The 40,611-nt window shown below is 75.7% G+C and carries 37 protein-coding genes and 1 tRNA gene (1 of these 38 only partly in view); 13 read left to right on the top strand and 25 right to left on the bottom strand.

From position 1 onward, the window contains the following. Window positions 1-140: 140 nt before the first annotated feature. From ABT014_RS27740 to ABT014_RS27725, 4 genes are all read right to left on the bottom strand, one after another. Window positions 141-1,289, bottom strand: a complete 1,149-nt coding sequence (locus ABT014_RS27740; protein ID WP_350641933.1) for a hypothetical protein — start codon at window positions 1,287-1,289, stop codon at window positions 141-143. Then, complete coding sequence (locus tag ABT014_RS27735) at window positions 1,286-1,615, bottom strand: hypothetical protein (protein WP_350641932.1); 330 nt, start codon at window positions 1,613-1,615, stop codon at window positions 1,286-1,288. Before ABT014_RS27735 ends, ABT014_RS27740 begins: the two co-directional genes overlap by 4 nt. Before the next feature lie 322 nt (window positions 1,616-1,937). Next, on the bottom strand, window positions 1,938-2,555 hold the full coding sequence (locus ABT014_RS27730) for a GTP-binding protein (RefSeq protein WP_350641931.1): 618 nt from the start codon (window positions 2,553-2,555) through the stop codon (window positions 1,938-1,940). After that, window positions 2,533-2,847, bottom strand: coding sequence for a DUF742 domain-containing protein (locus ABT014_RS27725; RefSeq protein WP_350641930.1), 315 nt, complete (start codon window positions 2,845-2,847; stop codon window positions 2,533-2,535). The genes ABT014_RS27730 and ABT014_RS27725 overlap by 23 nt, the downstream gene beginning before the upstream one ends. Window positions 2,848-3,364: 517 nt before the next feature. Here ABT014_RS27725 and ABT014_RS27720 point away from each other — a divergent pair. The 6 genes from ABT014_RS27720 to ABT014_RS27695 all read left to right on the top strand — a co-directional run bounded on the left by ABT014_RS27720 (window position 3,365) and on the right by ABT014_RS27695 (window position 12,290). After that, window positions 3,365-4,192, top strand: a complete 828-nt coding sequence (locus ABT014_RS27720; RefSeq protein WP_350641942.1) for a chitosanase — start codon at window positions 3,365-3,367, stop codon at window positions 4,190-4,192. A 675-nt stretch (window positions 4,193-4,867) separates the two neighbouring features. Next, complete coding sequence (locus tag ABT014_RS27715; RefSeq protein WP_350641929.1) at window positions 4,868-6,058, top strand: carbohydrate-binding protein; 1,191 nt, start codon at window positions 4,868-4,870, stop codon at window positions 6,056-6,058. 35 nt (window positions 6,059-6,093) lie between these two features. Then, window positions 6,094-7,527, top strand: a complete 1,434-nt coding sequence (locus ABT014_RS27710) for a CBM35 domain-containing protein (RefSeq protein WP_350641928.1) — start codon at window positions 6,094-6,096, stop codon at window positions 7,525-7,527. Window positions 7,528-7,537: 10 nt separating this feature from the next. Further along, window positions 7,538-9,196, top strand: coding sequence for a glycosyl hydrolase family 8 (locus tag ABT014_RS27705; protein ID WP_350641927.1), 1,659 nt, complete (start codon window positions 7,538-7,540; stop codon window positions 9,194-9,196). Continuing rightward, window positions 9,196-11,637, top strand: coding sequence for a PQQ-dependent sugar dehydrogenase (locus ABT014_RS27700; protein WP_350641926.1), 2,442 nt, complete (start codon window positions 9,196-9,198; stop codon window positions 11,635-11,637). Before ABT014_RS27705 ends, ABT014_RS27700 begins: the two co-directional genes overlap by 1 nt. 116 nt (window positions 11,638-11,753) lie before the next feature. After that, on the top strand, window positions 11,754-12,290 hold the full coding sequence (locus tag ABT014_RS27695; RefSeq protein WP_350641925.1) for a hypothetical protein: 537 nt from the start codon (window positions 11,754-11,756) through the stop codon (window positions 12,288-12,290). An 11-nt stretch (window positions 12,291-12,301) separates the two neighbouring features. On the opposite strand, the gene ABT014_RS27690 is transcribed toward ABT014_RS27695, so the two are convergent. The 8 genes from ABT014_RS27690 to ABT014_RS27655 all read right to left on the bottom strand — a co-directional run bounded on the left by ABT014_RS27690 (window position 12,302) and on the right by ABT014_RS27655 (window position 18,916). Continuing rightward, window positions 12,302-12,700 (bottom strand): nuclear transport factor 2 family protein, encoded by a 399-nt coding sequence (locus tag ABT014_RS27690; protein WP_350641924.1) that lies wholly within the window; start codon window positions 12,698-12,700, stop codon window positions 12,302-12,304. A gap of 38 nt (window positions 12,701-12,738) precedes the next feature. After that, window positions 12,739-13,587 (bottom strand): NAD-dependent epimerase/dehydratase family protein, encoded by an 849-nt coding sequence (locus ABT014_RS27685; RefSeq protein WP_350641923.1) that lies wholly within the window; start codon window positions 13,585-13,587, stop codon window positions 12,739-12,741. Beyond that, entirely contained in the window at window positions 13,584-14,750 is a 1,167-nt protein-coding gene (locus ABT014_RS27680) for a hypothetical protein (protein ID WP_350641922.1), read from the bottom strand. The genes ABT014_RS27685 and ABT014_RS27680 overlap by 4 nt, the downstream gene beginning before the upstream one ends. Then, a complete protein-coding gene (locus ABT014_RS27675) occupies window positions 14,747-16,006 on the bottom strand; it encodes an enolase C-terminal domain-like protein (RefSeq protein WP_350641921.1) in 1,260 nt (419 codons plus the stop codon). The genes ABT014_RS27680 and ABT014_RS27675 overlap by 4 nt, the downstream gene beginning before the upstream one ends. Then, window positions 16,006-16,929: a 5-dehydro-4-deoxyglucarate dehydratase gene (locus ABT014_RS27670; protein ID WP_350641920.1), complete on the bottom strand. Its 924-nt coding sequence runs from the start codon at window positions 16,927-16,929 to the stop codon at window positions 16,006-16,008. The genes ABT014_RS27675 and ABT014_RS27670 overlap by 1 nt, the downstream gene beginning before the upstream one ends. Window positions 16,930-17,080: 151 nt before the next feature. Continuing rightward, window positions 17,081-17,464, bottom strand: coding sequence for a roadblock/LC7 domain-containing protein (locus ABT014_RS27665; RefSeq protein ID WP_350641919.1), 384 nt, complete (start codon window positions 17,462-17,464; stop codon window positions 17,081-17,083). 121 nt (window positions 17,465-17,585) lie between these two features. Further along, window positions 17,586-18,560, bottom strand: a complete 975-nt coding sequence (locus ABT014_RS27660; RefSeq protein ID WP_350641918.1) for a hypothetical protein — start codon at window positions 18,558-18,560, stop codon at window positions 17,586-17,588. After that, the gene (locus ABT014_RS27655; protein ID WP_350641917.1) at window positions 18,557-18,916 is read right to left on the bottom strand and encodes a hypothetical protein; all 360 of its coding nucleotides are present in this window, start codon (window positions 18,914-18,916) and stop codon (window positions 18,557-18,559) included. Before ABT014_RS27655 ends, ABT014_RS27660 begins: the two co-directional genes overlap by 4 nt. A 140-nt stretch (window positions 18,917-19,056) precedes the next feature. Between ABT014_RS27655 and ABT014_RS27650 the strand changes: the two genes are divergently transcribed. Then, a complete protein-coding gene (locus ABT014_RS27650; RefSeq protein ID WP_350641916.1) occupies window positions 19,057-19,422 on the top strand; it encodes a hypothetical protein in 366 nt (121 codons plus the stop codon). Between the two features lie 188 nt (window positions 19,423-19,610). Here the strand turns inward: ABT014_RS27650 and ABT014_RS27645 are convergent, their stop codons facing one another. After that, window positions 19,611-20,072, bottom strand: a complete 462-nt coding sequence (locus tag ABT014_RS27645; RefSeq protein ID WP_350641915.1) for a MarR family winged helix-turn-helix transcriptional regulator — start codon at window positions 20,070-20,072, stop codon at window positions 19,611-19,613. 129 nt (window positions 20,073-20,201) lie between these two features. Here ABT014_RS27645 and ABT014_RS27640 point away from each other — a divergent pair, with 129 nt between their 5' ends. Together ABT014_RS27640 and ABT014_RS27635 are read left to right on the top strand one after the other, a co-directional pair. Continuing rightward, a complete protein-coding gene (locus tag ABT014_RS27640; protein ID WP_350641914.1) occupies window positions 20,202-21,056 on the top strand; it encodes an SDR family NAD(P)-dependent oxidoreductase in 855 nt (284 codons plus the stop codon). A 276-nt stretch (window positions 21,057-21,332) separates the two neighbouring features. After that, window positions 21,333-22,490, top strand: coding sequence for a glycosyltransferase (locus tag ABT014_RS27635; RefSeq protein ID WP_350641913.1), 1,158 nt, complete (start codon window positions 21,333-21,335; stop codon window positions 22,488-22,490). Here ABT014_RS27635 and ABT014_RS27630 read toward each other — a convergent pair. From ABT014_RS27630 to ABT014_RS27605, 6 genes are all read right to left on the bottom strand, one after another. Next, entirely contained in the window at window positions 22,478-24,058 is a 1,581-nt protein-coding gene (locus ABT014_RS27630; RefSeq protein WP_350641912.1) for an MFS transporter, read from the bottom strand. The genes ABT014_RS27635 and ABT014_RS27630 overlap by 13 nt on opposite strands. A 106-nt stretch (window positions 24,059-24,164) precedes the next feature. After that, the gene (locus ABT014_RS27625; protein ID WP_350641911.1) at window positions 24,165-24,479 is read right to left on the bottom strand and encodes a zinc ribbon domain-containing protein; all 315 of its coding nucleotides are present in this window, start codon (window positions 24,477-24,479) and stop codon (window positions 24,165-24,167) included. Beyond that, window positions 24,476-27,034, bottom strand: coding sequence for an Hsp70 family protein (locus ABT014_RS27620; RefSeq protein ID WP_350641910.1), 2,559 nt, complete (start codon window positions 27,032-27,034; stop codon window positions 24,476-24,478). The genes ABT014_RS27625 and ABT014_RS27620 overlap by 4 nt, the downstream gene beginning before the upstream one ends. 24 nt (window positions 27,035-27,058) lie before the next feature. Next, window positions 27,059-27,784 carry a nucleotide exchange factor GrpE gene (locus ABT014_RS27615; protein WP_350641909.1) on the bottom strand — a complete coding sequence of 242 codons (726 nt, stop codon included), beginning with the start codon at window positions 27,782-27,784 and terminating at the stop codon, window positions 27,059-27,061. Window positions 27,785-27,786: 2 nt separating this feature from the next. Then, window positions 27,787-28,221: a J domain-containing protein gene (locus tag ABT014_RS27610; protein WP_350641908.1), complete on the bottom strand. Its 435-nt coding sequence runs from the start codon at window positions 28,219-28,221 to the stop codon at window positions 27,787-27,789. Window positions 28,222-28,296: 75 nt separating this feature from the next. Then, window positions 28,297-32,421, bottom strand: coding sequence for a hypothetical protein (locus ABT014_RS27605; protein WP_350641907.1), 4,125 nt, complete (start codon window positions 32,419-32,421; stop codon window positions 28,297-28,299). Between the two features lie 220 nt (window positions 32,422-32,641). On the opposite strand from ABT014_RS27605, the gene ABT014_RS27600 reads away from it, so the two are divergent. Then, window positions 32,642-34,420, top strand: coding sequence for a protein kinase domain-containing protein (locus tag ABT014_RS27600; RefSeq protein WP_350641906.1), 1,779 nt, complete (start codon window positions 32,642-32,644; stop codon window positions 34,418-34,420). A gap of 70 nt (window positions 34,421-34,490) precedes the next feature. On the opposite strand, the gene ABT014_RS27595 is transcribed toward ABT014_RS27600, so the two are convergent. Continuing rightward, window positions 34,491-35,021, bottom strand: coding sequence for a gamma carbonic anhydrase family protein (locus tag ABT014_RS27595; RefSeq protein WP_350641905.1), 531 nt, complete (start codon window positions 35,019-35,021; stop codon window positions 34,491-34,493). Window positions 35,022-35,172: 151 nt separating this feature from the next. Next, entirely contained in the window at window positions 35,173-35,994 is an 822-nt protein-coding gene (locus ABT014_RS27590) for a maleylpyruvate isomerase family mycothiol-dependent enzyme (protein ID WP_350641904.1), read from the bottom strand. A gap of 348 nt (window positions 35,995-36,342) precedes the next feature. On the opposite strand from ABT014_RS27590, the gene ABT014_RS27585 reads away from it, so the two are divergent. Beyond that, window positions 36,343-37,251: an ABC transporter substrate-binding protein gene (locus tag ABT014_RS27585; protein ID WP_350641903.1), complete on the top strand. Its 909-nt coding sequence runs from the start codon at window positions 36,343-36,345 to the stop codon at window positions 37,249-37,251. Between the two features lie 40 nt (window positions 37,252-37,291). On the opposite strand, the gene ABT014_RS27580 is transcribed toward ABT014_RS27585, so the two are convergent. From ABT014_RS27580 to ABT014_RS27570, 3 genes are read right to left on the bottom strand one after another with little or no spacing between them, the layout of a single operon-like run. After that, entirely contained in the window at window positions 37,292-37,711 is a 420-nt protein-coding gene (locus ABT014_RS27580) for a VOC family protein (protein ID WP_350641902.1), read from the bottom strand. 43 nt (window positions 37,712-37,754) lie between these two features. Next, window positions 37,755-38,189 carry a helix-turn-helix transcriptional regulator gene (locus ABT014_RS27575; RefSeq protein WP_350641901.1) on the bottom strand — a complete coding sequence of 145 codons (435 nt, stop codon included), beginning with the start codon at window positions 38,187-38,189 and terminating at the stop codon, window positions 37,755-37,757. Between the two features lie 41 nt (window positions 38,190-38,230). Beyond that, a complete protein-coding gene (locus tag ABT014_RS27570; protein WP_350641900.1) occupies window positions 38,231-38,695 on the bottom strand; it encodes a hypothetical protein in 465 nt (154 codons plus the stop codon). A 196-nt stretch (window positions 38,696-38,891) separates the two neighbouring features. Here ABT014_RS27570 and ABT014_RS27565 point away from each other — a divergent pair, with 196 nt between their 5' ends. After that, window positions 38,892-39,740 carry a class I SAM-dependent methyltransferase gene (locus ABT014_RS27565; protein WP_350641899.1) on the top strand — a complete coding sequence of 283 codons (849 nt, stop codon included), beginning with the start codon at window positions 38,892-38,894 and terminating at the stop codon, window positions 39,738-39,740. Between the two features lie 127 nt (window positions 39,741-39,867). Here the strand turns inward: ABT014_RS27565 and ABT014_RS27560 are convergent. Next, window positions 39,868-39,955: transfer RNA gene (locus tag ABT014_RS27560), tRNA-Leu, on the bottom strand. 468 nt (window positions 39,956-40,423) lie between these two features. Between ABT014_RS27560 and ABT014_RS27555 the strand changes: the two genes are divergently transcribed. Then, a protein-coding gene (locus tag ABT014_RS27555) for an ATP-binding protein (RefSeq protein WP_350641898.1) crosses the window boundary here: on the top strand, window positions 40,424-40,611 show its 5' portion. It continues 436 nt past the right edge of the window; only the first 188 of its 624 coding nucleotides appear in the window; it begins with the start codon at window positions 40,424-40,426; the stop codon falls past the right edge of the window.

Genomic DNA, 40,611 nt, shown 5'->3' with positions numbered 1-40,611 from the left:
CTGGCCGGCGGGCGGCCCCCCCCCCGCCGCGCCCCCCCCCCCGGCCCTTTTCGCGGCCCGGCCCCCCGCCCCCCGGGGGGGGCGGCCGGCGGGAGATCTCCCGCCGGCCGCCCCCGGTGCTGTCCGGCGCCGCCGGGTGGTCAGCGCGGGCAGTCCACCCGGATCTGGGCCGCCGCCAGGTGCGCGTACGTCTTCTGGCCCGACCCGGTGAAGTCCACGCCGCGGTTGTGGAGTTTGACGGTCAGGGTGCCGTCGCGGGGCGCGAACGAGCCGGCGTCGACCCAGCGTCCGCGGTTGCCGACCTGGTCCACGGTGAAGGAGCCCAGGTCACCGCCGGAGCCCGAGCCGACGGTGTAGTACGCGGGGGCGCCGCCGACCTGCTTGACCGAGGTGTTGGCCGGCACGTAGACGGTCACCGTGCAGCTGGCGGCCGCGGAGCCGACGTCGAAGGTCCACAGCGCGTAGTAGCTGGAGTCGTCCTTGTTCCGGTCGCCGGACATCGGGACGGCCGCGAACCGGCCGTCGCAGGAGTCGCCGGTCCAACCGCCGCTGCTCACGGTGTTCCACCCGCCGGCGCCCTCGTCGAACGAGCCGACCTCCTTGAACCGGCCGCCGGGCCCGTTGCACCCGTACCCGGCGACCGCCCGGTACGGGGCCGGGCCGGCCGGTGGCGGGGTGGCGGCCGGCGGCGCGGCGGGGGCGGTGGTGCGCGGAGCGGCGGTGGTCGGCACGGGCGTCGGGGAGGGTGACGCGGGGGAGGGACTCGCGGAGGGCGACGGAGCCGCGGAGGAGGCCTCCGGGGACGGCGACGCGTCCGACGGTGCGGCCGAGGCCGGCGGGTGCGGCCGGCCCCGGCTGCCCTCCGGGCCGGTGCCCTCCGGCCCCAGCGCGCTGCCGGCCGCCGCCGGGTCGGTGTCCGGTCCGGCCCCCGGCCGCAGGGACGGGGAGACGATCAGCAGGACGGTGCCGACCACCATGCAGCCGACCATGACGCCGCGCCGGACGTCCCAGAAGCCGGGCGCGGTCGACCGCTGACCGCCGTGCGCGGCCGCCGCCCGGCGCCCGAGCGACAGATGGGCGGGCCGGAGCCGGCCGGCCGCGTCCGCCGCCGAGCGGCGCACCGCGCCGCCGACCGTCGCGGCCCGCGAACTCACCTGCTGCCACGGGCCGAGGAGCCGGTCGCCGAGGCTCTGGCCGCGGTCGCCGGAGGTGCCCACCCAGGGCAGTTGCAACCCCTGGTCCCCGTCGGGGTGCTCGGGGCCGGGAAGGCTGTAGTGGGTGTCGGTCATCGGGTGGTCCGTTTCTGCGTCGGGGCTGCGTCGGGGACGCCCGGCGGGTGGGCGAGGAGGTGCGAGCCGGGTACCGGGGCCGGTCCGAAGAGTTGGAGCCGCACGCCGGTGCGCGAGGGGCTGGGCGTGGCGGTGGCGCGGGCCGCCTCGACGACCGCGTGCGCCGGGGTCGTCGAGGCGACCACGGTCACCGCGCCGGTCCGGGGCCCGCCGGGCCCGGCGGCGAACGAGGGCGGGCTCACGGCCAGGACGCCGGCGGCCGCCAGGCCCAGCGCGGCGGCGACCGGGACGAGGACGGCCGAGCGTCCCCGCGCGGGTGCGGTCATGGGGTCTTCCTCCACAGCTTCCTCCACGGATCCATCGGCGGTCGGGGCGGTCGGGCGGGTCCGAGTGGTGCGGTCGGGACGGTTCGCCCGGCCCGACCCCGGTGAGGTGGCCGGGACCTGAGCGCCGCCCGTCCGGCGGGTGAACCGCTGGACGGTGCACGGCCGTTCCTCCCATCGGGCCCGCTTCCCCGGGCGGGCCCCGGCCGTGCGGACAGCACGCGGGGCGCGCCTTCCCCTGTCTTCGGTGCGCTCCCGGGAAGGGCCATCGGACGGCACCACGTTCCGGTGGCCCTTTCGGTCGTCGCGGGCCCGCCCGGAGCGCTCACCGCGGCTGCCCGGCCCGGTCCAGGGCCCGGTTCAGCACCGCCAGCAGGGCGTCCCGGACGGAGAGCCGGTCCCTGGCGTCGAAGGAGAGCACCGGGACGCCGTCCGCGACCGCCAGCGCCCGGCGGATCTCCTCGGGGGCGTGCGGCTGCCGGCCGCCGAAGCGGTTGACCCCGACCACGTAGGGCAGGCCGGCCCGCTCCAGGTGGTCGACGGCGGGGTAGCCGTCGATCAGCCGGTCCCGGTCGACGACGACCAGCGCGCCGAGCGCGCCGAGCACCAGGTCGTCCCAGAGGAAGCCGGAGCGGTCCTGGCCGGGCGTGCCGAAGAGGTAGAGCTTGAGGGTGCCGTCCAGGGTGACCGAGCCGAAGTCCATCGCGACGGTGGCCGCGCCCGGCCCGGGTGGGCGTCCGGCGCCGTCCACGCCGGCCGCCAGCGTGGTCATCACCGCCTCGGTGGTCAGCGGGGTGGAGTCGGAGATGCTGGCCACCGCCGTGCTCTTGCCGGCGCCGGGGCCGCCGGCGATGACGATCTTGACCGGCAGGGGCAGGGGCAGGGGCAGGGGCGGGCGCGGGGCGGCGGCCGGGCGGGTCTCAGGAGAGGGCGCGAAGGCCATGGATGACCCTCCGGAGCGTGGGGACGTCCCGGGCGGCGTCGAACGAGGGCGGGTGGGCCGTGACGTGTCCGCTGGTGGACAGGTCGCCGACCAGGACCCGGGCCACGTTCGGCCGCAGGCCCAGCCGGGCGGCGATCTCCGCGACCGACACGGCGTCCCGGCAGAGCGTCACGATGCCCCGGTGCTCGAAGGCCCAGGAGCCGCACTCGGCGAGTCCCCGGTCGGTCGCCACCACCTGGCTCTCGATCGCGAGGGCGGCCGGGGTCCGTGGACGAGCCGCGGGGTCGGACATCTTCGGGGCACCGTTTTCCTGTGACTGTCGTGCGGTGACTGGCTTCCGGGTGGGTGGCGGGGCGGGGGTTCGTCCGGTTCTACGGCCCCGCTCCGCCGGCGGGTTCACCCGGCGGGCGCTGCGGTGAACCGGGTGCGCGCCGGGTGCCGTTCCACCAGCGGTGGCCGCGCCACGGCCGCGCGGAGTCTCCCGAACTACGGAGTGCTGCATGCAGCGAGAGCAGAACCGGCCCGTCCTGCGGCTCAAGCCGCGCGTGATCCGGGCGGTGCTGATCGCCGGGGCCGCCTCGGCGGTGGTCGCCACGGTCGCCGCCACCGGCGGTTCGGGACCGGGCACGGCCGGCCCCGCGCCGACCGTCGCCGCGCCCGGCGCGCGCACGCCCGCGGCGGGTGCCACGCCCTCGCCCTCCGCCCCGGCGGCCACCGCCGAGGCGCCCGGCGCCCCGGGCGATCCGTCCCCGGACGGTGCGGACGCCTCCTCGGGCACCCCCGGCCCGCCCGGCGCGACCCCGGTGACGGTGCGCGACGACGCCGCACCGGCCGCCGCCGGCCCGACGCCCGGGCCGGGCCGGACGACCGCGCCGGCCACGCCCGGCAGCACCCCGTCGAAGCCCTCCCCGCCCGCCGCCGGCGGCAGCGACCTGAGCAGCCCCCATCTCAAGGACATCGCCCAGCAGTTGGTCTCCAGTGCGGAGAACTCCTCGCTCGACTGGCGCGCACAGTACGGCTACATCGAGGACATCAAGGACGGCCGCGGCTACACCGGCGGCCTGATCGGCTTCACCTCCGGCACCCACGACATGCTCGAACTGGTGCGCCACTACCGGGACCTGAAGCCGGACAACCCGCTGGTGCGGTACCTGCCCGCGCTGGTCGCCGTGGACGGCTCCGCCTCGCACCAGGGCCTCGACCCGACGTTCACCGCGGACTGGGCGAAGGCCGCCCAGGACCCGGCCTTCCGGCGCGCGCAGGACGACGAGCGGGACCGCTCCTACTTCGACCCCGCGGTGCGCCAGGCCAAGGCGGACGGGCTGCGCGCGCTCGGCCAGTTCATCTACTACGACGCCATCGTGATGCACGGGCCCGGGAACGACCCGGTGAGCTTCGGCGGGATCCGCGCGGCGGCGATGCGCAAGGCCAGGACCCCGGCGCAGGGCGGCGACGAGAGCGCGTACCTGACCGCGTTCCTGGACGCCCGCCGGGCGGCCATGCTGACCGAGCGGGCGCACCGCGACACCAGCCGGGTCGACACCGAGCAGCGCTGGTTCCTGCAGGCCGGCAACCTCGACCTCGCTGCGCCGCTGCGCTGGCGGGTGCACGGTGACACGTACCTGATCAACGGCTGAACCGCCGGACCCGGCACGCTCGTTGACCACGGTGGCGGGCCGCGGACGGCGGCCTGTGATCGAACGGGTACGGAGGCGACGGGATGAGCGGCGGACCAGGGGGCGGACGAGGCGCCGGCCGACCTCGCCGGGGGCGCTCGGCCGCGCTGGCGCTGGGGGCCGCCCTGCTCGGGCTGCTGGCGCTGCATCAGGTGCTCGACCGCGCGGCCCAGGCGCCCGCGGGCCTCAGCGTGCCGGCCCCGGCGGCTCCGGCGACACCGGCGGCGGCCGTGGCACCGGCATCCGGCCAATAATTCGGAAACTTTCCTAACCATACATATTGACCGTGCCCGCTCAGGCGTCGATTCTGTACGTTACTCAGGCCACTCCTCCCCGAGGAGCCCCGGCCGAGCACTGCGCACTCCTGAACCCCCCCGGCAGGAAGGCAAGGTCACGGCAGATGAACGCCACCCCCGCACACCCCGGGCCCGCCCCCGGCACCGCCCGCCGCCGTGCACCGGGCGGCGGCACCACCGCGACCCCCCTGCCGCCGCGACCACCGCGCGGCCCCCGCTGACGCGCTGAGCACCCGTCACCCCGACCGCCCCGACCCGCCCCCACGGCAGGGCCGGGGTGTCGCCCCGCCCTGCCCTGCCGGACCCCCGCCGGCAGCCCCGCAGACCCCGAGGAGCGCCCATGCCCCGACCCTCGCGCAGAAAGCTGCTCGCCGCCGCACTCGGCACCGCCGCCGCGGCCGCCCTCCCCGCCCCCGCCTTCGCCGCCGGCAGCAGCCTGGCGGTCTCCAGCTGGAAGCTGCGCTGGGCACCCGACCCGGCCACCGACGGCCTCGCCGCCTTCGAGACGGTCGAGGACGACCGGGCCGGCTCGCACCCCGCCGGCCACCCGCACATCCTCCCGCAGGGCGACGCCTACCGCTGGAACATGCACCTCGTCGACCGGGACACCACGACCGACCGGCAGCGCCAGGAGGTCACCGGCATGCGCAGCCCGGCGGGCGGCCCCGCGCTGGAGTGGCTGCCGGGGCAGAGCTGGCGGGTCACCTACGCCATGTTCATCCCCTCCTCGCTGCGCGCCACCACCACCTGGTCCGACGTGCTGCAGCTCAAGCAGCCCGGCACCGGCACCCTGCCGATCCTCGTGCAGGGCCTGCGCCGGGCCGGCGGCGCGCAGACCATCGAGCTGACCATGCCGATCGCCGGCCTGCACATCGGCGACACCGGCCTCGACCCGCTGCACGACACCTGGGTGGACGTGGACCTCCGGATCACGGTCGGCGACCGGACCTCGGGCTCGGTCCGCTGGGTGCTGCGCCGGGCCGGGGCCACGGTGATCGACGTCAGCAGGTCCGGCGTGGACACCTTCCTGGCCGACCGGGTCCGGCCCAAGTGGGGCATCTACCGCTCCCTGAACGACACTTCGGGCTCGCTGCGGGACTGCTACCTGCTCACCCGGGACATGCGCGGCTACCAGCTGGTGAGCGGATCGTCCGGGGTGTACCAGGCCGAGGAGGCCCGGATCTCGCAGGGCACCGTGGAGACCGAGCATCCGGGATACAGCGGCTCCGGCTACGTCAACCTGGCGAACACCGAAGGCAGCTACCTGGAGTGGACGGTGCAGGCCGGCGCCGCCTCGGGCGCCGCGCTGGACCTTCGGCACGCCAACGGGAGCCCGGCCGCCCGCCCGATGGACATCTCCGTCAACGGCGCCGTGGTGGGCGCCGGCCGGCCCTTCGCGCCCACCGGCGGCTGGGACACCTGGGCCACCACCTCCCTCCCGATCACGCTGCGGGCGGGCACCAACACCATCCGGGCCACCGCCACCACCGCCGCCGGCGGCCCGAACCTCGACAGGATCACCGTCCGCTGACGCCCCCGCGCCAGCCGATCCCGGAAGCGAGCGCCATGACCCCCACCCCCACCCCCTCCGCGCCACGATCACGCCGTGCCGCCCTCGCGGCGACCCTCGGCGCGGCCGGGCTGCTGCTGGCCCCGGCCGTCCCGGCCTCGGCAACTCCCGCCGCCGACAGCCAGGTTGTCACCGCGGCCGGCGCCACCGCCCGGTACGAGGCGGAGAGTGCCACGCTGTCCGCCGCGGCCACCGCGAGCAACCACACCGGCTTCTCCGGCGGCGGCTTCGTCGACTACACCAACGCCCCCGGCGGGTACGTCCAGTGGTCGGTCGACGCGGCCGCCGCCGGGACCGCCACCCTCACCCTGCGCTACGCCAACGGCACGTCCGCCGACCGGCCGATGGACATCTCGGTCAACGGCGCCGTGGTGGCGGCCGCCCGCTCCTTCCCCGCCACCGGGTCCTGGGACACCTGGGCCTCCGCCACCCTCACCGTGCCGCTGAAGGCCGGTGCGAACACCGTCCGGGCGACCGGCACCGGCGCCGGCGGCGGCCCCAACACCGACTACCTGGAGGTCACTTCGCAGGCCGCCGGCGGCCCCGGTGCGATGGCCGCGGCGCCGTACGAGTACCTGGGCTGGGGCAGCCCGCAGAAGCCGACCGACGTGATGGCGGCCACCGGCGTGAAGTGGTTCACGCTGGCCTTCGTCCTCTCCGACGGCTCCTGCAACCCGAAGTGGGACGGCAGCCGCGCCCTGACCGGCGGCTCCGACGAGGCCGCGATCAAGTCCATCCGGGCGGCCGGCGGCGACGTGGTGGTCTCGGTCGGCGGCTGGAGCGGCAACAAGCTGGGCGAGAAGTGCACCAGCGCCGCCGCGCTGGCCGGCGCCTACCAGAAGGTGATCGACGCCTACCACCTCAAGGCGCTGGACATCGACATCGAGGACACCGAGTTCTCCAACGCCACCGTCCGCCAGCGGGTGGTGGACGCGCTGAAGACGGTGAAGGCCGCCAACCCCGGGCTCGTCACCTACGTGACCATGGGCACCACCCCGACCGGTCCGGACGCCACCGGCAAGGACCTGATCAAGCGCGGCGCCGCGGCCGGCCTCCCGAACGACGGCTGGGTGGTGATGCCGTTCGACTTCGGCGGCCACAGCGGCTCGATGGGCCAGGCCACGGTCGGCGCGCTGGAGGGCCTCAAGGCGGCGGTGAAGAGCGCCTACGGCTACACCGACGACGCCGCCTACCGCCACATCGGCGTCTCGTCCATGAACGGCAGGACCGACGAGGCCGGCGAGGCCGTCACCACCGGCGACTTCCGGACCATCCTCGGCTACGCCCAGCAGCACCACATCGCCCGGTACTCGTTCTGGTCGGTCAACCGCGACCGTGCCTGCGGCTCCGGCACCGACGCGGACGCCTGCAGCGGCGTCGCGCAGTCCCCGTACGACTTCACCAAGATCGTCGTCCAGTACCAGGGCTGAGGAGCTCCCGATGAACCGTACGCACAGAACGGGCTGCACCCTGCTCGCCGCAGCGGGCCTGCTGGTCGGCGTGGTCGCGGTGCCCGCCGCGAACGCCGCGAACGCCGCGAACGCCGCGTCCGTCCGGTACGAGGCCGAGGACGCCCGGATCTCGCTCGGCGTGGTGGAGTCCAACCACGCCGGCTACTCGGGCACCGGCTTCGTCAACGGCGACAACGTGACGGGCGGCTACGTGGAGTTCACGGTGAACGCCACCGGCGCCGGCAGCGCCTCGCTGGCGCTGCGCTACGCCAACGGCACCACCACCGACCGCCCGGCCACCGTGACCGTCAACGGGACGCCGGTGGCGACCGGCCGCTCCTTCCCCGGCACCGGCTCCTGGGACACCTGGGCCACCGCCACCCTCACCGCGCCGCTGACCGCCGGGGCCAACCTGGTCCGGGTGACCGCCACCACCGCCGGCGGCCTGCCCAACCTGGACCGCCTGGACGCCGACTCCGGCGGCACCACGCCCGGCGGCCCCGCCGTCCCGTTCGGCAGCCACCGCTTCCCGTACACGGCCGGGACCCTGAAGCCGTCCGGGGCGCAGGCCGACCTGGACCAGAAGGTGATCAGCACCTACAACGCCTGGAAGGCCGCCTTCCTCAAGCAGAACTGCGGCAACGGCTGGTACGAGGTCCTCTCGCCGGACGCCGACCACCCGTACGTCGCCGAGGGCCAGGGCTACGGCATGGTGATCACCGCCCTGATGGCCGGCGCCGACAGCAACGCCAGGACGGCCTTCGACGGCCTGGTGAAGTACATGCTGGCGCACAGGTCGGTCAACAACGCCAACCTGCTGGCCGCCGAGCAGGACGCCTCCTGCAAGAGCGTCGACGGCTCCGACTCGGCCACCGACGGCGACCTCGACGTCGCCTACGGGCTGCTGCTCGCCGACAAGCAGTGGGGCAGCGCCGGGACGTACGACTACAAGGACCTGGCCGTCAAGCACATCAACGCGATCAAGGCCTCCGAGGTCAACCCGACCACCCACCTGACCCGGCTCGGCGACTGGTCCGACTCCGGCGACTCCTACTACTGGACCACCCGCTCCTCGGACTGGATGATCGACCACTTCCGGGCCTTCAGGGCGGCCACCGGGGACAGCGCCTGGGACACCATCAGGACCGCGCACCAGAGCCTGATCACCTCCCAGCAGGGCAAGTACGCCGCCACCACCGGCCTGCTCGCCGACTTCGTGGTCAACACCAACACCACCCCCAAGCCGGCCGCCGGCCAGGTGCTGGAGAGCCCCAACGACGGCGACTTCGGCTGGAACGCCTGCCGTGACCCGTGGCGGATCGGCGCCGACGCCGTGACCAGCGGCGACCCGGCCTCGCTGGCCTCCGCCCGGAAGATCAACTCCTGGATCAAGGGCAAGACCGGCGGCAACGCGGGCAGCGTCGTCACCGGCTACAAGCTGAACGGCACCGCCTTCGACAGCGGCCACGACATGGCGTTCACCGCGCCGTTCGTGGTCACCGCGATGACCGACCCCGGCTCGCAGGCCTGGCTCGACGCCCTGTGGAGCAAGCTCGCCGCCACCGCGATCGACCCCGCGCTCTACTACGGCGGCAGCGTCCAGCTCCAGTCCATGATCGTCGCCTCCGGAAACTACTGGGTGCCCTGATGACCGACCGACAGCAGTACGGCCGGGCCGCCGGCGTCGCGCTGGCCGCCACCGGCCTGGTGCTCGCGGCGCTCGCCGCTCCGCCCGCGGCCTCCGCCGCCGCCACCCGCTACGAGGCCGAGAGCGCCACCGTCACCCTGGGGGCGGTGGAGTCCAACCACACCGGCCACTCCGGCACCGGGTTCGTCAACGGCGACAACGTGGTCGGCAGTTCGGTGGAGTTCACGGTGAACGCCACCGGCGCCGGCACCGCAGTGATCGGCATCCGCTACGCCAACGGCACCGCCCTGGACCGCCCGGGCGACGTCACGGTCAACGGCGCCGTGGTCGCCGCCGCCCGCTCCTTCCCCTCCACCGGCACCTGGGACGACTGGACCACCGCCACGGTGACCGCCCCGGTCGGCGCCGGCACCAACCGGATCGAGCTGACCTCGACCAGCGCGAACGGCCTGCCCAACCTGGACTACCTGGACGTCGACGTCACCGCGCCGACCACCGACTACCAGGCCGAGGACGCCGTGCTGGCGCAGGCCGCGGTCGCCACCAACCACACCGGCTTCACCGGCACCGGCTTCGTCGACTACACCAACGCCGCAGGGGGCTCGGTGGAGTTCACGGTCGGCGCGGCCACCGCCGGGAGCACCGCGCTGGTGTTCCGGTATGCCAACGCGGGCACCGCCGACCGGCCGCTCGACATCGCGGTCAACGGCACGGTGGTGGCCGCCGGGGTGTCCTTCCCGCCCACCGCCGACTGGAACACCTGGGCCACCAAGACCGTCAACGTCGACCTGGCCGCCGGCACCAACCGGATCCGCGCCACCGCCACCGGCCCCGACGGCGGACCCAACCTGGACCGGCTCCGGGTCGGCGCAGGCGCCGACACCACCCCGCCCAGCCGCCCCGGCACCCCCGCCTGCTCGGCGATCGGGCCGAACGGCCTCACCCTCGCCTGGGGCGCCGCCACCGACAACGTCGGCGTCAGCGCCTACGACATCTACGAGCACGGCAACAAGCTCGCCGAGGCACCGGGGGACACCACCACCCGGCAGCTCACCGGGCTGTCGCCCGCCACCACCTACAACCTCACCGTGATCGCCCGCGACGCCGCGGGCAACGCCTCACCGGCCAGCGTGGCGATCGACTGCACCACCGCGCCGAGCACCGACCCGCTGCCCGGCAGGCCCGGCACGCCGACCGTCTCGGCCGTCACCTCCACCGGCGCCACCCTCAAGTGGGGGGCGTCCACGGACGACAAGGGCGTGGTGGCGTACGAGATCCGCAGCGGCAGCGCGGTGCTCGGGACCGTGACCGGCACCCCGCCGGCCACCTCGGCCGCCGTCACCGGCCTGGCCTGCGACGCCCCGTTCACCCTGACCGTGGTCGCCAAGGACACCGCCGGCGGCTACTCGCCCCCCTCCGCCCCGGTCTCCTTCACCACCGGTGCCTGCACCGCCGACGGCGGCGTGCCCGGCTCGCCCGCCACCCTCTCCGGCGGCTGGACGGTGCCCTGGGGCGTCTACTGGATGCCCGACGGCAAGAGCGCCCTGGTCACCGAACGGGACAGCTTCAAGGTCTACACCCTCACCACCGGCGGGACGAAGACCCAGGTCGGCACCGTGCCCAACGCGGTGACCACCGACGGCGAGGGCGGCCTGCTGGGCGTGGCGGTCGACCCGAACTGGTCGACCGACCACTACGTGTACTTCATGCACACCGCCTCCGAGGGCAACCGGATCGTCCGGATGACCTTCAACGGCAGCTCCCTCACCGGGTACACCGTGCTGCTCCAGGGCATCCAGAAGAACCGCTACCACAACGGCGGCCGGCTGCTGTTCGGCCCCGACGGCTACCTGTACGCCTCCACCGGCGACGCCCAGACCTCCAACCAGGCCCAGGACAAGAACTCGCTCAACGGCAAGATCCTGCGGCTCACCACCGACGGGAAGCCGGCCCCCGGCAACCCGTTCGGCAACTACGTCTACAGCTACGGTCACCGCAACCCGCAGGGCCTGGCCTTCGACCGCAACGGCCGGCTCTGGGAGGCCGAGTTCGGCGACTCCAAGCGGGACGAGCTCAACCTGATCAAGCCCGGCGCCAACTACGGCTGGCCGGTCTGCGAGGGCACCTGCAGCACCGCCGGGATGACCAACCCCAAGGCCAGCTGGCCGGTCAACGAGGCCTCCCCGAGCGGCATCGCGATCGTCCGCAACGTGGTGTACATGGCCGCGCTGCGCGGCGAGCGGATGTGGCGGATCCCGATCAGCGGGGACACCGAGAACGTCGGTACGCCCACCTCGTACTACGTCGGCACCTACGGACGCCTGCGCACGGTCAGCAAGGTCCCCGGGCAGGACCAGCTCTGGCTGACCACCACCAACGCCGACAACAACGGCGGCGCGGCCGACGGCGCGGACAAGATCTTCAAGATCACCATCGGCTGAGGCCGGCCGGTCCGGCAGGTCCGGCAGGTGGCCGGGCGGGTGAACCCCCGCCCGGCCACCGGCCGTACCTGGGAGGAGGAGTCCGGAACGGCCGGACCGGCCCGCGGGAGTGACCGATGCCGAAGTACCGAGGCGCCCACCGGATCACGGTGACCGGCGCGCAGTCCGAGTGGCCGCAGCGGGCCGTGGTGACCGTCCGCGGCGGGCGCACCGTCGTGGTGCCGGGGGTGACCGGCGCCAGCGAGCTGATCGACGCCGAGGACTGGGACCTCGCCGTGGAGCACGAGTACCGCGGTGTCTGGCAGCCCAGCATCCGGGCCGTGGTGGGGCGTTGGGAGGACCGGGGCGGCGCCCCGAGCCAGCTGGTCCGCTGCACCGACCGGGACGGGACGGGCAACCCCGGCGGCCGCAGCCTGGTGCTGCGGATCGACCGCGAGGACCCGCGCCCGCCGGCCGCCCCCGAGCCGGCCACCGCCCTCCGCCGGGCCACCACCGAATCCGCCGCGCGGGGACGGACCCCGGGCCCCTCCGCCGCCCGCACCACCAGCTCGGACCCCGGCCTCCCGACCGTCCCGACCTCCACCGGCTCCACCGGATCTGCGGGCTTCACGGGGTCGGGCACCTCCACCACCTCGTCCTCCGGCGGCTGGTAGGTCCTCGGCGGTCAGGGCCGGTCGTACCAGGCGAAGGCGGAGATCCGCCAGCCCTCCGGGGTGCGGACGAACTGGATGGTCTTGGTGCCGCCGCCCTCGAACGGCTCGCCGTCCAGCACCCCGGACTTGCGGTACTCACCGACCCGGCAGGCGATGTCACCGGTCAGCTCGGTGCGTTCGGAGGTCTCCCACTCCGAGAACTCGGTCAGCCGCCCGTCCGCCAGCAGCTTCTCGCGCGGCTCCACGAACCCGTCGACGGTGTACACCGTGAACTCCGGGCCGGTCTTGACGATCACTCCGCCCGGCAGCACCAGCCGCCGGATCCGGGCGACGTCGGCCGCCTTGCCGCCCCGGTTGTCGAAGGCGCCGAAGAACTCGGCGGTGAGCGCGTCGATCTCGAGCTTGGACATGCCGGGACAGTAACACCGGCCCGGCCCCGCGACGAGGGCTACCGGCGGGGCGGTTCCAGCTCGGTGAAGTGGCCGCCGACCAGCCGGGCGTCCGCCCCGTCCGGGTCCAGCGGGCCGTGTTCGGCCAGCAGGGCCTCGGCGAAGGCCTCCGCGTCGTCCTGCGGGTGGTAGCCCAGCGCCCGGGCCGGGGCCAGGTCCCACCAGGCGCGGGTGTTGGCGCTGATCCCGTAGACGACGGTGTGCCCGACGGCGGGTGCGGTGAGGGCGGCGTCCACCAGCCGGGCGCAGTCGTCGGGGCTGAGCCAGGTGGCGAGCATCCGCACCGTCCGGGGCTCGGCGAAGCAGGAGCCGATCCGCAACGACACCGTCTCCACGCCGTACTTGTCGGCGTAGAGCGAGGCCATGCCCTCCCCGAAGGCCTTGGACAGGCCGTAGTAGGTGTCCGGCCGGGGCGGTACCTCGGCGCCGAGCGGTTCGCCGCCGGCGGGGCGCGGGGCGAAGCCGACGGCGTGGTTGCTGCTGGCGAACACCACCCGGCGCACCCCTTCCAGCCTGACGGCCTCGTAGAGGTGGTGCAGGCCGCGGATGTTGGCGTCCAGCACGGTGTCGAAGGCGTCCTCGACGGCGATCCCGCCGAGGTGCACCACGGCGTCGACGCCGCGCACCGCGGCCCGGACGGCGGTCGGGTCGCGCAGGTCGCACCGCAGCGCGTCCGGCGCACCCTCGACCGGGCGCAGGTCGGCCGGGCGCACGCGGTACCCGTACCCGGGCAGCCGCTCGCGCAGGAAGGTGCCGACGCCGCCCGCCGCGCCGGTGAGCAGCACGGTCCGGGGCGCCCCGGTGGCGGTCGGTACGGTGGCGGTCGGTACGGCGTGCGGGGTGGTCATCGGTGTCCTCCCGGGCCCGGTTCGGTGTCGCGGAACTCCCGTGCCAGCTCGGCCAGCAGCGGCTGCCACGGGGCCGGCACCAGCCCGAGGTGGTACAGGCTGAGCCGGCTCGCCCCGGCGGCGCGCAGCCGCCGCACGTGCGCGGGCAGCAGCGCCGGGTCGGCCGGCGGCAGCAGGGTCACGTAGGCGTCGACCGGCCGGCCGTGCGCGGCGGCGCGCCGCACCAGCGCGGCGCTGTCGGCGCCGGTGGGCCAGCAGGGCACCAGCAGCGCGTCCACCTCGGCCGGGGCCTGCGGGGTCAGGCCGGGGGACGGGCCGGTGGCCCACGGGTCGGGGTGGGCGTGCAGGGTGACGGCGGCGCCGGGGAGTTCGGCCCGGGCGGCGGCGACGGCGGCCCGGCGGAGCGCGTCGGCGGCACGGTGGCGCACCGCCAGCACGGTGGCGGCGGCCTCCTCGGGCAGCGGCGGTCCGCCGTCCGCGGCGCGGCGCAGCCACCCGGTGACGGCGGCGGGGTCGAGGCCGGCGGCCCGCCAGCCCTCCCGGCAGCCCGCGCAGCAGCAGACCGACAGTGCCCGCAGCGCCGCCGGCCCGTACGCGCCGTCGGTCTTCTCGTGGCAGCCGGCGTGCGCGGCGCCGAGCTGGCCGGCGGATTCCAGCGAGACCCCGCGCACCGCGCCGGCCGGCAGCCCGCGCAGCGCCTCCGCGGTCAGCGTCGCGCAGTGCTCGCGGACCTCGGGCCGGGCCGGGCAGAGCGCGTGCGGGTAGGGCTCGCCGAAGCAGTTGGTGACCGCGAGGTCGGGGTGCAGCCGGCCGAGCCGGCTGTTGTGGGCGAGCACCACCCAGGCCTCGACCGGGATGCCGGCCCCGGCGAGGGCGGCGACGGCGGCGCCCGCCGGGTCGGGCCCGGTGGTCCAGTCGGGGCCGAGCGGTGCCAGCCGGCGGCCCCGCCAGGCCTGCGGCCGCAGCGGGCGGTAGAGCGCGGCGTGCCGGGCGTCCACGAAGCGGTGCCGCGGGTGCTGCGGGGTGGCGGCCCGGGTCGAGTGGTAGGTGACGGCGAGGGTCACCGCGTCCAGGCCGGCGGCGTGCACCCGGTCGGGCAGGGCCGGGTCGCCGAGCACGTCCCAGGGGAAGGCGTGCGCGGAGACCGGCGGGACGGCGCTCACCAGCGGGCCTGCCGGGCGGAGAACCCTGGTTCGAACTGCCGCCGGTAGGCGGTGTCGTCGCGCTCCCGGATGCCGCAGCGCAGGTAGTTCTCGTGCAGCCGGGCCAGCGCGTCGGGGTCGAGCCGCACCCCGAGGCCGGGGCCGTCGGGCACCCGGACGGCGCCGCCGCTGATCGTGAGCGGGTCGGCGAGCACGTCCTGGCCGTCCTGCCAGGGCGTGTGGGTGTCGGCGGCGTAGGTCGGTTCGGGCAGCGCCGCGCCCAGGTGGGTCATCGCCGCGAGGCTGATGCCGAGGTGGCTGTTGGAGTGCATGGAGACCCCGACGCCCCAGATCCGGCAGATGGCCGCGAGCTCGACCGAGCGCCGCAGCCCGCCCCAGTAGTGGTGGTCGCCGAGCACCACCCCGACCGCGCGCCGGCCGAGGCCCTCCGGGAGGTCGTCGGGGCCGACCACGCACATGTTGGTGGCCAGCGGCATCGGCGCCCGGGCCGCCACCTCGGCCATGCCGGCGATGCCCGGGGTGGGGTCCTCCAGGTACTCCAGCAGCCCCTCGGTGGCGGCGGCGACCCGCAGCGAGGTCGCCACCGTCCAGGCGGCGTTCGGGTCCAGCCGCAGCGGGTGGCCGGGGAAGGCGGCGCGCAGCGCCCGGACGGTCTCCACCTCCCGGTCGGGCGGCAGCACCCCGCCCTTGAGCTTGAGCGAGCCGAAGCCGTACCGGTCGACCAGCTTGCGGGCCTGGTCGACGATGCCCTCGGCGTCCAGCGCCTGCGGGTAGCGGTCCTCGCCGGCCTGCCCGGGGTGGCGGGCCCACTTGTGGAACAGGTACCCGGCGTACGGCACCCGGTCGCGGACGGCGCCGCCGAGCAGGTCCACCACCGGCCGCCCGGTCAGCTGCCCCTGGAGGTCGAGGCAGGCCACCTCGAACGGGCTGTGCACCCGCAGCGCGGTCCGGCGCGGGGAGGAGACGCCGGTGAGCCCGTGCCGGTCCGGGGCGTCGGCGCCGCCGAGCACCGTCTGGACCCGGCGCAGCAGGCCGTTGGTGTCGAACGGGTCGAGCCCGGCCAGCGCGGCGGCCGCGGCCTCCAGCAGCCGCAGGTGGGGCGCGTCGCCGTAGCTCTCGCCGAGGCCGACCAGGCCGTCCTCGCCGTGCAGTTGGACGATCGCCCGCAGCGCCCACGGCTGGTGCGTCCCGGCGGCGGTGAGCAGCGGCGGGTCGGCGAACGCGACCGGGGTGACCACCGCCGCGCGGATCCGCATCAGGCCCCCGCGGCGGCGAGCGCGGCCCGTCCGCGGGCGATGATCCGCTCCAACTGCCGGACGTGCTCGGGGGAGGCGTCCACCAGCGGCGGCCGGACCGGGCCGAGGTCGAGGCCGGCGAGTCGGGCCCCGGCCTTGACCAGCGCGACCGCGTACCCGGGGACCTGGTCGCGCAGCGCGGCGAACGGCAGGTAGAACTCGGCCAGCAGCAGCTGCGCGGTCCGCCGGTCTCCGCCCTCCACGGCCCGGTGGAAGGCGGTCGCGATGTCCGGGGCGAAGCAGAGCACCGCGGAGGAGTAGCCGGGCACCCCGATCGCCCGGTAGGCCTGCGCCGAGAGTTCGGCGGTGGGCAGCCCGTTGAGGAAGCCGAAGCCGGCCGCCCGCGGGTGCCCGCTGGTGCGGACGGCGGTGACCAGCCGCAGCATCGCGTCCAGTTGGCCGCGGCCGTCCTTGATGCCGGTCACCGTCGGCAGGTCGAGCAGGGCGAGCGTGGCCGCCTCGTCCAGCACGGCGTTGGCCCGCTGGTAGACGATCAGCGGCAGCTCGGTGGCGGCCGCCACGTACCGGATGTGCCCGACCAGCCCGGCAGGGGTGGAGGCGACCAGGTACGGGGGGAGCAGCAGCAGGCCGTCGGCGCCGCAGTCGGCGGCGGCGAGCGCGAACTCGCGGGCCAGGCGCGGGCCGCCGCCGCAGCCGGCGACCACCGGCAGCCGGCCGCCGGCGACCCGGACGGCGGTGGCGATCAGCCGGCGGTGCTCGTCCCGGCCGAGGGCGGTGAACTCGCCGGTGCCGCAGGCGACGAACAGGGCGGCCGGCCCGGCGGCGATCTGCCGTTCCAGGTGTTCGGCGAACACCCCCAGGTCGATCCGGTCCTCGGCGTCGAACGGGGTCAGCGGAAACGACAGCAGCCCTTGCAGGTGCACGGGGTCCCCTCGCGGATCGTGGCTGTGGGGCAGGCCGGCCCAAGACCGGTCGGCACCACCCTGCCACCCCGCGCGCCGCCGGGGGAGGGGCCACGCCCGAACCACCCGGCCGGGCCCGCGGCGCGGGCGCCCCACGGGCCTCGGGGCGGTCCTACGCGGCGGCGGTGAGCAGCCGCCCGAGCGCCTCCACGGTGCCCGGGCACTCGCGGCCGAGCGCGGCCACGTCCAGGCCCTCGTCACCGACCACGACGAGCAGGGCGTGCTCGCCGATCGCGGTCACCACCACGAAGCCGCCGCCGGCCCGGGTGACGTTCTCCCGCATGCCGCCGAGCCCGGCCTCGGCGCTGGTGCGGCGGCCGAGCGCCAGGGTGGCGGCGGCCAGCGCGGACAGCGACTCGGGCTGGACGGAGACGGTGTCGGCCGCCACGAGCAGGCCGTCGGCCGTCGAGACGACGCTCTCGGTGATGCCCATGACGCGCTCGCGCAGCCTTCTCAGCTCGTCCACCAGTGCCTCGGACGAGATCCGTTGCTGCATGACAGTGCTCCTCAGGTAGGCGTGGGCGTCGGTGTCGTTGTCGGTGACGCGGGGTCGACCGCGTGCGGTTGCCCGGGGCGGTCGGCGGGGTGGGGCGGGACGGGGTCGGCGGGCGGTCGGCTCACCCGGTGCCCGCGGCGGGGCGGTGGGCCGCCCCGGCGTGCCGGGAGTCGGCCAGCGCCTGGTGGATGCGGCGCAGCGCGTCCGCGGTGGCGTCGGCCTCCATCCGGTGCTGTCCGGCCTCCTCGGTGGGGGCGGCGCCGGACTTGCGGTCGCCGGGCACCCGCCGGGGCAGGGCGGCGTTCCGGTCCGGCGCTGCGGTGCGCGCGGGTTCGGGGGCCCGGGGCCCGACGGCCGGTACGGTCGCCGGCCGCGCGGCTTCCGCCCGCAGCAGCTTGCGCTCGCGCATCCGGGCCAGGTCGAGCATCACCGGGAAGACGCCGCGGCCGACCGCGAAGGCGAGGTCGCGCGGTGCCCGCCGGCCGTTGGCGTTCAGCAGCAGGTCCCGGTGGCGCGGCGCCAGTTGGCCGGATTCGACCTGGGCGGCGGGCTGCGGGCGGGAGTCGGCGATCTCGGGCAGCGGGCCCCAGAGCCGGGCCAGCAGCGCGCCGCGGCGCACCGTCTCCTCGGCCAGCTGCCGCGGCTCCACGCCGGGCCGGACGCCGAGTTCGGGGGCCGCCGCCTCCGGGTCGATCCGCCAGCCCTCGACCGGGCCGAGCGACAGCGCGAAGGCGCCGTCGAACACGGCGGCGGTGCAGACGATCTCCAGCTCGACCGCGCCGATCAGCCCGTGTCCGAGCAGGGCCGGCCCGAGGTCGGCCACCGGACCGGCGGGAGCGGCCTGTTCGCCGCTGCCGCGGCCGGCCGCCGCGCGTGCGGCCGACCAGTCCTCCTCGGTGATCCGGCGGGACTTCAGCAGGACCGTCTCGACGGAGGGCGCGGCCGGCGTCCGTACCGCGACGACCAGTCCGCGGTCCAGGTGGATCACCCCGCCGGGGGTGCCGGAGACCACGACGGCGCCGGTGAACCGCTCCTCCTGGAGCCGGACCAGCAGGGTGGGCACGTTGCGCGGTGCGGGCGGTGCGGTGGGGGTCATGCCAGCACGGCCTTCGCGAGGTCGGCCACCTGGCGGATCGCCAGGGCGAGGTTGGTGGACGCACGGTCCAGCACCACGGCCAGCACCAGCGCGTCACCCCGGCGCGGCACCAGCTGGACCACGTGGTGCGCCCGCGCGGTGGTGATCACCAGGCTCTCCAACTCCCCGCCGGTACCGGCCTCGTGCATCCGGCCGGCGACCAGGGTGGTCAGCTCGGCGAGCTCGGCGCCGTCGCCGGCGGCCGTGCCGGAGCCGACGGCGCCGTAGGTCAGGCCGGTGACGGCGTCGACCAGGGTGGCCCGGACCACTCCGGGGGAGTCCAGCGCCTCGCGGAGCGCTGCTTCGACCGTGCTCACCTGCACCCCTTCACTTTGCGACTCCGGTCAGAGTACTTTAAACATCATCTTGTGCAACTACGACCGAAGATGACGGTTTCCCGTCGCTTTGGCCCGGCATAATGCACCGTCAGTCGAAGTCGTGAACGAGAAGGAACGCCGTGAACATTGAGAGCGCGCTGAAGGAAGCGATGACCATCGACGGCGCCATCGGGGTGTCGCTGGTCGACTACGAGAGCGGGATGTCGCTCGGCTTCCTCGGCGGCGGCAAGGACCTCGACCTGGAGGTGGCGGCGGCCGGCAACACCGAGGTGGTGCGCGCCAAGGTCCGTACCCTGGCCCGGCTTTCGCTGGAGGAGGCGATCGAGGACATCCTGATCACCCTCAGCACCCAGTACCACCTGCTGCGCCCGCTGGCCCGCAGCCACGGCTCGCTCTTCCTCTACTTCGCACTGGACCGCTCGCGCGCCAATCTCGCCCTGGCCCGCCACGAGCTGAAGCGCATCGAGGCAATGCTGGAGGTGTAACGGACGCCGGGCCCGCGCCGGTTCACCGAATCGGTGAATTGCCGCCCGGAACTCCTCCGACGGCCGGTGGGCGGTGCCCCGCCGGCCGTCCGGCATTTCCGCCCCGGATTACCGGCGGGTATTTCCGCGGCCACCCTGACCGCCGTAGCCCGGACCGGCACTGCCCGTCCGCCCGCCGGTGCCCCCGCCTACTGCTCCCGGGGCTGCTTGAGCTTGCGCCAGACCGTCTCCAGGGCCTGGATGTCCGCCTCGTCGAGCAGTCCGGTGAAGACCGGCCGCAGCACCTCGCGGCGGGTCGCGTCGGCCTCGGCGAAGGCGGCCCGGCCCAGCTCGGTGAGCGCGATCCGCACCGAGCGGGCGTCGGTGGGGGAGGGGGTGCGGGCCACCAGCCCGCGGGCGGCCAGCGCGTCCACGACGCGGGAGACCTGGCTGCGGCTGAGCATGGTGCGCGCCCCGAGGTCGGAGGCGGCCACCGGCTCCTGCTGGCCGGCCAGCCAGAGCATCACCTCGAACCAGGACATCGGCAGCCCGTGCGCGCGGGTCAGCTCGCGGTCGACCCGGGCGGCCAGCGTGGTGCCGGCCCAGACCAGCCCGTAGAAGGCGTGGTCCTGCTCCGAGAGGGGGCCCAGGGTCAGGTCGGAGCGCGTCATGCCGGTCATCGTACCGGTTTGCGTGCACGTACACACAGCATTAGTGTGTGTGTACACGCAATCGGATCCTCCGATCCGCGCCCCGCGGCACCCGCCCGGAGCGGCCCCGAGCCACGAAGAGGTACCGGTATGTCCACCACCGCGCGCAAGACCGTCCTGATCACCGGCTGCTCCTCCGGCATCGGCCTCGCCGCCGCGGTCGACGCCGCCCGGGCCGGCTGGCTGGTCGTCGCCACCATGCGCGACCTCGGCCGCTCCGCCGCCCTGGAGCAGGCCGCCGCCGAGGCCGGGGTCGCCGACTCCGTGCAGCTGCGGCAGCTCGACGTCACCGACCCGGCCTCCGTCGCCACCTGCGTCGCGGCGGTGATCGCCGAGCACGGGCGGCTGGACGCCGTGGTCAACAACGCGGGCGCCGGCCACGTCGGCACCATCGAGCAGGGCGAGGTGGCGGACGTCCGCGCCGTGATGGAGGTCAACTTCTTCGGCGTGGTCGAGGTCACCCGGGCCGCCATGCCGCACCTGCGCGCCTCCGGCGGCCGGCTGATCGCGGTGACCAGCGTCGGCGGCGTGGTCGGCCAGCCGTTCAACGAGGCCTACTGCGCGGCCAAGTTCGCCGTCGAGGGCTTCCTGGAGGCGCTCGCCCCGGTGGCCGCCACCGCCGGCGTCCAGGTCACCCTGGTCGAGCCGGGCGCGGTGGCCAGCGAGTTCATCGCCAACCAGGGCATCGACCTGGACACCGAGCTGCGCGCCGCCGGCCCGTACGCCCCGGCCCTGAAGTCCTACGTCGACCGCACCCTGGCCGCCTTCGCGACCGCGGCCCAGACCCCGGCCGAGGCGGCCGCGACCATCACCGAGGCGCTCGACACCGACCGGCCGGTGCTGCGGATGCAGACCTCGGACGCGGCCCGCGCCTTCGTCGGCCGCAAGCTCGCCGACCTGGACGGCTCCGCCGTGCTCGGCCTGACCGGCAGCTGGGTGGGCTGAGGTCCGGCCCGGCGGCCCGGGTGACAGCCGGGCGGCCCGCGTGGCCGCCCGCTGTTCACCCACCTGCCGGTTGCTGCTCACGCGGGGGAGTGGAACGGCATCGTCCGGATCTCCTACGGTACCGCCAAGGCACCCGTCGCCCGGCCGAACCAGCCCGCCCGCAAGGGGACTTCGCGCCGTCGTCGGCACCGGTGCCGACCTCCGGTACTCGCCCCACCAGCGGCCGGCGCCGTCGGCGACCCGACGGGCCGGGCGCTCCTCGCCGAGCGGACCCCCATGAACGTCCTCGAGCACGCCTCCCCGACCACCCACCGGCCCGCCGGCACCGTCCCACCGCAGCGCCGCCCGGCCCGCCCGCCGCGGGTCCTGGTGATCACCGGCAGTGTCGGCGCCGGCCACAACGGGGCTGCCCGGGAACTGGTGCACCGGCTCCGGGGCCTGGGCGTCGACGCCACCTACCGCGACTACCTCGACGCCCTGCCGCGCCGCCACCAGCGGCTGCTGCAGGACGGCTACGCCCTCAGCGCCGGCCGCGCGCCGGCCGTCTTCGAGTGGCTGTTCCGCAGCGAGGAGCGGGACTCCGTGGTGCGCGCCCTCACCCTGCGGCTGTGCCGGCTGGCCGCCCCGGAACTGGCCCGCTGGGCCGACGACGGGTACGACGCCGTGGTGACCACCTTCCCGTTCGCCGCCCAGAGCCTGGGGATGCTGCGCGGGCAGGGCCGGCTCACCGTCCCGGTGGTCAGCTACCTCACCGACCCGGCGCCGCACCGGCTCTGGGTGCACCCGCACGTCGACCTCCACCTCACCGTCACCGCGGCCACCGCCGCCGAGGGCGCCGCGCGCTACGGCGTGCCGATGGCGGCCGCCGGCCCGCTCGCACCGGACACCTTCGCCGCACCCGTCGACCCGCTGCTCCGGCAGGCGCTGCGGGCCGCCCTCGGCGTGCGGCCGGAGCAGCGGATGGCCCTGCTGACCACCGGTTCGCTCGGCCTCGGCGACGTCACCGCCGGGGTCCGCGCGCTCGCCGCGGCCCCCGGCACCGTCCCGGTGGTGCTGTGCGGGCGCAACGAGCGGCTGCGCCGGCGGCTCGCCCGGGTGCCGGGCGTGGTGGCGCTCGGCTGGCGAGAGGACGTCCCCGCGCTGATGGCCGCCGCCGACGTCCTGGTCCACAACGCCGGCGGGCTGTCGCTGACCGAGGCGCTGGTCGCGGGGCTGCCCGCGGTGAGCTACCAGGTGATCCCGGGCCACGGCCGGGCCAACGCGGCCACGCTGGCCCGGGCCGGGCTCGCACCGTGGCCGAGGAGCGAGGCCGAGCTCGCCGACGCGCTGGAGCGGCAGGCGGCCCGCGGCCGGGTCCACCTGCCGGAGCTGCCCGAGCACCACCGGGCGGCCCACGTGGTGGCGGTGCTCGCCCGGCAGCGTCAGGGCGCCTGAGCGGGCTCGGGCGGCGCGTCCCGCTCGATCTCGCGCTCCCGGACCAGCCAGAGCGACACCGCCGCGCCGGCGAAGCTGAGCAGCGCGCCGAGCGTCAGCACGGTGTTGAGGCCCGACAGGAACCCTTCGCGCGTCGCCAGCGCGACCGCGCCGCGGGCATCGGCCGGCACGGCGGCCAGGGCGTCGTCCAGGGCGCCGGAGGAGGCCGCCTCGATCAGTTCGCGCGGCCGCGCGCCCTGTGCGGCCGGGGTGCCCGCGGTCAGCTCCCGCACCCGGTCGGCGCCGCGGCCGACGAAGATCGCACCCCACACGGCGATCCCCACCGCGATGCCGACCTGGCGGAAGGTGTCGTTGATGCCGGCCGCCATGCCGCTGCGCTCCTTGGGCACCACGCTCACCGCGACGTCCGCGATCACCGGGTTGACCAGGCCGACCCCCGCCCCCGAGACCAGGAAGCCGCCGAGCAGGGTGGTCCAGGTCGAGTCCAGCTGGATGCCGCTCATCAGCAGCAGTCCGAGCCCGACCGCGGCCAGGCCCACGCAGAGCATCAGCCGGGCCTGCACCCGGGAGAGCAGCGCGCCGGCGATCGGCGCCACCAGGAAGCTGAGCACCGTGCTGGGCAGGTAGCGCACCCCGGCCTGGAACGGCGAGAGGCCGAGGTAGTTCTGCAGGTAGAGGGTCAGGTAGAGGAACAGCGCGAACAGCGAGCCGGAGACCGCGAAGGCGGCCAGCTGCACGCCGGTGAACGCGCCCCGCCGGAACAGCCCGAGCGGCAGCATCGGCTGGGCGACCCGCTGCTCGATCACCACGAACGCGCCGAGCAGCACCGCCGCCGCCACGAACAGCGAGACGATCAGCGCGCTGCCCCAGCCCTCCGCGTTGCCCCGCACCAGGGCGAGGACCAGCAGGAAGAGCGCGCTGCTGAAGGTCGCCACGCCAGGCCAGTCCACCCCGGTGGCGTCCGGGTCGCGGCTCTCGCGCAGCTTCAGGGCGGTGATCACCAGGGCCGCGGCGCCGATCGGCAGGTTCAGGTAGAAGATCGACTCCCAGCCGAGCGAGTCGGTCAGCGCCCCGCCGACCAGCGGGCCGATCGCCACCGCCACGCCGATGGTCGCCCCGTAGATGCCCATCGCGGTGCCGCGCTCGCGCCCGGCCGGGAACTCCTGGGCGACCAGTGCCAGCGACACCGCGAACATCACCGCCCCGCCGACCCCCTGGAGCGCCCGGGAGAGGTTGAGGAAGGTCGGGTTCGGCGCCAGCGCGCACAGCAGCGAGGCGAACGAGAAGATCACCAGGCCGGCCGCGAAGGTCCGCCGGCGCCCCACCCGGTCGGCGATCGACCCGGCGGTCAGCACCAGCGCGGCCAGCGTCAGCGCGTAGGCGTCGAACACCCACTGCAGGTCGGTGAAGCTGGCGCCGAGGTCCCGGCGGATCGACGGCAGCGCCACGTTCACCACGGTGATGTCCAGCAGGAGCATGAAGGTCGCCACCGAGACGGCGATCAGGGTCCACCACTTGCGTTCCACGGGAGCCGTCCCCTCGTCGCACCGGCCGGCCCGGTCCGTCACCGACCGACGCTACGGGGAGACGGACCGTGACCGGCGGACGGACACGGGGGCACGGCCGAAAGCGGGGCCGGACGGCCCCGCCCGGCCCACCCGGGTCGCGGCCCGGTCAGCCCCGCAGCGCGGCCTCCTCCTCCGCGGCGCCCGTCCGGGCCGCGACCCGCGCCAGCAGCTCCCGGGCCGGCAGCAGGTCGGGCTCGGCCGCCAGGGCGCGGCGCAGCAGCACCAGCGCCCCCGGGTCGTCCCCGGCCCGGGCCAGCGCGAGCGCCTCGTTGTAGTCGATCCGGCCGGCGTAGCGCAGCCGCACCAGCGCCGCCAGGTCCTCCCGGCAGGAGGGGCAGCGCAGGCTGTCGCGGTCGGCCGGCACCCCGCACTGCGGGCACGGCACCTCGATCGGCGGCACCCCGGTGGACTCCGCGCTCATCGGGGACCAGCCTCCTCCGGGCGGACCGGGCCGACCGGCTCCGGCAGCGCGTCCTCGCCGAGCTCCCGCTGCGCCTCGGCGTACAGCCGCAGCAGCGCGGTGTTGTGCCGGTTGGCGGCCTCCATGTTGGCCGACTCCACCGCGCCGTCCAGCCCGCGCAGCTCCGCCATGATCCGCTGGGCCAGGGCCGCCGAGACCAGGTTCTGGTTGACGTACACGTTGCACATCGTCAGCATCCGGAAGGTGTGGCCGAGCGAGTCGCACAGCTCGTCCGCGCGGGCCGCGGCGGACACCGCGCCCTCCCAGTCCGCGGCCTCGCGGCGCCGCCGCAGCTCGCCGGAGACCTCGCGCAGCCGGCTCAGGTCGCTCGGGTCGAGGTGCTTCTCGCAGTAGTGCAGGAACAGGCTCAGGTACGCCTCCGTGCCGCGCACCCAGCGCTGCGCCCGGAGCTGGGTCTGGGCCCGCTCCAGCGCCTCGTCCACCGACCGGCCGCCGGTCTGGCCGGCGGCCATGTCGTCCAGGGTGTCCATCAGCCGCCGGGCCTCACGCAGTTCGGCCTCGGTGAGCTCGGCGCCCCAGCGGTCGGTGAAGCTCTCGATCTGCCGCTGCTGGTCCTCGACCTGGACCCGCAGCTCCGGGTCGAGCGTGGTCCGCTCCAGCTTGACGGTCTTCTCCTCGCCGCCCTGCAGCCGCACCGAGACGGTGATGGTGCGGTCGCGGTCGAGGCCGAAGGCCACGTTCACCGGGATCCGGCCGCCCAGGCCCTCGGGCAGCCGCATGGTCAGGTGCCCGACCAGCTCGTTGCGCTGGGCGGTCTCGTGCTCGCCCTCGTAGACCGCCACCTCCAGGCGCTGGCGCCCGCTGCCGGAGACCACGAACTCCCGGCTGATCGGGGCGGTGGTCGGGTAGCTGCTGTTCTTGGGGATGATGACGGCCAGCCGGCCGTCGTTGAGCTCGATCCCCAGGTCCTTCGGGGTGACGTCGAACGGGTTGGTGACCTGCATCAGCTCGCCGCAGGAGGTGCACACCTCGGCGCCGGGCGGGTTGACCGTGCCGCAGGCGGCGCAGCGCAGGCCGAGGTCCTCCGCGGCCGTCGACCGGGGGCCGTCCGCCGTCCCCGACGCCGCGGCCAGCGACTCCCCGCACAGCTCGCAGCTGCTCGCCCCGGGGGCTGCCGGGGTGCCGCAGCGCGGGCAGCCGGCGCTCTGCGCGGCGGGCGCGGTCCGTACCGGGGCGGCCGGCGCGGCGCCGTCCGCCAGGTCCTGTCCGCACTTGGGGCAGGCCGCGGCGGCGGTGTCCACCGGCAGGTGGCAGCCGGGGCAGGACACCCGGGGGCCGCCGAGCAGCGAGGCCGAGCAGTTGGCGCAGGCCGAGGCGGCCAGGTCGCCGGGGGCGCGGCACTCGGGGCACTCCACCTCGGCGACCAGCGCGCCCTGCACCGCGGCGCCGAGCGCCACGCACTGCATCGGGTTGACGCCGCGCCGGATCCGCTTCGGCCCGAACACCTCGCCCAGGCGCCGCGCCACCAGCGGGATCGCGGTGGAGCCGCCGACCAGCAGCACCTCGTCGATGTCCCCGACGGTCAGGTTGGCCTGCATCACGGCCTTGTGGGTGAGTTCGATGGTGCGCTCGATCCCGGCCTCGATCAGCTCCTCGAACCGGGGCCGTTCGAAGACCGACTCCAGCACCAGCTGCCCCGCGCCGAGGCCGGCCAGCACGACGTCCGAGGCCTCCTGGTTGGACAGTTCGATCTTGACGACCTCGGCGGCCGAGGCGATCCGCGGCTTGTCCCGCAGGTCCGGCCGGTAGTCGGCGCCGTACTCCTCGCGGATGTCCTCCAGCAGCGCGGTGGTGATCGCCCGGTCGAAGTCGTCACCGCCGAGCAGGTTGTCCCCCTCGATGCCGAGCACCGAGACCGAACCGGGCACCAGCAGCAGGATGGAGATGTCGAAGGTGCCGCCGCCGAGGTCGTAGACCAGCACGGTGCGGCCCTCGTCCCCGGCCTCGTTGGTCATCCCGTACGCGAGGGCGGCGGCGGTCGGCTCGTTGATCACCCGCAGCACGTGCAGCCCGGCCATCCGGCCGGCCTCCTGGGTGGCCGCCACCTGGCGCTCGCCGAAGTACGCGGGCACGGTGATGACGGCCCGGTGGAACGGCTCGCCGAGGCGCTGTTCGGCGTCCTGCTTGAGCTGGTGCAGGATGATCGCGGAGATCTCGATCGGGGTGTACGAGCGGCCGCCGAACCAGACGTTGACGTCCCCGTCGGTGCCCGCGGTGACCTTGTAGGCCAGCTCGTTCAGGGCCGCCTGCACCTGCGGGTCGCGGAACTTGCGGCCCATGAAGCGCTTGACCGAGCGGATCACGTTCTCGCCGTCGAGGGCGAGCCGGTTGCGCGCGGGCGAGCCGACCAGCAGCTCGCCCTTGCGGCCCCGGCCGACCACGGAGGGCGTGGCCTCCTGGTTCTGCCGGTTGAAGATGATCTCCGGCTCGCCCCGCCGGAGGTGGGCCACCACGGAGTTGGTGGTGCCCAGATCGATTCCGAGAGTGCGGTACATGTCTTCCGATGTCCCCTCTGGTTCCTAACGCTTCCGTCGCCTGCGCCGGCCGCCCGCCGCCGCCCCGCCCTTGCGCGGGCCCGCCGCCCCGGCCCGCCCCGCGCCGGCCGGGCCGTCGCCCACCGGCAGGTCACCCACGGGCACGCTGCCCACCGGCAGGTCACCCACCGGCTCCCTGGCCGCCGGGAGGTCGGCCACCGGCGCCTGCGGTACCTCCGTCGCTACCTCGGCCGGCCGCTGCGCCGGGACCTGCGCCACCGGTTCTGCCGGCTCGCCCGGCGCGGGCGGGGGAGCCGCCACCACCACCTGGGCGCGCCGCAGCACCTCGTCGTTCCAGAAGAAGCCGGTCACCACGGTCTGCACGACCGTCTCCGGCTCCAGCCCGGGCCGCACCTCGCTGCCCACGATCTCGGACAGCGCCGGGTCCGCCGCCAGCCCCTCCAGCCGCATCGGCCGCACCCCGGCCTTGGCCAGTTTGCCCAGCAGCCGGCGGCGGGTGGCCTCGATCCCGCTGCCCCGCCCGAGCAGTACCAGCTCCTGGTCGAGACCGAGCGCCGCCAGCGCGTCGTCCACCTCCACCAGCAGCCCCAGCAGGTCCCGCTGCGCCGCCGTGGCCGCCCGCGCCTCCTCGCCCCGCAGCCGCTGCAACAGCGAGGCCCGGAACAGCAACTGGCTGAACGACTGCGCCAGGTCGACCTCCAGCGCCCGCTGCGGCACCTCCAGCGGCTCGCCCCACTCCTGCTCCAGCACGCTCACTCCGGGATCTCGATCGGCGGCAGCACCGACAGGTCGGCGGCGAACCGCGCGGGGACGGGGGGATCGGTGTCGACACCGGCCGGGGCCGGGTCGGCGAAGTCGGCCAGCAGCTCGTCCCGGCGCAGCACCAGCAGCGCCTCGGGCGGCAGCGCCGGCCGCTCGACGGTGAGCAGCGGCTCGGCGAGTGCCGGCCCGAGCAGCGCGGCCACGCCGTCCACCGGGTCCGGCGGCAGCTGCTGCTGGAGGTCCAGCTCCAGCCGCCGTTCCGGGTTGCGCAGCAGGGCCGCGGCCTCCTGGATCTGCTGGCGGCCGAAGCGGCCCTCCCGCATCGCCGGGCCCACGGCGAGATTGATCTCCCGCATCCCGGCCGAGAGTGGGATGCCCAGGACCTCGTACGGCGACGGTTCGTGCAACGGCATGGCGGCGGTCACAGCTCCTTCGGACGGTCGGGGTGACGGTCGGTCGGCGAATCGGGTCGGGTCGGGTCAGGGTCAACAGGACGCCGGTCAGCGCAGCGCGTCGATCCGCCGCTTGAGCGCCCGCAGTTCGCGGTCGTCCGGGCTGTGCCCGACGGCCTTGGCGATCAGTGCGCGGGCCTGCCGGAACTGCCGCAGGTTCGCGCTCTGCACGGCGTGGGCGCCGCAGACCACCCCCAGCTCGTTGCGGATCTTCGCCTTGTCCTCCGTGCGCTCGGCCAGCCCCAGCGCCTGTTCGAGCAGCGAGGTGGCGTCCGTGAACCGCTTGGCCGCGTAGTCGTCCGCCGCCTCGCTGCGCCACACGCTGACCATCAGCTGCCGCAGGTCGGTGGAGTCGTGGTAGGTCTGGGCGAGCCGCAGCAGCCGGGCCCGCTCGGCGAACGGCCGGTCCTGCAGGTCGTCCAGCATGTGGTTGGCCAGCAGCACCGAGACCCGGCGCGGCGCCTCCTGCCCGGTGTCGCCGGTCCACTCCGGGTCGGCCCGCAGTGCGGCGGCCATCCTGGCGACCGCCGCCGCGCGGTTGTCGGCCAGCGCGGCCGAACGGGCCAGCAGCCGCTGGACGTAGGCGAGCGCGAGCCGCTGGTCCGCGGTGCCCTCCAGCTCGATCAGCTCCTCCCACAGGTCCACCGCGAGCAGCAGGTCCTCGTCGGGGCCGGGGCGGGTGAGCTGGTTGGCCCGGTTGCCGAGCGCGGCCTCCAGGAAGTGCCGGGCGGTCGGGTCCTCGGGGGCCATCGCCAGTGCCTTGCGCAGCAGCACCAGGGCGGCGGCGTAGTCGGTGCTCTCGTTGTTGGTCTTGCGGGCCAGCTGCGCGTACGCGGCGCCCAGGTTGGTGCGCACCTCGGTGTGGTCCGGCGCCAGTTCGAGTGCCCGCTCCAACAGGTCCACCGCACCCTGCTGGTCGTCGTCGCTCTCCTTGAGCAGCGCCCGGGCGGCGCGCAGCCCGGCCTCGGCGGCGAGCGTGGACAGCTCGGCGGTGAGCGGCGCCCCCGGCAGCGCCCGGGCCCGGGCCAGCCGGTCCAGCGCCGCCGGCCAGTCCTGGTGCCGGTGGTGGTCGGCGGCCTCGCTGATCAGGGCCTCCCGCAGCAGGGCGTACCAGGCGTCGTCGCGCTCGCCCTCGGGTATCGCCTCCAGCGCGGCGACGGCGGCGCCGGGCCGGCCCTGGAGCAGCAGGTAGCGGTGCGCCCCGAGGCCGTCGAACAGGCCCAGCGCCTCGGTCAGCGGGTGCGGGCCGAACGGACCGCTCCTGCGGTACGGCAGCACCGCCTGCTCGAACTGCCCTTCCCAGGAGGCGAGGACGGAGCCGGCCGGTGCCGGCCGCAGCAGCCCGCCGAGCGCCGGGCCGAGCACCAGCCGCCGCTCGGGCGCGCCGGGCACGGCGACCCGCAGCTCCTCCTGGGCGAAGGCCTCCGCGCTGCGGGCCTCCATCCCGAGCCGGACGGTCCAGGAGTCCACCTGGTCCGCGTCGCGCCCGCGTTCGCGGTCCAGCTCGCGCAGATCGCCCCGGAGCCGGTCGGTGAGGGCGCCGCGGGCGGCGGCGATCCGCTCCGGTTCCACCGGCCGGCCGGTCACCCGGGCGGCCTCGGTCCACAGGTCGGGCAGGTGCAGGGCGCAGACCAGGCAGCCGACGGCCCACTGCCACAGGCCGTCCGCCTCGGCCGCCCCGGCGGCCAGCGCCCGCCGGTAGCTGAGCAGGCCGAGCGAGTGCAGCACCCTCGGGTGGCCCGGGTCGCGGAGCAGCAGTGCGCGGTAGCCCTCCCAGGCCTCCCGGTCGCGGCCCTCGGCGGCGTGCTGGCGGGCCTCGTGCTCGGCCAGGGTGCCGAGCGCGGGGACGGCCTGCGGGTGGTCCGGCGTCAGTTCCACGGCCCGGCGCAGGTCGACGGCGGCGGCGCCGGCCTGCTGCGCGTCCAGGGCGGCCGCGGCGCGCCGCACCAGGACGGCGCTGCGGTCCCGGTCGGCCCCGGCGGGCAGCAGGTCGAGGGCGGCGTCCAGCCGGCCCGCCTCGGCGTGCAGCAGCGCCAGGTGGCGCCGGGCGGCTCGGCCGGCCGGGCCGTCGCCGAGCGCGTCCGCCCAGGCGGTCAGGGCGGGTTCGGCCCGCTCGGGCAGGCCGAGCCGGCGGGCGCAGTCCAGGACGGCGCTCAGCGCCTGGCCCGCGCAGTGGTCGCAGCGCGGCGAGGCCGCCCCGGCCGGCCGGTACAGGTGGCCGGCGCAGCCCTCGCGCCCGCAGCCGCCGCAGCTCCCGACGGCCGCCTCGGCGCAGTCGGCCGCCGCGCCGCAGCGCGCGCCGTCCGGGGTGCGGGACGGTGCCCCGGGGGCGGCCAGGAAGTGTTCGTGCCACTCCAGCGCCGCTGGCCGGTTCCCGGCCCGCTCGGCGAGCAGCGCGCGCAGCCGGGCCAGGCCCGGATCGCCCTGCGGGTCCGGCTCCAGCGGCGCCAGCAGGGTGACGGTCTGCACCGCCCGGCCGGTCAGCAGGGCCGCGGCGGCCAGGTGGTAGCGGTCCCGCGGGCCGCCGTCCGCGGTCAGCAGGGTCCGCAGTTCCTCGGCCGACCCGCCGGCCAGCGCGAGCGCGGCCCGCAGCCGGCCGTCCCGCGCGGTGTGCCCGGCCGGGTCGGTCGGGGCCGGGAGCCCGGCCAGGGCGAGTGCCTCGGCGGCCTGCGCCCGCGCCTGCGGCTGGTCCCGGCCGCCGAGCAGCAGGTGGGCGGCCTCGCGCAGGGCGGCCTCGCGCAGCGCAGCCCGGTACCCGGGTACGGCCGGGGCGTCGGCGACGGCCCGCTGCCACAGCGCCCGGGCCCCGGCCGGGTCGGTGGCGAGCACGTGCCGGGCCAGCCGGTCGCGCAGCGCCGCCAGCCGTTCCAGCAGGTCCTCCGCGCGCAGCGGCTCCCAGCACTCCAGCGCCCCGGCCGGATCGCCGGTCCGCTCCAGCGCCAGGCCGTGGTGGAAGGCGGCGGTCCCGGCCCAGGGGGAGACGGACGAGGCCTCCTCGCGCAGCAGCGGCTCCGCCTCCGCGGGCTGGCCCGAGGCCACCAGCGCCGCGCCGAACCGGACCCGGGCCGGCCGCCAGTCCGGCGCCAGTGCCAGTCCGGCCCGGTAGTCGGCCGCCGCCTCGGCCGCCCGTCCGGCCCGCTCGTGCAGCAGCGCCAGGCCCAACCGCGCCGGCGCGTACGAGGACCGGGCCGCCAGCGCGGCGGTGAACTGCTCCCAGGCCTGCCCGTCGTCGTCCCGCAGCAGCGCGAGCCGCCCCAGCGCGTACCGCGGACGCGGGTCCGCCGGGGCCGCGTCGACCGCCGCCCGCAGGTCCGCCTCGGCCGCCACCGGGTCCTGCAGGAACTGCCGGGCCAGGCCGCGGAACAGCAGGCACTCCGCGCGCAGCGCCGGGCCCCGGGACCACGGCGAGGGCTCGCCGGGGCCGCGCCGCAGCGCCTCGTCGAAGGCCGCCACCGCCTGCGCCTCCCGGCCCGGCGTGCTGAGCAGCGCCCCCAGCCGGAACCAGAGTTCGGCGCCGCCCGCCGGGGCCGCGGTGGCGAGCAGCGCCTCGGCCTCCGCCCGGCGCCCGGTGTCGCGCAGCAGCGCCGCCCGGGCCAGCAGGGGCCAGTCCCAGCCGGGCAGGCCGGCCAGCGCCGCCGCGGTGGCGGCGTCCCGCTGCCCGGTGGAGCCCTCCCGGCACAGCCGCTGCGCCCAGCCCAGGGCGCGGCCCACCGCCTCCGCCTCGGCGCCGGGCTGCGCGTTGCGGCCCGCGGCCCGCAGGAAGGCGAGCACCGGCGCGAGGTCGCCCTCCGGGGCCCGCATCCGCTCCTCGGCGAGCTGGGCGAGGCTCCAGCGCGGCAGTTCCCGGGCCGGGTCGGCGAGCAGCGGGAAGGCCTCGCGGTAGAGCGGCAGCGCCGCAGGTCCGTCCCCGAGGGCGGCGGTGGCGCCGGCCTGGCCGAGCAGCGCCAGCCCGCGCTGCGGGCGCAGCTCCGCGGGGGCGGTGGCGAGCCGGGCGGCCAGCCCGGCGTACCGGCGCCGGGCCCGCTCCTGCTGCCCGGCGCCGGCCTGCGCCGCCGCCGAGGCCAGCGCCTTGGCCACCGATCCGGGGTCGAGCGCGCGGGCGCGCCGGAGCAGCACGATCCCGCCCGCTCCGAGCAGCGCCACCACCAGCAGCACCAGCACGACCTGCGCCATGCACCGTCCCCCCGACGTTCCGGTCCACCGGACGACACCGTCAACCAGCTTGATGATCAAGTATCTTGACGTGCCATCATGCCCGTCCCCGCAGGAGCAGGATAGGCCTTACGGCCGCCCCGGGTCGGAAAAGAGCACTATCCTGGGGCTGCCGAGGGCGGGGGCCGAGCAGGGCCGGCGGGGCGTCTCAGACGGGGGTGGAGTGGCCGAGTCGCGTTGGGTGCCAGGGCTCCGGTTCGGACCGGAGTTCGACCCTGAGCAGTACGAACTGCTGGAGTTCCACCACCGGGGCGGCGAGGCCGAGGTGTGGCGGGCGGTGCGCACCGGCCACAGCGGGCTCAAGGAGCTGGTCGCCGCCAAGATCATGCTGGAACGCGACCCCTCCGAGGTCCGCCGCTGGCTCGGCCGCTGGGACGACGTCTCGCACAACGCCCACCGGCTCGGCGTCACCGACCTGGTGGTGCCCAGTTTCCTGCTCGGCCCGTCCCCGCACCGGCCCGGCAGCCCCCCGGGCGGAGCGCTGCTCGGCTACCAGATCTCGCCCTGGGTGGAGGGCATCCCGCTGCACCGCTGGGCGGCCGCCAACCGCGCCGGGCTGCCGGCCGCCGCCGAGGTGCTGGTCCGGCTCTGCCGGATCGTGGACGAGCTGCACCGCAAGCGCTGGGTGCACCGGGACATCTCCCCGGCCAACGTCCTGGTTGACGCCGAGGGCAACGTCAAGCTGATCGACCTGACCTTCCTCGCCCCGCTGGACCACACCCTGACGGTCGCCGTGTTCACCCCCGGCCACGTGCCGCCCGAGGCCGAGCAGGTCGGCGGCTTCCCGGCCGCCGCCAAGGACCTGTTCGCCGTCGGCACCCTGGCCCGCGCCCTGCTGCTGCCCGACCACGCCCGGCTGGACCACCGGCTGGCCGCCGAGCAGGCCCGGCGCGACCTGGTCGAGGCCGGCTTCGGCGAGGAGCTGGCCCGGTGGGCCTGCGAACCGCTGCACCACGACCCCGACCGCCGGCCCGCCCCGCTCGGCCCCTGGGCGGCCCGCGGCCGCGACCTGCTGCGCGCCCACCGGCCGCTGCCGCGCACCGCCTGCCTCGCGGTGCTGCCGGATCCGGCCGCCCGCCCGCTGGTGCTCGCGGGCGGCGCCGCCGGCGTCCTGCCGGCCGGCCCCGGGCACACCTCCCAGGAGCTGCCGCCCGGCCAGGCCCCGGGCGGCATAAGGGAGTTGGTGGTCGGACGGGCCGGCCGGGGGACCGAGCTCGCGGTGTTCGCCGAGGACCGCTCCGGCGCGCTCTGGGTCGGCAACGCCTCCGGCTGGTGGGAGGCGGCCCGCGGCATCGGCGGCCTCGCCGGCGGCGTCAACGGCTCCGGCGAGCTGGTGGTCTGGACGGCCAGGTCCGGCGCCCTGCACTCGTTCCGCTGGGCCCCGGGCCTCACCCTGACCGGCCAGGAACTGCCCCGCTGCCCCGCCGACCGGGTGCTGGCCGCGGTCGAGGAACGCGCGGGGATCTGGTCGGTGCTGGTCGAGCACCACGGCCGGGTGCTGTGCTGGCGGGTGGGGACGGAGACCAGCTGCGAGCGGCTGGGCCCGTCCGGCCCGGTCCGCGGCGCCGCCCTGGCCCGGACCTCGGCCGGCCCGCAGGCCGCCGTGGTGCGCGCCGACGGCTCGGTCCGGCTGTGGCCGCTCGGCGCCGGACCGGAGCCCTCGCCGACCGAGATCGGCGAGGCCGAACCCGCCCTGGGCGTCGCGATGGCCGGCCACCGCGGCGGCCCGACCATCGCCCTGGCGGGCACCGGCGGCGTACGGCTGCGGCTGCCCGCGGCGGGCGGCGCCCGGCGGCCCCGCTGGTGGCGGCCGACGCTGCGGCCGGCCACCCGGGTCGCGCTGGCGGTCGGCGAGGACTGGCGGCTGTGCCTGGCGGCCGTGGTCGAGGACGAACTGCACTGCTGGCAGGAGGACGCCGCCTACCGCTGGCAGCCGGTCGGCCTGGACCAGCAGGGCTGAGGCCCGTCCGGTCCGGCGCCGCCCCGCGGTCCGGCGCCGCTCAGCGTGCCGTTGAGCGCTCCGGCCCCGCTCAGCGCGTCCGCGTCGCCGCCCGGTGCGCCTCGGCGAGCACCAGGTAGCCCTCGGCGTTGGCCTTCACCCGGCCGCGCTCCTCCTCGGTGAGCTCGCGGCGGACCTTCGCCGGCACGCCGGCCACCAGCGAGCCCGGCGGCACCTGCATGCCCTGCGGCACCACGGCCCCGGCCGCGATCAGCGAACCCGCCCCGATCCTGGCCCCGTTGAGCACGGTCGCGCCCATCCCGACCAGCACGTCGTCCTCCACCACGCACCCGTGCAGCACCGCGTTGTGCCCGACCGTGATCCGCGCACCGAGCACCGCGGGGAACGAACTGTCGCTGTGCACCGTGCAGTTGTCCTGCACGTTGGTGTCCGGCCCGATGCTGATCAGCTCGACGTCCCCGCGCAGCACCGCGCCGTACCAGACGCTCGCGCCGGCCGCGAGCCGTACCTCCCCGGCCAGCACGGCGTTCGGCGCCACGAAGGCACCGGGGTCCACCTCGGGCGTCCGCCCGGCAACGGTGACGATCAGCGGCTCGGCCATCGCAGTCTCCCTCCGGTCCCGGTCCCACGACCGGTTCCGGCCCGCAGGCTACCCGCCGCCGCTCGACCCCGGGTGGCGTCCCCGCACCCGCGACCCCGGACCGACCGCGATCCCGCGTACCGACCTGGTCCGGGCGGGCCCGCGTGCGGCCTCAGGGCGCCTTGAAGTGGGTCGGGAACCCGAACGCCATCCAGGGCCTGCGCCCCCACGCCAGGATGCCGCCGCGCGCCACCGCCCGCCACGGCGTGCACCGCCCGAGCGCGATCAGGAAGAAGGTGACGTGCTCCGCGACGATCGTGCAGTCGGCCCGCTCCGGCGGTTGCGGCAGGACGGTCGCCGCCCCGTCCTCGATCACCACCCCGAACCGGCGCCCGCCGCGCAGCCCCAGCGCGTAGCGGCCCCGCCGGCCCGCCGCCGCGCCCGGGTCCACCACCCGCCCCATCGCGGTCAGCAGGAACGGGAGCGACAGCTCCACCCGCTCCCGGTCGATCATGTGCGGCCGACCCACCGCCCGCGCCAGGTCGTACCCGTGCCCCAGCATGTGGGTGAGCAGGTACGAGGCCAGCGTGCCCAGGTCCATCGGCCCGAGCGGGGTCAGCACCGGCTCCTCGGCCGCGCGGCCTGCGGCGGCGGCCACGAAGGCGGCGGTGTGCCGCACGATCTCGTCCGCCAGCACCACCGGATCGCGCTCGGGGTAGGCCTCCAGCGATTCGGCGTTGGCTGCCGCGAGGCTGCCCGGGGTGCCGTCGCCATACGGGCGCTCCAGCCCGGCGGCGAGCTCCGCCATCAGCCGGTTGGCCAGCGCGAGATGGGCCGCCGCCTCGCCCACCGACCAGGTGGCGCCGGGGATCCGCGCGGCGGCGTCCGGCCGCGCCCGCAGCAGTGCGGCGATGTCCTCGGCGGTGGCCAGCAGGGCCTCGGTCAGGCGGTCGCTCGCGGCGGTGGCGGCGGTGGCGGCGGTCGGGTCGGTCATGGAGCGGAAGCCTGGACCACCGCGGCCCGGCTGTCCAGACCCCGCGGCCCGGCCGTCCGTACCTGCTGGCCCGGCCGTCCGTACCTGGTGGCCCCGCACCCCGCCGCCCGGCCCCGCACCCCGTCCCACCAGCACCGCTCTCCCCGCCCCGGTGCCTCGTGACGTGGCCACGGCCGCTATAGTCTGGCCAGCCTCTCTCTCCTGGCGCAGCTCAGCGGCGGCACGGCCGCGCCGGCGGGGGCGGGACACGTCACGTCGGAACGGGGCCGGTGCGGCGTGCGGTCGGCGTGACCCGCCGCCGTCCCAGCAACCCCCGGCACCGAGCGATCACCATCCGGGAGTACCACCATGACTGCCTCCACCAGCCGCCGCTGCGCCGCCGTCGCCACCGCGACCACCGGGATCCTGCTGCTGGGCGCCTGCGGCAGCGGCGCCCAGGGCGGCAAGTCCTCGCTGCACGACCAGCTGCCCGAGTCGATCCGCAAGTCCGGCGTGATCCTGGTCGGCGCCTCGTACACGGCCGCCCCGATGATCTTCCGCAACCCGCAGAGCAAGCCGGACGGCCTCGACCCCGACCTGGCCGCGGCGCTCGGCAAGGTGCTCGGCGTGGAGTTCCGCTTCCAGGACGTCGGCCCGTTCGCGAACGTGCTGCCCGGACTGCTCGACCAGAAGTACGACGTGGCGATGTCCGGCATCACCGACACCCGTGAGCGGCAGCAGGGCCTGGACAAGGACAACAAGCAGATCAACGAGGGCGTCGACTTCGTCGACTACTTCATGGCCGGTGTCGGGCTGATGGTCGGCAAGGGCAACCCGGCCAAGGTCGCCAACCTCGACGACCTGTGCGGCCGCTCGGTGGCGGTCAAGAAGGGCACCATCCACGAGGACCTGGCCACCCGCCAGCAGAAGGCCTGCGAGCACCAGGGCAAGCCGCTCAAGGTGGCTCCGGTGGACGCCGACGCAGACGCCCTCACCAGCCTCAAGGCCAAGCGGGTGGACGTCTACATCACGGACTACCCGAAGGCGCTCTACAACGCCCAGACCCTCGACAACGGCCAGACCTACGAGGTCGCCGGCCCCCAGCTCCAGCCGCGGCCGTACGGCATCGCGGTCCGCAAGGCGGACGACAAGCTGCGGGACGTGCTGACCAAGGCGGTCAACTCGCTGGTCCAGGACAGCACCTACGACGGCATCCTGGCGCAGCGCCAGCTGACCGCCGGGGCCGTCCAGAACTCCGTGGTCAACGGAGGCAGCTGAACGGCCCCGGCGGCGCCCGCCCGGTCCGGCGGCGCGGCGGTCACATCTCCCGGAGCTGGGTGAGCCGGATGTTGTTGCCGGACGGGTCGCGGAACCCGCAGTCGCGCCCGTACGGCTGGTCGGTCGGCTTCTCGTTGAACTCGACGCCGCGGCCGGAGAGTTCGGCGTAGGCGGCGTCGCAGTCCTCGGTGGTCAGGAAGACGGTGCCGGCCGCCCCCTTGGCGGTCAGCTCCCGGACCTGGGCCTGGGTGTCGGCGTCCAGCACCGGCGGGCCGGGGATCGCCATCAGCACGATGGCCACGTCCTCCTGCCCGGCCGGACCGACCGTCAGCCAGCGGAAGCCGCCCATCTCGGGCAGGGTGACGTCGGAGCGGACCTCCATGCCGACCTTGCGGGTGTAGAAGGCGAGCGCCTCCTCCTGGTCGTGGACCCAGAGCTGTGCGGTGGCGATCTTGAGCATCGGACTCTCCCGGTGTGCGCGTTCGTTCGGCGACACCGTCACGCTATGGCGGGCCGCCGGCGCCGTCTTCTCGAAACGTGCGGTGTTGCGGCCGCCCGTAGGCGCGCTGCACGCACCCGGGCACGATCGCGTGCGCGGCGGCGGGCGGGAACGCCGCCCGGTACGCCGCCGGGGTCAGCCCGTGCATCCGGGTGAAGCTGGTGGTGAACGAGCCCAGCGAGTTGAGCCCCACGTCGAAGCAGACGGTGGCGATCGGCCGGTCGGTGGTCCGCAGCAGCGCCGCCGCCCGCTCCAGCCGCCTGGTCAACAGGTACACGTGCGGCGGCTCACCGAACGCGCGCCGGAACTCCCGGCTGAAGTGCGCCCGCGACAGCCCCGCCGCGGCGGCCAGCTCGCCCACGGTCAGTGGCTCCGCGTACCGCGCGTCCACCAGGTCCTTGGCCCGCAGCAGATGGCGGGCGGGGGGATGCGACACCACGCCCCCAACGTACCGTCCCGGAAGCCGCCCACGGCCGCCGATCAGCGGGTCCGCAGCTGGTCGCCGGGCAGCGGAAGCCGGGGTGGCAGGTACCCGTCGCCGTCCTTCGGGTCGCCGGCGTGCGGACCGGGCCTGAGCTGGTCCGGCAGCACCAGCACCCGGGCGGTGCGGGCCAGGTCCGGCCCGGTGGCCGGGCCGAGCCAGGTGTCGGCGTCGCCGGTCGCGGTGCCGGTGTCCGCCCGCTGCACGGCGATGGTGGTGCAGAGCAGCACGGTGTCCGCGGCGTCCACCGCGCACACCCCGAGTTCCACCGAGACCGGCGGGAGCATCCCCGTCTGCGTGGCGCGGTACGAGACGTGCACCGTGTCGCCGCGGTCGGGGGCCTGGGGGTGCGGCCCGACCTCCCAGGCGGTGATCCCGACGGTCAGCGGGTAGGTCCGTGCGCCCCGCACCACCGTCACCTCGGCGGCAGCCGCCCCCGGCGGCCCCGCGACGCGCTCGCCCACCCCCGAACACCCCGTCACCGCGAACCCCGCCGCCGCGACCCCCGCGACAAACCGAACCGCCGTACCCACCGGCCCCACCCCTCTCACCCGCCGCCCCCGGCGGACCCCCTCCCGCCAGGACGCCGCCCCCACCGCCCCGGTTCCAGCCCCCGACCGGCCCGGCGGCCGCAGCCCGCAACGCAAAGCGCGGGCCAGGATGTCTCCTGACCCGCACTCTTTGCTGCTGTTTCCTGCGGCTTCGGGGCGCTGTCGGTCATGCGTCGGTCGCGTGACCAACCTTCCTCATGACGGAAGAGTCGAGTACCGCTCAATGCTTGCTGGGGGACGGGCGCGACGCGCGGGACGGCGGTCCGCTGGTCGTTGGGGCTCATCTCAGTACGTTGGGCTGGGCCCCGCTCCCGGAGAGGAACACGGCATGTCATTGGCTGAGTCCTGGGACAGGTACGCGATCGGGAGTACGCCCCGTAGGGCCGAGAACGCCAACGGAGACACGACCTGGCTGAACTGGACCCAGTACGCCGATCACGGGCCGAACGAGAGTCTTCTCGGTCCTGTGGCCGGGCGCCGGGTGTTGGAACTCGGGTCGGGGAGCGGGAGCAATGTGGCGCACCTCGTGACTCGCGGCGCGGCCGGTCTCGGGGTGGATATTGCCCCCGCCCGCGAGGCTGCGGCACGGGAGCGCTGGGGTGATCTGCCCGGACTTGAGTTCCGCACCGCGGAGGCGACGGCGTTCCTGAGCGGGACGGACCAGACGTTCGATGTCGTGCTCTCGATCTTCGGCGCTGTCTGGTTCGTCGATCCGGAGACTCTGCTGCCACTGATCCGGTCCCGCATGACAGCGGGCGGCATTCTGGCGTTCTCGCATCTCCCTGCCGGAAGCCAGGGTCCGCGACCGGGCAGGGCAGGGATGCGGTACGACCACAGCCCGAGCGCCTGGGAACGACTCCTCGCCGGCCACGGATTCACCGGTGCGTCCGCATCCGTCATCGACCCGCCGGAAGGCAGGACCGTAGGCACGATGCTCGTGCGTGCGGTAGCCGTCTGACCCTGTCCGCTCGGGCATGACGATGCCCACGACGCGTACGCCAGGGGCTTGCCGGAAGGGCTGTGCGCCCGCCTCGGGCGCCACGGCCGGAGAAACAGAAAGACCCCAGATCAACTGGGGTCTCTGCTGGTGTCCGAGGGGGGACTTGAACCCCCACGCCCGATAAAGGGCACTAGCACCTCAAGCTAGCGCGTCTGCCATTCCGCCACCCGGACCGGGTGTGTTGCCTCGGGTTTCACTTTCGTTCGCCCCGCGGCGACAGAGAGAACACTACCAGGCCCGCGGACCGCTCCTCACCTGCATATCTGCCGCTCGCCGGGGTGCCTCGACCGGGTTCCGGACCGTGCCGTGACGGATCCTCCCAAAACGGACGGAGCTCCCGCCGTGCGCGGGCGGCGCCGCCCGCGCACTGACGGGTCCCGGGGCCTGATCGATCGCGCCGTGACGTTTCCGCGATCTGTGGCAGGAACGGATCCATCCGGGCCGGATCCGGTCGTGAACTGTCGTAACTGTTCAGCCACTGCCTAGTTCCAGTCCGCACTGCAGCCGCTGACAGCTGGTCTCCTAGCCTCTGTGGACCAAGGGAGCCTTGAGCGGAACGCCCGATTCCCGAGAGGTCGCCGGTGGCATTGGCTGCAGTCGGCGGCGGAGCCTCCCGTCACCGTGCGAAGGGCGGCTTGACCGTGGAACAGACCAGCGAGGCCACCGGCCCGGCGATCAGATCGTCCGACGGCGAGGAGCCGCTCCCACCCGGCCCGCCGCGGCCCCCGCGGCCGGCCGGACTGCCCCGGCCCGGGGTGTGGCGCTTCCCGGCGGAATCCAGCGAGGCGTCGGTGCCGCGCACCCGGCACGCCGTCCGGGACCGGCTGCT

It is taken from the genome of Kitasatospora sp. NPDC094015, from assembly GCF_040304075.1.
Lineage (GTDB): Bacteria > Actinomycetota > Actinomycetes > Streptomycetales > Streptomycetaceae > Kitasatospora.
The sequence above is the reverse complement of the archived record's forward strand: the minus strand, read 5'-3'. Positions and strand labels throughout refer to the sequence as shown.

Excerpts from the sequence above, each read along its gene's own strand:
- ABT014_RS27740 (WP_350641933.1), bottom strand. The coding sequence starts at position 1,289 with ATGACCGACACCCACTACAGCCTTCCCGGCCCCGAGCACCCCGACGGG.
- ABT014_RS27735 (WP_350641932.1), bottom strand. The coding sequence starts at position 1,615 with ATGACCGCACCCGCGCGGGGACGCTCGGCCGTCCTCGTCCCGGTCGCC.
- ABT014_RS27730 (WP_350641931.1), bottom strand. The coding sequence starts at position 2,555 with ATGGCCTTCGCGCCCTCTCCTGAGACCCGCCCGGCCGCCGCCCCGCGC.
- ABT014_RS27725 (WP_350641930.1), bottom strand. The coding sequence starts at position 2,847 with ATGTCCGACCCCGCGGCTCGTCCACGGACCCCGGCCGCCCTCGCGATC.
- ABT014_RS27715 (WP_350641929.1), top strand. The coding sequence starts at position 4,868 with ATGCCCCGACCCTCGCGCAGAAAGCTGCTCGCCGCCGCACTCGGCACC.
- ABT014_RS27710 (WP_350641928.1), top strand. The coding sequence starts at position 6,094 with ATGACCCCCACCCCCACCCCCTCCGCGCCACGATCACGCCGTGCCGCC.
- ABT014_RS27705 (WP_350641927.1), top strand. The coding sequence starts at position 7,538 with ATGAACCGTACGCACAGAACGGGCTGCACCCTGCTCGCCGCAGCGGGC.
- ABT014_RS27700 (WP_350641926.1), top strand. The coding sequence starts at position 9,196 with ATGACCGACCGACAGCAGTACGGCCGGGCCGCCGGCGTCGCGCTGGCC.
- ABT014_RS27695 (WP_350641925.1), top strand. The coding sequence starts at position 11,754 with ATGCCGAAGTACCGAGGCGCCCACCGGATCACGGTGACCGGCGCGCAG.
- ABT014_RS27690 (WP_350641924.1), bottom strand. The coding sequence starts at position 12,700 with ATGTCCAAGCTCGAGATCGACGCGCTCACCGCCGAGTTCTTCGGCGCC.
- ABT014_RS27685 (WP_350641923.1), bottom strand. The coding sequence starts at position 13,587 with ATGACCACCCCGCACGCCGTACCGACCGCCACCGTACCGACCGCCACC.
- ABT014_RS27675 (WP_350641921.1), bottom strand. The coding sequence starts at position 16,006 with ATGCGGATCCGCGCGGCGGTGGTCACCCCGGTCGCGTTCGCCGACCCG.
- ABT014_RS27665 (WP_350641919.1), bottom strand. The coding sequence starts at position 17,464 with ATGCAGCAACGGATCTCGTCCGAGGCACTGGTGGACGAGCTGAGAAGG.
- ABT014_RS27660 (WP_350641918.1), bottom strand. The coding sequence starts at position 18,560 with ATGACCCCCACCGCACCGCCCGCACCGCGCAACGTGCCCACCCTGCTG.
- ABT014_RS27645 (WP_350641915.1), bottom strand. The coding sequence starts at position 20,072 with ATGACGCGCTCCGACCTGACCCTGGGCCCCCTCTCGGAGCAGGACCAC.
- ABT014_RS27640 (WP_350641914.1), top strand. The coding sequence starts at position 20,202 with ATGTCCACCACCGCGCGCAAGACCGTCCTGATCACCGGCTGCTCCTCC.
- ABT014_RS27635 (WP_350641913.1), top strand. The coding sequence starts at position 21,333 with ATGAACGTCCTCGAGCACGCCTCCCCGACCACCCACCGGCCCGCCGGC.
- ABT014_RS27625 (WP_350641911.1), bottom strand. The coding sequence starts at position 24,479 with ATGAGCGCGGAGTCCACCGGGGTGCCGCCGATCGAGGTGCCGTGCCCG.
- ABT014_RS27620 (WP_350641910.1), bottom strand. The coding sequence starts at position 27,034 with ATGTACCGCACTCTCGGAATCGATCTGGGCACCACCAACTCCGTGGTG.
- ABT014_RS27605 (WP_350641907.1), bottom strand. The coding sequence starts at position 32,421 with ATGGCGCAGGTCGTGCTGGTGCTGCTGGTGGTGGCGCTGCTCGGAGCG.
- ABT014_RS27595 (WP_350641905.1), bottom strand. The coding sequence starts at position 35,021 with ATGGCCGAGCCGCTGATCGTCACCGTTGCCGGGCGGACGCCCGAGGTG.
- ABT014_RS27590 (WP_350641904.1), bottom strand. The coding sequence starts at position 35,994 with ATGACCGACCCGACCGCCGCCACCGCCGCCACCGCCGCGAGCGACCGC.
- ABT014_RS27585 (WP_350641903.1), top strand. The coding sequence starts at position 36,343 with ATGACTGCCTCCACCAGCCGCCGCTGCGCCGCCGTCGCCACCGCGACC.
- ABT014_RS27580 (WP_350641902.1), bottom strand. The coding sequence starts at position 37,711 with ATGCTCAAGATCGCCACCGCACAGCTCTGGGTCCACGACCAGGAGGAG.
- ABT014_RS27565 (WP_350641899.1), top strand. The coding sequence starts at position 38,892 with ATGTCTCCTGACCCGCACTCTTTGCTGCTGTTTCCTGCGGCTTCGGGG.